Source organism: Duganella sp. GW821-FHT01E12, from assembly GCF_059422325.1.
On sequence record NZ_JBWKWR010000004.1, the window covers coordinates 168,120 to 224,319 of the forward strand.

The 56,200-nt window shown below is 62.3% G+C and carries 56 protein-coding genes (2 of these 56 only partly in view); 45 read left to right on the plus strand and 11 right to left on the minus strand.

Going from position 1 to position 56,200, the window contains the following annotated elements; all coding sequences use genetic code 11:
- The 12 genes from AC07WS_RS13945 to AC07WS_RS14000 all read left to right on the plus strand — a co-directional run.
- On the plus strand, window positions 1-520 hold the 3' portion of the coding sequence (locus AC07WS_RS13945) for a DUF2460 domain-containing protein (protein WP_494729660.1). It extends 83 nt beyond the left edge of the window; 520 of the gene's 603 nt are visible here — the last part of the coding sequence; its start codon lies off the left edge, out of view; its stop codon occupies window positions 518-520.
- Entirely contained in the window at window positions 517-1,368 is an 852-nt protein-coding gene (locus AC07WS_RS13950) for a phage/gene transfer agent baseplate hub protein (RefSeq protein ID WP_494729661.1), read from the plus strand. Before AC07WS_RS13945 ends, AC07WS_RS13950 begins: the two co-directional genes overlap by 4 nt.
- On the plus strand, window positions 1,365-1,796 hold the full coding sequence (locus AC07WS_RS13955; protein WP_494729662.1) for a C40 family peptidase: 432 nt from the start codon (window positions 1,365-1,367) through the stop codon (window positions 1,794-1,796). Before AC07WS_RS13950 ends, AC07WS_RS13955 begins: the two co-directional genes overlap by 4 nt.
- Before the next feature lies 1 nt (window position 1,797).
- Window positions 1,798-5,451 (plus strand): phage tail protein, encoded by a 3,654-nt coding sequence (locus AC07WS_RS13960; RefSeq protein ID WP_494729663.1) that lies wholly within the window; start codon window positions 1,798-1,800, stop codon window positions 5,449-5,451.
- Window positions 5,448-5,849, plus strand: coding sequence for a hypothetical protein (locus AC07WS_RS13965; RefSeq protein ID WP_494729664.1), 402 nt, complete (start codon window positions 5,448-5,450; stop codon window positions 5,847-5,849). The genes AC07WS_RS13960 and AC07WS_RS13965 overlap by 4 nt, the downstream gene beginning before the upstream one ends.
- A complete protein-coding gene (locus AC07WS_RS13970; RefSeq protein ID WP_494729665.1) occupies window positions 5,839-6,270 on the plus strand; it encodes a hypothetical protein in 432 nt (143 codons plus the stop codon). Before AC07WS_RS13965 ends, AC07WS_RS13970 begins: the two co-directional genes overlap by 11 nt.
- 62 nt (window positions 6,271-6,332) lie before the next feature.
- Window positions 6,333-7,925, plus strand: coding sequence for a hypothetical protein (locus tag AC07WS_RS13975; protein WP_494729666.1), 1,593 nt, complete (start codon window positions 6,333-6,335; stop codon window positions 7,923-7,925).
- Between the two features lie 9 nt (window positions 7,926-7,934).
- Window positions 7,935-9,578 carry a hypothetical protein gene (locus tag AC07WS_RS13980; RefSeq protein WP_494729667.1) on the plus strand — a complete coding sequence of 548 codons (1,644 nt, stop codon included), beginning with the start codon at window positions 7,935-7,937 and terminating at the stop codon, window positions 9,576-9,578.
- Between the two features lie 7 nt (window positions 9,579-9,585).
- Window positions 9,586-10,260, plus strand: a complete 675-nt coding sequence (locus AC07WS_RS13985; RefSeq protein ID WP_494729668.1) for a hypothetical protein — start codon at window positions 9,586-9,588, stop codon at window positions 10,258-10,260.
- Between the two features lie 78 nt (window positions 10,261-10,338).
- Window positions 10,339-10,557: a hypothetical protein gene (locus AC07WS_RS13990; protein ID WP_494729669.1), complete on the plus strand. Its 219-nt coding sequence runs from the start codon at window positions 10,339-10,341 to the stop codon at window positions 10,555-10,557.
- Window positions 10,544-11,059 carry a lysozyme gene (locus tag AC07WS_RS13995; RefSeq protein ID WP_494729670.1) on the plus strand — a complete coding sequence of 172 codons (516 nt, stop codon included), beginning with the start codon at window positions 10,544-10,546 and terminating at the stop codon, window positions 11,057-11,059. The genes AC07WS_RS13990 and AC07WS_RS13995 overlap by 14 nt, the downstream gene beginning before the upstream one ends.
- A complete protein-coding gene (locus AC07WS_RS14000; RefSeq protein WP_494729671.1) occupies window positions 11,052-11,579 on the plus strand; it encodes a hypothetical protein in 528 nt (175 codons plus the stop codon). Before AC07WS_RS13995 ends, AC07WS_RS14000 begins: the two co-directional genes overlap by 8 nt.
- Before the next feature lie 22 nt (window positions 11,580-11,601).
- On the opposite strand, the gene AC07WS_RS14005 is transcribed toward AC07WS_RS14000, so the two are convergent.
- The 3 genes from AC07WS_RS14005 to AC07WS_RS14015 all read right to left on the minus strand — a co-directional run bounded on the left by AC07WS_RS14005 (window position 11,602) and on the right by AC07WS_RS14015 (window position 13,129).
- A complete protein-coding gene (locus AC07WS_RS14005) occupies window positions 11,602-12,138 on the minus strand; it encodes an MltR family transcriptional regulator (RefSeq protein WP_494729672.1) in 537 nt (178 codons plus the stop codon).
- A 58-nt stretch (window positions 12,139-12,196) separates the two neighbouring features.
- Complete coding sequence (locus tag AC07WS_RS14010) at window positions 12,197-12,613, minus strand: type II toxin-antitoxin system HicB family antitoxin (RefSeq protein WP_494729673.1); 417 nt, start codon at window positions 12,611-12,613, stop codon at window positions 12,197-12,199.
- A 237-nt stretch (window positions 12,614-12,850) separates the two neighbouring features.
- Window positions 12,851-13,129 carry a type II toxin-antitoxin system HicA family toxin gene (locus AC07WS_RS14015; RefSeq protein ID WP_494729674.1) on the minus strand — a complete coding sequence of 93 codons (279 nt, stop codon included), beginning with the start codon at window positions 13,127-13,129 and terminating at the stop codon, window positions 12,851-12,853.
- A gap of 92 nt (window positions 13,130-13,221) precedes the next feature.
- Here AC07WS_RS14015 and AC07WS_RS14020 point away from each other — a divergent pair, with 92 nt between their 5' ends.
- The 14 genes from AC07WS_RS14020 to AC07WS_RS14085 all read left to right on the plus strand — a co-directional run bounded on the left by AC07WS_RS14020 (window position 13,222) and on the right by AC07WS_RS14085 (window position 25,090).
- Window positions 13,222-13,602, plus strand: coding sequence for a hypothetical protein (locus AC07WS_RS14020; protein WP_494729675.1), 381 nt, complete (start codon window positions 13,222-13,224; stop codon window positions 13,600-13,602).
- A gap of 807 nt (window positions 13,603-14,409) precedes the next feature.
- Window positions 14,410-14,667, plus strand: a complete 258-nt coding sequence (locus tag AC07WS_RS14025) for a helix-turn-helix domain-containing protein (protein WP_494729676.1) — start codon at window positions 14,410-14,412, stop codon at window positions 14,665-14,667.
- Between the two features lie 3 nt (window positions 14,668-14,670).
- Complete coding sequence (locus AC07WS_RS14030) at window positions 14,671-15,996, plus strand: type II toxin-antitoxin system HipA family toxin (protein WP_494729677.1); 1,326 nt, start codon at window positions 14,671-14,673, stop codon at window positions 15,994-15,996.
- Window positions 15,997-16,342: 346 nt separating this feature from the next.
- Window positions 16,343-17,125 (plus strand): class I SAM-dependent methyltransferase, encoded by a 783-nt coding sequence (locus tag AC07WS_RS14035; protein WP_494729678.1) that lies wholly within the window; start codon window positions 16,343-16,345, stop codon window positions 17,123-17,125.
- A 146-nt stretch (window positions 17,126-17,271) separates the two neighbouring features.
- Window positions 17,272-17,781: a DUF3859 domain-containing protein gene (locus tag AC07WS_RS14040; protein WP_494729679.1), complete on the plus strand. Its 510-nt coding sequence runs from the start codon at window positions 17,272-17,274 to the stop codon at window positions 17,779-17,781.
- On the plus strand, window positions 17,778-18,272 hold the full coding sequence (locus tag AC07WS_RS14045) for a lysozyme inhibitor LprI family protein (protein WP_494729680.1): 495 nt from the start codon (window positions 17,778-17,780) through the stop codon (window positions 18,270-18,272). Before AC07WS_RS14040 ends, AC07WS_RS14045 begins: the two co-directional genes overlap by 4 nt.
- 110 nt (window positions 18,273-18,382) lie before the next feature.
- Window positions 18,383-18,886 (plus strand): hypothetical protein, encoded by a 504-nt coding sequence (locus AC07WS_RS14050; protein WP_494729681.1) that lies wholly within the window; start codon window positions 18,383-18,385, stop codon window positions 18,884-18,886.
- A 72-nt stretch (window positions 18,887-18,958) separates the two neighbouring features.
- On the plus strand, window positions 18,959-19,243 hold the full coding sequence (locus AC07WS_RS14055; RefSeq protein ID WP_494729682.1) for a toxin-antitoxin system YwqK family antitoxin: 285 nt from the start codon (window positions 18,959-18,961) through the stop codon (window positions 19,241-19,243).
- Window positions 19,244-19,432: 189 nt separating this feature from the next.
- Window positions 19,433-19,618: a hypothetical protein gene (locus tag AC07WS_RS14060; protein WP_494729683.1), complete on the plus strand. Its 186-nt coding sequence runs from the start codon at window positions 19,433-19,435 to the stop codon at window positions 19,616-19,618.
- Between the two features lie 81 nt (window positions 19,619-19,699).
- On the plus strand, window positions 19,700-20,221 hold the full coding sequence (locus tag AC07WS_RS14065; RefSeq protein WP_494729684.1) for a hypothetical protein: 522 nt from the start codon (window positions 19,700-19,702) through the stop codon (window positions 20,219-20,221).
- Window positions 20,222-20,427: 206 nt separating this feature from the next.
- Entirely contained in the window at window positions 20,428-21,030 is a 603-nt protein-coding gene (locus tag AC07WS_RS14070; RefSeq protein ID WP_494729685.1) for a hypothetical protein, read from the plus strand.
- Window positions 21,031-21,101: 71 nt separating this feature from the next.
- On the plus strand, window positions 21,102-21,743 hold the full coding sequence (locus tag AC07WS_RS14075; RefSeq protein ID WP_494729686.1) for a hypothetical protein: 642 nt from the start codon (window positions 21,102-21,104) through the stop codon (window positions 21,741-21,743).
- Window positions 21,744-21,986: 243 nt separating this feature from the next.
- Window positions 21,987-22,241 carry a hypothetical protein gene (locus AC07WS_RS14080; protein ID WP_494729687.1) on the plus strand — a complete coding sequence of 85 codons (255 nt, stop codon included), beginning with the start codon at window positions 21,987-21,989 and terminating at the stop codon, window positions 22,239-22,241.
- The gene (locus AC07WS_RS14085) at window positions 22,238-25,090 is read left to right on the plus strand and encodes a hypothetical protein (protein WP_494729688.1); all 2,853 of its coding nucleotides are present in this window, start codon (window positions 22,238-22,240) and stop codon (window positions 25,088-25,090) included. The genes AC07WS_RS14080 and AC07WS_RS14085 overlap by 4 nt, the downstream gene beginning before the upstream one ends.
- Before the next feature lie 355 nt (window positions 25,091-25,445).
- On the opposite strand, the gene AC07WS_RS14090 is transcribed toward AC07WS_RS14085, so the two are convergent.
- Window positions 25,446-25,847, minus strand: coding sequence for a hypothetical protein (locus AC07WS_RS14090; RefSeq protein WP_494729689.1), 402 nt, complete (start codon window positions 25,845-25,847; stop codon window positions 25,446-25,448).
- 335 nt (window positions 25,848-26,182) lie between these two features.
- Here AC07WS_RS14090 and AC07WS_RS14095 point away from each other — a divergent pair, with 335 nt between their 5' ends.
- Window positions 26,183-26,860 (plus strand): substrate-binding periplasmic protein, encoded by a 678-nt coding sequence (locus tag AC07WS_RS14095; RefSeq protein WP_494729690.1) that lies wholly within the window; start codon window positions 26,183-26,185, stop codon window positions 26,858-26,860.
- Between the two features lies 1 nt (window position 26,861).
- On the opposite strand, the gene AC07WS_RS14100 is transcribed toward AC07WS_RS14095, so the two are convergent.
- Window positions 26,862-27,554 carry an SOS response-associated peptidase gene (locus tag AC07WS_RS14100; protein ID WP_494729691.1) on the minus strand — a complete coding sequence of 231 codons (693 nt, stop codon included), beginning with the start codon at window positions 27,552-27,554 and terminating at the stop codon, window positions 26,862-26,864.
- Between the two features lie 130 nt (window positions 27,555-27,684).
- Between AC07WS_RS14100 and AC07WS_RS14105 the strand changes: the two genes are divergently transcribed.
- Window positions 27,685-28,464: an alpha/beta hydrolase gene (locus tag AC07WS_RS14105; RefSeq protein WP_494729692.1), complete on the plus strand. Its 780-nt coding sequence runs from the start codon at window positions 27,685-27,687 to the stop codon at window positions 28,462-28,464.
- A 63-nt stretch (window positions 28,465-28,527) separates the two neighbouring features.
- A complete protein-coding gene (locus AC07WS_RS14110) occupies window positions 28,528-29,427 on the plus strand; it encodes a helix-turn-helix domain-containing protein (protein ID WP_494729693.1) in 900 nt (299 codons plus the stop codon).
- A 100-nt stretch (window positions 29,428-29,527) separates the two neighbouring features.
- On the opposite strand, the gene AC07WS_RS14115 is transcribed toward AC07WS_RS14110, so the two are convergent.
- Both AC07WS_RS14115 and AC07WS_RS14120 read right to left on the minus strand, forming a co-directional pair.
- The gene (locus AC07WS_RS14115; RefSeq protein ID WP_494730009.1) at window positions 29,528-30,835 is read right to left on the minus strand and encodes an MFS transporter; all 1,308 of its coding nucleotides are present in this window, start codon (window positions 30,833-30,835) and stop codon (window positions 29,528-29,530) included.
- Window positions 30,836-30,885: 50 nt separating this feature from the next.
- Complete coding sequence (locus AC07WS_RS14120; RefSeq protein WP_494729694.1) at window positions 30,886-31,881, minus strand: TauD/TfdA family dioxygenase; 996 nt, start codon at window positions 31,879-31,881, stop codon at window positions 30,886-30,888.
- A 272-nt stretch (window positions 31,882-32,153) separates the two neighbouring features.
- Here AC07WS_RS14120 and AC07WS_RS14125 point away from each other — a divergent pair, with 272 nt between their 5' ends.
- The 11 genes from AC07WS_RS14125 (at window position 32,154) to AC07WS_RS14175 (ending at window position 46,998) form a co-directional block, all read left to right on the plus strand.
- The gene (locus tag AC07WS_RS14125) at window positions 32,154-33,788 is read left to right on the plus strand and encodes a methyl-accepting chemotaxis protein (protein WP_494729695.1); all 1,635 of its coding nucleotides are present in this window, start codon (window positions 32,154-32,156) and stop codon (window positions 33,786-33,788) included.
- Window positions 33,789-33,942: 154 nt separating this feature from the next.
- Window positions 33,943-36,621 (plus strand): TonB-dependent receptor plug domain-containing protein, encoded by a 2,679-nt coding sequence (locus AC07WS_RS14130; RefSeq protein WP_494729696.1) that lies wholly within the window; start codon window positions 33,943-33,945, stop codon window positions 36,619-36,621.
- 48 nt (window positions 36,622-36,669) lie between these two features.
- Complete coding sequence (locus tag AC07WS_RS14135) at window positions 36,670-37,503, plus strand: zinc-binding metallopeptidase (RefSeq protein WP_494729697.1); 834 nt, start codon at window positions 36,670-36,672, stop codon at window positions 37,501-37,503.
- A 68-nt stretch (window positions 37,504-37,571) separates the two neighbouring features.
- On the plus strand, window positions 37,572-39,425 hold the full coding sequence (gene secD / locus AC07WS_RS14140; protein WP_494729698.1) for a protein translocase subunit SecD: 1,854 nt from the start codon (window positions 37,572-37,574) through the stop codon (window positions 39,423-39,425).
- Window positions 39,426-39,470: 45 nt separating this feature from the next.
- Window positions 39,471-39,950, plus strand: a complete 480-nt coding sequence (locus AC07WS_RS14145) for a hypothetical protein (RefSeq protein WP_494729699.1) — start codon at window positions 39,471-39,473, stop codon at window positions 39,948-39,950.
- 61 nt (window positions 39,951-40,011) lie between these two features.
- Window positions 40,012-43,518, plus strand: coding sequence for a DUF748 domain-containing protein (locus AC07WS_RS14150; RefSeq protein ID WP_494729700.1), 3,507 nt, complete (start codon window positions 40,012-40,014; stop codon window positions 43,516-43,518).
- Window position 43,519: 1 nt separating this feature from the next.
- Window positions 43,520-44,374 carry an EamA family transporter gene (locus tag AC07WS_RS14155; RefSeq protein ID WP_494729701.1) on the plus strand — a complete coding sequence of 285 codons (855 nt, stop codon included), beginning with the start codon at window positions 43,520-43,522 and terminating at the stop codon, window positions 44,372-44,374.
- 52 nt (window positions 44,375-44,426) lie between these two features.
- On the plus strand, window positions 44,427-44,720 hold the full coding sequence (locus AC07WS_RS14160; protein ID WP_494729702.1) for a hypothetical protein: 294 nt from the start codon (window positions 44,427-44,429) through the stop codon (window positions 44,718-44,720).
- A gap of 41 nt (window positions 44,721-44,761) precedes the next feature.
- Window positions 44,762-45,079, plus strand: a complete 318-nt coding sequence (locus AC07WS_RS14165) for a hypothetical protein (protein WP_494729703.1) — start codon at window positions 44,762-44,764, stop codon at window positions 45,077-45,079.
- 101 nt (window positions 45,080-45,180) lie between these two features.
- Entirely contained in the window at window positions 45,181-46,377 is a 1,197-nt protein-coding gene (gene alaC / locus AC07WS_RS14170; protein WP_494729704.1) for an alanine transaminase, read from the plus strand.
- Between the two features lie 84 nt (window positions 46,378-46,461).
- Window positions 46,462-46,998, plus strand: a complete 537-nt coding sequence (locus tag AC07WS_RS14175) for a hypothetical protein (RefSeq protein ID WP_494729705.1) — start codon at window positions 46,462-46,464, stop codon at window positions 46,996-46,998.
- Here the strand turns inward: AC07WS_RS14175 and AC07WS_RS14180 are convergent.
- Window positions 46,995-48,008: a zinc-binding alcohol dehydrogenase family protein gene (locus AC07WS_RS14180; RefSeq protein ID WP_494729706.1), complete on the minus strand. Its 1,014-nt coding sequence runs from the start codon at window positions 48,006-48,008 to the stop codon at window positions 46,995-46,997. The two genes, AC07WS_RS14175 and AC07WS_RS14180, sit on opposite strands and share 4 nt — an antisense overlap.
- 89 nt (window positions 48,009-48,097) lie before the next feature.
- Here AC07WS_RS14180 and AC07WS_RS14185 point away from each other — a divergent pair, with 89 nt between their 5' ends.
- Together AC07WS_RS14185 and AC07WS_RS14190 are read left to right on the plus strand one after the other, a co-directional pair.
- The gene (locus tag AC07WS_RS14185; protein WP_494729707.1) at window positions 48,098-49,006 is read left to right on the plus strand and encodes a LysR family transcriptional regulator; all 909 of its coding nucleotides are present in this window, start codon (window positions 48,098-48,100) and stop codon (window positions 49,004-49,006) included.
- A gap of 85 nt (window positions 49,007-49,091) precedes the next feature.
- The gene (locus tag AC07WS_RS14190; RefSeq protein WP_494729708.1) at window positions 49,092-50,165 is read left to right on the plus strand and encodes an AI-2E family transporter; all 1,074 of its coding nucleotides are present in this window, start codon (window positions 49,092-49,094) and stop codon (window positions 50,163-50,165) included.
- A gap of 72 nt (window positions 50,166-50,237) precedes the next feature.
- Here the strand turns inward: AC07WS_RS14190 and AC07WS_RS14195 are convergent, their stop codons facing one another.
- Window positions 50,238-50,462, minus strand: a complete 225-nt coding sequence (locus AC07WS_RS14195) for a hypothetical protein (RefSeq protein ID WP_008446853.1) — start codon at window positions 50,460-50,462, stop codon at window positions 50,238-50,240.
- Window positions 50,463-50,601: 139 nt separating this feature from the next.
- Between AC07WS_RS14195 and AC07WS_RS14200 the strand changes: the two genes are divergently transcribed.
- From AC07WS_RS14200 to AC07WS_RS14210, 3 genes are read left to right on the plus strand one after another with little or no spacing between them, the layout of a single operon-like run.
- The gene (locus AC07WS_RS14200) at window positions 50,602-51,315 is read left to right on the plus strand and encodes a phosphatase PAP2 family protein (RefSeq protein WP_494729709.1); all 714 of its coding nucleotides are present in this window, start codon (window positions 50,602-50,604) and stop codon (window positions 51,313-51,315) included.
- Complete coding sequence (locus tag AC07WS_RS14205) at window positions 51,249-52,223, plus strand: diacylglycerol/lipid kinase family protein (protein ID WP_494729710.1); 975 nt, start codon at window positions 51,249-51,251, stop codon at window positions 52,221-52,223. Before AC07WS_RS14200 ends, AC07WS_RS14205 begins: the two co-directional genes overlap by 67 nt.
- A gap of 9 nt (window positions 52,224-52,232) precedes the next feature.
- The gene (locus tag AC07WS_RS14210; protein ID WP_494729711.1) at window positions 52,233-53,051 is read left to right on the plus strand and encodes a metallophosphoesterase family protein; all 819 of its coding nucleotides are present in this window, start codon (window positions 52,233-52,235) and stop codon (window positions 53,049-53,051) included.
- Window positions 53,052-53,087: 36 nt separating this feature from the next.
- Here the strand turns inward: AC07WS_RS14210 and cls are convergent, their stop codons facing one another.
- Together cls and AC07WS_RS14220 are read right to left on the minus strand one after the other, a co-directional pair.
- A complete protein-coding gene (cls, locus tag AC07WS_RS14215) occupies window positions 53,088-54,479 on the minus strand; it encodes a cardiolipin synthase (protein WP_494729712.1) in 1,392 nt (463 codons plus the stop codon).
- Window positions 54,476-56,200 carry the 3' portion of a site-specific recombinase gene (locus tag AC07WS_RS14220; RefSeq protein ID WP_494729713.1) on the minus strand. Its footprint extends 366 nt past the window's final position, so the window shows 1,725 of its 2,091 coding nt (coding positions 367-2,091); its start codon lies off the right edge, out of view; it ends in the stop codon at window positions 54,476-54,478. Before AC07WS_RS14220 ends, cls begins: the two co-directional genes overlap by 4 nt.

Genomic DNA, 56,200 nt, shown 5'->3' on the forward strand with positions numbered 1-56,200 from the left:
GGCCGTCAGCGGCAAGGAGTACCGGGCATCGCTGATGGCCAACCCGATCTACAACCTGACGCTGTCGTTCGAGTTTCTACGTGGCGGCAGCAAGCAGGAACTGCAGCAGCTGGTGGGCTTCTATCTGGCCCGTCGCGGCGCATTCGACAACTTCCTTTACAGGATGGACGACGACTGCGCCGTGGTCGACCAGCAGATCGGCATCGCCGACGCGGCCACGAAGTCGTTTCAGTTGGTCCGGGCGTTCGGCTCCGAATTCATGGAGCCAGTGCAGAACGTCGACGTCATCACCGCCATCAAGGTCAACGGGGTGGTGCAAGCGCCGGCATCCTATGCGGTGTCCGCGACCGGCATGGTGACGTTCGGTGCGGCGCCTGGCGCCGGCCCGATCACCTGGACCGGCAGCTACTTTTACCGGGCGCGGTTTGCCGACGATGAGCAGAACTTCGACCGCTTTATGAAAAATCTGTGGGAGGCCAAGACGGTCAACCTCGTTTCCAGTTTGGGGACTCGTATATGAGAACTGCTACTCCTCGCCTGCAGGCGATCCTTGCCAGCGCCATGTTCGTCAAATGCAACCTGTTCACGATGACGCTGTCCAATGGCCTCGTCTATTGTTGGACCGATGCGGATGTCGACATCGTTGCGGCTGGCCAGGTGTACGACAGCCACGGGCCGAGCATTCAAGGGGCAAAGTACAACCTGGTGCGCGGCATGCAGGTCAGCACGCTGGACCTGCAAGTGGTGGTTGCCCCGACCGACGTCATCGCCGGCGTGCCCTGGTTCCTTGCGGCGCGTTCCGGGGCGCTCAAGAACGCCGAAGTGGTGATCGCGAAGGCGTTCATGCCGGCCTGGGGGCAGCCTGCGGAGACGCTGGGCATCTTCCGGGGCTACGTGAACGAGAGCAGCATCGGCCAGCAGCAAGTTGTCCTCAGCGTGGTATCGGACAGCAATCGCCTCAATACGCAGGTTCCGCGCTCGATCTTCCAGGCCGGATGCATGCGAACGCTCTACGACTCAGGCTGCGGCGTGCAGCGCGACGCCTACAGCTTCAATTCCGCGGTGACCGCAGCGCCGAACCGCTACTCGTTCTCGTCCGGCTTGGCGCAGTCGGAGAACTACTTCGCGCTGGGGGAGCTGTACTTCACCAGCGGGGCGAACTCCGGCGTGCGGCGCGCCGTGAAATCGTTCAAGGCCGGCGTGATCGAGCTGTCCTACCCGCTGGTGTTCGACCTGGCGCCGGGGGACACGTTTCTGGTGCGCGCCGGCTGCGACCGCACGCGCGGCGACAACGGGTGCGGCAAGTTCGCCAATGTTGCCAATTTCAAGGGGACGCCGTATATCCCGCCGCCGGAGGTGTCGGTATGACCCCGCAGGACCGCCAGAACGTCGTCAGCGAGGCGATCACCTGGCTCAATACCCCGTACCACCACCAAGCCGCGTTGAAGGGCGTAGGCGTCGATTGCGTGATGCTGATGATCGAGGTGTACCGGAAATGCGGCTTGGTGTCGGCGGACGTCGACCCCCGCCCTTACGCGCACGACTGGCACATGCACCGCAGCGAGGAAGTGTACCTCGGCGGTGTCGAGCTGCTGGCCGCTCCGGTCGACGTGCCGCAGCCAGGCGATATCGCGCTGTTCCAGTTCGGCCGGTGCGTGAGCCACGGCGCCATCGTCACGCAGTGGCCGATGGTGATCCACGCGTACATCGAGCATGGCGCCGTGGTGTTGACGGACATAAGCAAGAGCGCGGCATTGACATCGAGGTTGCGCGGGTTTTTCTCATTAAAGGTATAGCATGGGCGGACTTTTCAAGGGCCACAGCGTAGACAGCAGCGCACCGATCATTTCTTCGATCCAGCTGCAAACATCGAGCTTCGGGCGGCCGATCACCTGGATTTTCGGCCGGCAGCGCGTGGCGCCGAACCTGATCCAATACGACGACTTCACGGCCATACCGCACACGACGACCCAAAAAACGGGCAAGGGCGGTGGCGGTAGCACCAGCAACACCGACTATACCTACACCGTGGCCGCCATCATGGCGCTCGGCTCCGGCACGCTCGACAGCATCGGCAAGGTATGGAAGGACAAGGAGCACACGACCCTCGCGGAGCTGAAGTTCGACTTCTACAGCGGCGACGCGGTGCAGAGTCCTTATCCTTATTTCGTCACGAAGCACCCGGATCGGGCGCTGTCTTATCGCGGCATCGGCTACGTGGCCAGTGGCGCGTATGACCTGGGATCGCGCGCGACGTTCGGCAACCACACTTTCGAGGTGCAGGCGCGCGGCAGCATCGCGTCAAAGCATCCGGGGGCCAATGTGCCCGACGCGGAGCTGGCCGACGTTGTCGCGGCGCTCTTGACCGATAGCGAGCAGGGTGTCGGCCTCGATCCGGCGACGCTGGGCGACATGTCGGCCTTTCGTAGTTTCTGCCTGGCGAACGGACTGTGGGCCAGTCCGGCCTACACCGAACAACGGGGCGCTTACGAGTACATCAAGACCTTGTTGACCATCGGCTTTTCCGATTGCGTCTACTCCGGCGGAAAATTCAAGATCGTGCCGTACTCCGATGTGCCGGTGGCGGGGCCGCTGGCCACCTATCAGCCAACCATCGCACCGGTGTGCGACCTGGGCGTGGACGACTTCATCGCGGACACCAGCACCGATGTGGTACGCATCTCGCAGAAGTCCGCCGAGGAGTCTTATAACCACGTCCGCGTGCGTTTCTCCGACCGCGCCAACGACTACAACGACAACATCGCGGAGAGCAAGGACGACGCTGATATCGAGCAGCACGGCTTGCGCTCGAAGGACGTTGTCGACATGAAGGAGATCGCCGACGCCAGCGTCGCGCAAAAAGTGGCCGACTACCTGCTGCATCGGGCGCTGTACATCCTCAATACCTACGAATTCCGCTTGCCTTGGAAATACGTGCTGCTGGAGCCGATGGACGTCGTCACCCTGACGTACGCACCGGAGTTCCTGGACGGCACGCCGGTGCTGATCACGGAGGTGTCGGAGGACGACGACGGGCTGCTGACCATCAGGGCCGAGGACTACCCGATTGGAAGCAACCGCCACGCTTCGCAGCCGGTCCCCGATATCGGTAGCAACGCGCCGAACTACGCGGTGGCGCCGGGCGACGCAAACGCGCCGGTATTGTTCGAACCGCCGGCGAAGCTGACCGACAACCAATCGCAGCTTTGGATGGCCACGTCGGGCGGCAAGGACTGGGGCGGCGCTGTCGTGTGGGCGTCGACGGACAACAAGACGTATCAGCGCATCGGCGCTGTGCGGTCGAAGGCCCGCCACGGCGTGCTGACGGCTGCGCTGCCGGTCGGCGCTCCGATCGACACCGCGAACTTGATGGGGGTCAACCTGAGCGTGTCGGCCGGCGAGCTTGGGGGCGCGAGCCAGTCCAACGCGCGTGACTTGCTGACGACGTCCTATGTCGGCGGCGAGTACATCGCTTATGCCGACGAGACGCTGCAAGGAGCCAACGCCTACCGGCTGTCTTACCTGGTGCGTGGCGCGTATGGATCGGACATCAAGGCCCATAGTGCCGGCAGCCCGTTCGTGTTCCTCGACGAAGCAGTGTTTCGATATGCCTTTCCGAATGAATGGGTGGGTAAGACGCTGTATGTGAAGCTGGCCAGCTTCAATCAGTTTGGCGGTGCGATGCAGGACTTGTCGGCGGTGCAGGCCTACTCCTACACGCTGCAAGGCGCGAGCGTGACTGCGGCCACCTATCTGACGACGATTCCGCGTGTGTTCGGGATACAGGTCGATTGGGGCGTTCCGCCGGCGAGTGCCGGGAATCTGGCGTGTACCGAGTTATGGGCCGCCGCCGGTCCTGACTTGGGCAGCGCATCGAAGGTCGACTCGTTCGCCGCACCGCAGAACTCGCACACGATCACCGGCCTGAGTGCGGGGGCGACGATGTATTTCTGGGTGCGTTTTGTGGATCGCATGGGTAACGCCGGCGCGTTCTTTCCTGCAGGCGCCGGCGTCAAAGGCCAGTCAAGCACCGACGCGGATGAAATCCTAAGCTACCTGGTTGGCCAGATCGGGAAGACGCAACTGGGGAAGGATGTCTTGAAGCCCATCGAGGATGCGGAGGCGCTTCTCGGTCCCGTTTGGGACAAGATCAACGCCTTGTTGCACGGGACAAAAGACGACGACCTGGCCGCGACACAGCTGCTGGGCCTTATCAGCGCGGACAAGGCGCTATCCGACGCCAAGACGCGGCTGACAACGACAATCGGCAGCGTGGCCGCGAAGGTAGATCAGGAAAAGGAGGAGCGAACCACAGCCACGGAAGCGATGGCCGCGCGAGTGGACAGCGTGGCGGCGACAACTGCAGGCAACACCGCGCTTATCCTGCAGGAGCAAGTGGCTCGTACGACGGCGGTTAGCGCCGTCGCGTCGACGCTGTCGGTCGTCGCGGCCAACGTCGGCAGCAATACCGCCGCCATTCAGTCGGAGCAGACAGCCAGGGCGAGTGCCGAGTCGGCCATCGCCTCGCGCATAGACAGCGTGATTGCGACCACCGGCCAGAACACGGCCGCCATCCTTTCGGAGCAGACAGCGCGGGCGAACGCCGACGGCGCGCTGTCGACGCGGATCGATGCGGTTGTCGCTCAGTCGAACGGCAACAATGCCGCGATTATCAGCGAACAGACGGCGCGCACCAACGCCGATGGAGCGCTTGCCAGTCGGATCGACACGGTGACGGCGACCGCGAGCGGTGCAAGCGCGTCGGCGCAGTCAGCTAACACTGCCGTGGCCAATACGAACGGCAAGCTGTCCGCTATGTCGACCATCAAGACGCAGGTGACGGCGAACGGCCGCACGTACTTGGCCTCGATTGGGGTGGGGGTGGAAAACGATAATGGCATCGTCGAGTCACAAATCCTGCTGAACGCAAAGCGGGTTGCAATCATCGACGATACCGGTAACGCCCTGATTGCGCCCTTCGTGGTGCAGGGCGGTCAGGTGTTCATCAACCAGGCGATCATCGGTACGGCGTGGATCAAAAGCGCCAACATCGATGTCGCGGCGGTAGGCACGCTGACCATTGCGGGCAATGCCGTGACGACGATGTTGTCCGGGCAGGGCAACGGCAGCGTGCAGCTCAACTTCACCGCATACGGCGCGCCCGTCTATCTGGCTGCATCTGGTGTCGGGAGTTGGGGCGCTGGCGGCGATCCCGTCAACGGGAAAGTTGTCGTGTCCATTACTCGCAATGGTGCTGCAATTGCGTCAGTCGAGTCGACTGGATACGTTCCTGCAGGCACGCCGTTGAATTTGACGGCGACGACTATCTTTATCGATCATCCACCGGCAGGGAATCATGTCTATGGCTACACCGTCGTGCGTCGGCAGGATAGTTTAGGGGATATGCCTGGTGGGCTTATTAACGTGGCACTTTTGGAGACGCGCCGATGAAGAGTTACATTATTTTTGACAGCTCGGGGCGCATCGTCCAAACCGGCATGGTGCCGGCGGCGATGTTCGACCTGCAGGGTGAACCGGAGAAGGGGCGGTTCGTTATGGAGGGCAGTGCAGACGTCTGCACAAACTATGTGGTTGGGGGTATGGTCGTCCCTCGCCCGGTCTGCCCCGCGCAGCTTTCGACGGCCAACCTCAAGGCCGATGGCGTGGAGGAGGCCGTGCTCTGGCAGGTTCCTGCCGGGGCATGCGTCAGCGTAGAGGGGCCGCTGGCGATGTCGGGTACGGCGGACGGCAGCAACATCCGCCTGACCTTCTCCAAGCCTGGTGATTACCTGGTGCGCGTCGAACTGTTCCCATTCCAGACATTGGAGGTGTCGATTCATGCGGCTTGACCTTCATCCCTTCGCGTCGGTGGAGGCATCGCGCAGCTGGGCGCGCGCGGAGATCGATACGGCCGCCGGCGCCGCGCGTGCGCGCTTCATCACCACCACGCCCGGTCAGGATGCGGCCTATCGCGCCAAGTATGAGGAAGCCAAGGCTTTCATCGCCGCCGGCTACTCTGCGGCGGGCTTGGCAATTCCCTGGATCGAGGCGGAGTCGTCAGCGGCCGGCATAACGGTGCAAGCGGCGGCCGACCGCATAAAGGAGCGCGGCGACGTATGGAGCCTGGTCCTCGGGCCGCGCATCGAGGCGTTGCGCGTCGGCGGCAAGGCGCAGCTGACGGAGTTGGCGACGGTTGCAGCAGTGGTGCAGACCGCGCGCGCGGTGATCGAGCAGCTGGGCGCCATCGATGGTGATAGCGCCGGCAAGTAAGAAAATTTTCTACTCAACCTGGGCCGCCTTGGAGCGGCCTTTTTTTCGTCTAAGGGATTTCTATGGGTTGGTACAAAAGTGGGACTGTCAATCTGGTGCATGGCCTGGCGCAGGTCGTCGGGGTCGGAACGGACTTTGTCAGCTATGTGACCTCCGGCGCTATTTTTTGTGCGCCGGACGGCCAGATTTACGAGGTCGACCGTGTGGAAAGCGCGACCTCGCTCTACCTGGTCAAGCAGTACGCCGGCGTGACCGTCGCCGGCTCGCCTTACGCGATTGCGCCGACGCAGTCGTATATCGCCGACCTTGGCCGGCAGGCGGCAAATTTGCTCAACACCTTTAGCGCGTTCCGCGACGACTACGTGGCCGGCAAGCTGGTTGGCGCCGGCCTGGGAGTGAAAGGGATACTGGGAAGCGTAGCGGAGCTGCCGGCGTCCGGCATGGACGGCGACGCATATCTGATCGACGGTAGCCTCTATGTGTGGGCCAAGGCCGTGACAGGATGGCGCGGCGGCTCGATCCGTGGCCCGAAGGGCGACGTCGGCGATGTGAACCCGGTCAACATCGCGGCGGCGGCGTCAGCGCAAGATGGCAAGACGCAGGCTGCAGCGAGTGCGGCGCAGGCGCTCGACAGCAAAGGCGCGGCCGCACAGTCCGCGACGAACGCGGCGACCGACAGGGCTGCGGCGCAAGCTGCTGCTACTACCGCGACCGGAGCGGCGACGACCGCGACCAATGCGGCGACGGCTGCAGGCAATTCGGCGACCGCAGCGGCCACCAGCGCGACAAACTCCGCCGGATCGGCATCGACGGCCAGCACGGCCGCCGCGTCGCTGGTCGCGGCGCTGGCCAGCTTCAAGGCGCGCTTCGTCGGTGAATTCGCCTCCGATCCCGCGCTCGACGGTAACGGGCACGCGCTGATGGAGGGAGCCGAATACTTCAACACGACCACCGACAAGCTGCGCATCTACTCCAACGGGCAATGGCACGACTATGACGAGACAGCGCAATCGGCCACATCGAATGCGCTTATCAGCGCCGCGAACGCCGCCAGTTCCGCAGCAAACGCGGTGCTGAGCGCGACGGCCGCCGGCAACGCGCAAACCGCTACGGCGACGCTGCTGCAGCAGGCAACCGACCAGGCCAGCGCGGCGGCCGGCAGCGCGACCACCGCATCGACGCAGGCCGGCATCGCCACGACGAAGGCGCAGGCGGCCAAGAATTCTGCGGATGCCGCCGCGCTGTCGGCCCAACAGGCTGCGGCCGGCCAGGTTGCCGTCGATTGGAACGCGACGCAGGGCATAACGGCCATCCAGAACAAACCGACGATCCCGTCGACGCCGGCGGGCGTGGGGCTGAGCCACGTCGACAACACCGCCGACGTCGACAAGCCGGTGTCGACCGCGCAGGCGGCCGCGCTGGCGACAAAGGCCGACTTGGCGTATGTGAAGAGCGCGCTGGGCGGCGATGCGAACTACGCGGCGACAAACGCCGCTGCCCTGGCGGCCAGGTTGCGTATTGACATACCGACTCAGGGATTGACGCCGCAGGAGCAGGCGAATGCCGCTGCAAATCTCGGCCTCGACGCGCACATCACGGCGCAAGTCAACGCGCAGTTGGGATCGTTGACCGCACTTATTTATGCAGGACTTTAAGGAGAAAATATGTCAAGTAGCAGTCTTATTGATTTTCGCAATCAGTTTCTCGCAACAACGCAGGCCAGGCTGCAAGCGATTGACCTCACCAACGCGGACAACAACGGGCTGATCGTCGCCGCTGCGATCCTGCGTAGCTACGACTCGGTGAATAAGTTCGACGTCATCGGGCCGGACGCGATCACGCCGCTGTCGCTGATGTCCGGTGCCGATCTGGAGCAGTACCTCGCTGATCCGTCCGGCCGTCAAAGTTACGAGGCGATCTTATCGGTTCCTGAAGCTTTGCGGGCGCTGCTGGGCAGCGCTTCAGCGATGGCAGCTGTAGCCGGTAGCTCGACGGCTACCAATGCAATGGCCGCCAACACGAACTCCCTTGCCGGCGCCGTGTCCAGCGTGACCGCTATGGCGGCATTCGCTGCCAATGCCGCCGCCATGATCAATCTGTTCGCCAGCATGCCCGCAACAACGGCCATCGCTGGTAGTGCGACCGCCATGAACGCCATCGCCAATAGTAGCGTCGCCATGACCGTGCTGATGGCTAGTTCGGCATGGTCTGTCGTCATGGCGAACTCGGCTGCTGTGACTATCATCGCAAACAACTCGCCGGCGATGATCCAGATTGGCGGGAACGCCAATGCAATTGCAAATATTGCGGCCAGTTCGGTTGCGATGCCCTTGGTTGCGGCGAATGCAACCACGATGGGCGCGCTCGTCACAAGCGCTACGGCGATGGGGGCGTTTGCTGCAAATGCGACAGCGATGTCCGCTATTACCGCGAGCGCCACGGCGATGTCTCTGGTCGTGGCGAGTTCCATCGCCATGGGGGCGATAGTTTCCACTGTGCCTGGTGCAACGGCGCTGGCCGCCAGTACCGTTGCAATGAATGCGATTGCAGCCCGCCCGACCGCGATTACGAGTGTGGCTTCCAATACGACCGCCTGGAATGCAGTGCTGGCGTCGACCTCGGCGCTTACCATTGTGCTTGGTAGTAGCGTCGCTATGGGAGCAGTCGCCAATGTGGCCAGTGCCGTGGCGGCCCTGTTTTGGCCGACTGCCTGGGCGGCGGTTCTGGCCAGTAGCGTTGCGTTGGGCGCCCTGATGGCAAATAGCACCGGATGGGCTACGGTTAACAGCAACACCGGCGCATTTGCCACCCTTGCGGCAAACGGAACCGCTTGGGGGACTGTGCTGGCAAGTAGCGCCGCGATGGCGGTTGTCGCTGCCAGCGCTACATCGATGACGGCCGTCGCGACGACGCCGAGCTGCTTACCGGCGCTTCGGGTTTCGGCCATCGGGATTGCCGCGATCAATGCGTCGGCAACTGCGTTGAATGCGATGTATGCAGCGGCCACTAAATTTACGACAACGGCCTCAACTTGGACGAGTACAACCGTTGTTTCCGGCAATGCGCTACTTGTTCGAATCTCGACGAAAGGGAATTCCGGGGCTGGCTCCGAAGGCTCAATAGCTCAGACGGTGAAGATCAATAACGTGCTGTTCAACACCACGACAACGACTGGCACCGCAGGGTACAACATCACCAGCCGTGCTGCCAACCCCTATGTACAGGATAACGCGCTTCGACCTTTGAATAACACCACTGTTACCTGCAATGTCTACGACGCAGTGGAATTCGCTTACTTAATGGCATAAGGAAATCATGTTAAGAATTATTTTTGACGCTGTAACCCGTCGGGGAATCGGACATATCGACGGCGAGGCCACTTTCTCTGGCGCCGGCTTTTGCATCGACGCTGCAACGCTGCCGCCATCCATCGATCTTGGTGATATCGCCAGCATGTCCTTAGAACCTGATGGCGTCACGGTCGTACAGGACCGTGGCGCGTTTCTGAACCAGGTCAAGTTGGCGCGCATCGCCCGTGTGAAGGGGGAGGCTGCAACGATGGTGGCCGCTCTGGACTGGAAGCTGAACAGGGCGCGCGAACGTGAGACGGCCGGCTGGGGCACGCTTGCAGACATCGACGCGGTGCTGGCCGAGCGTGAGGCTATCCGCCAGTCGAGCGATGCTGCAGAGCAGGCCATCATGCAGATGTCCGATGTGTCGACGGTGCTGTCGGCCAGCTGGAGCATCACGGTGAGCGTAAAGCCGCCTCGGCGCCTGACGCACACCCAGTTCCTCGCTCGCTTCACCGATGCCGAGGCCGCTGCTGTGCTGGTCGCGTCCGAGGCAAGTCCTGCGCTGAAACTGTTCTGGCAAAAGATGACGATGGCCGACTGGATCAATCTGGACGATCCCGCGACGCAGGCCGGCATCAACGCACTGGAGATCGCCGGCCTGCTTGCTCATGGTCGCGGAGGGGCGGTGTTGGCCTAGTTGACAGGTCTGGATGCGCTGAACAGATCCCCTTTTACTCAACCCGCTTCGGCGGGTTTTTTTATTCCCATTAGCGCAATGAACATCACACAAGAAACGGTCACAGGGGTGGCGGCGAAGGCCACCACCAAAGCGGCCCCGCCGGCGGTCGTGGCGGGTTTGAACTGGTACGGCATCACCTTGCCGGAGCTGGTGCAACTGCTGTCCTTGATCTGGCTGTTAATCCTGATCGTGGACAAGGTCTGGGCGCTCTGGCGCCAGTGGAAAAAGTCTGGAGGCACCGATGAATCCCTCTAACAAGTTTGGCCTGACCTTGGTCAGCGCGGCGCTGCTGGCCGCGCTTGGATCGCTGGAGGGCACGCGGTACGTGCCATACGAGGATATCGTCAACGTGTGGACCGTTTGCCAGGGATACGCCGGCAAGGACGTCATCCGCAACAAGGTGTACACGCCGGCGGAGTGCAGGCAACTGGCTGAGACGCAGCTCGCGGCCAAGGGGGCGGAGGTGTTGCGCTGCGCGGCCGTGCCGATCTCGCAGAACGAGTACGACGCCTACACGCTGTTCTCGTACAACGTCGGTTCGTCCGCGTTCTGCGGCTCCTCGGTGGTCAAGAAGCTGAAGGCGGGCGACCACGTCGGCGCCTGCAACGGGCTGCTGGCCTGGGACATGGCCGGCGGCAAACACGTACCTGGTTTGCGCAAGCGCCGGGAGTTTGAGCGCCGTATCTGCCTCGGTGAGACGCCGCTGGCCAGCGCTGCCGGCGTGGTGCGCTACGACTGGGAGGTGACAGATGCTTGATCGCTTCAAGGGCGTGCTGCTCCCCTTGTGGGCGCGCTGGCTGGCATTGCTGCTGATCGCCGCCGTGCTGTTGTGCCTGGGAGAAATGGATGGCCAGCGCCGAGCTGGCCAGCGTCATATCGACTACGTCACGGCGCAGGCCGCGCGCACCGTCACCATCGGCAAGGCGCAAACGAAGGTCGTGGTGCAGACGGAAATCAAGTACCGCGACCGTATCCAAAAAATCTATTTGAAGGGAGATGTGATTGAAAAGCAAGTGCCTATCTATGTTACGCGCGATGACGATGCTGCTTATGGCGTCAATGTTGGCTTCGTGCGCGAGTACAACGCCGCCTGGTCAGGTGACGATCCCGGACCTGCCGCCGAGTCTGACCGAGAACCCGCCGGCGTTCCGCTATCTACCGTTGCCGAGGTCGACGCGCACAACGCCACCAGTTGCCGCGCCTGGCGTGAGCAAGCCCTCGGCGTGAGAGAGTTGTATCAGAGGCTCCAAGACGCTACCAATTATCCTATCCGGTAGCGGTGCAGACGTCTGCACTACCTTAACTTTGAGGTGTTCCTGTATCCACCGGGCCGAATATTTGAGTGTAGATATTCGGCTCTTTAGGCCTCATTTCTTCCCTGTGCCAAGCTGCTACCATTTTCGCAATTGAAATAATTAGGCGATTGCGGTTTCGAGTATTCAGAGTGTCGGGCGTATCTGTAGATGTAGGAAAAATATTGAGTGTAGACAAGTTTCTGCAATAATCGCTAATTGGAGCGCTATCGAAACTTGCGTGTAGTGGGTGGTGCGCGAAGTGGTTTCTTATCTTTGCTATTAAATGCAAATCGTCTCTTGTCTCTTTGCTCACCAACTTGAAAGCATAGGCTATCCTGATTCGTTGGTTAAACGTCGCCAACGGGCCATCAGACTCGAAGAGTTTATCGCTTCCATCTTCTACCATAAAAATATTTAGATATCTCGCTAAAAGATTTTCGATAAGACTTCCCGCTAAGACGGCTGCGGCCCTATCACTCTCCGAGTGGAAGCTTTGCAAGCTTATGTGGTAATCATTGATATTTAATTTAGTAGGTTTCATAGCATTCTCCAAGCGGAAAAAAAAGCCCGCTAGGCGGGCTTTTGATAGATACAACAGTCTAGACCGCTTGTAGCTCGAAACGTTTACCCAATGAGGCAAGCGCGTCCGCCACTCTATCAATTTTTGTAGTGTGGTGAAGATCAATAATGCGAGTAACTTCCTGCGGAGCAGTATTCATTTGTCGTGCGAGATCAGATGGTCGAATTCGTTGCGCAACCATCTCATTAAGTAGAAGAACCTTAGCCGCAATACTAAGTGGAAGTTCAATACACCGATCTTCAGGTTGACGAGCTGACGGCGCAGGAACAGGCCTACGATCCTCGAAATAAAAATCCATGGCAGTAATTAATGCATCGTGTGCCATTTCAAGAGCTTCTTCTTCAGTATCGCCTTGCGTAATCGCTTCTGGGATATCTCTAAAGGTTACGACAAAGCCGCCGGATTCATCTGGTGCGAAAGTCGCTGGATATAACATGATTTTCCTCGATTCTAACAATTCTATAAGATATTGTGGACAACTAATTAGTCGTCGGTAGGTATAAACAATTTTAATAATCACTTATAACTTTTAGTTATCAACTATCTCTGATAACTTGCTATTAACTTCTTTGTCAATAACCATTTCTAAAAAAAACGGGCTCTGCCCGGTACTCTGCTGCTGAGGGTCTGATCTTAGCGAGTCGTTTAAGCAAACCCCTTTCGGGGCTTGCTCTCACTTTAGTTGTAATGCCTTTTTTACCCCGTCTACCAGTGGCTGTTTAAGCTCCTTCGCTGGATGTCTTGGTAGGATGGTTTGCTTGCCGTTTGCATAAAGTTTGAGGTGTTTTTTACCATTCTCTACCCGCACGCCTTGCTCTTTCAGCCATCTTAGGAACTCGCTTTGTTTCACATTCAGACCTCTCTGTGTTGTTAAGGTGATGAGACTATAATCAAAATTGTTTATAAAAGCAAGCAAAATTGCGTATTTTTGTAAGCAATTTTGATTATTCATGTGGTTTGGTGGTGGCGTTCGAGAGCGCGGAGTTGTACACTGTGTTTATGTACAGTGAGACTCGATCCTACACGGCGCCTGGAGGTTGCGCCATGACAGAGCAGCCGGCCGGCCAGCGGGTAGCTGTGCTAATGCTGCGCACGCGGGGTACAAAGCTGTCTAAGGCGGCGTTGGCGGCAGCGGAACCGTTGATAGGTTTTATCCGGCGGGTTGTGGGATATGGCGCAGGTTCTGGGATGGCCTACCGCACACATAGTATTTTGGAATTAAAGAGCGATAGGTGGTCGCTTGGAGTTTTGGCGCAACTAAATAACCCCAGTTTGGTGGACTGGAACGAAGACGGAGTGATCTACGAAGGTTGGGTGTTAGAGCCTGAGCCGGACGGTAAAATCCAACAAGTCGTGCAGTTGTGGTGGATTCGGAACTTGGATGCCATGCCGGCGAAGCCGGAGATTGTCGGCGGAAGGACATGACGTCCAATTATTGGGCTGCGGAAAATCGTTTCCGCAAGCTGTTCTGTTACCCAATAGAATCAATGGGTTAGAAACGCGATTTCTGAGGTGGTTGCGGAAATAAAATTGACTTAAGCTTTTGATTTTTAATGGGAAATTCAAAGACTTGAAAACTGCCGACGGTGTGAGCCGTTCGTGAGTTCGAATCTCACCGCTTCCGCCAAAAAATACAAAAACCGCCCACTGGGCGGTTTTTGCATTTTTGGACGGAAGCGGTGAGATTCGAAGGGCTGGGCTTGCAAGCCCAGCCCTCTCCGAATCGTCCGATCATTGGGCGCAAAGCGCCCTGCGGTTTTATAGTGTCCCCACTCTTGCCTTTTTAAACAAAGGAGGTTGTGATGACGAAGACGATGACTGTGTCTGAGCATGCAGACGGCGTGTTGGCTCAACCATTTGCAAAGTCGACGACAGCGTTCCGGGTCGTGCGCGCCCTGCGGGATCTGTTTTCATCTGTGATCTCGTCGCCGGGCCCGGGAGAATGAACCACTGCAACGCACATAGTTTGCGCTCCACGCTGTAAATCTATGCTTTGGGCCGGTAGTGCAACGTCGAGCGCCAGGCACAAATTATATGCATAAATAACAACGGCAAATCGATCAATTTGTCGTTTGTCCGCATACTGTTGCAATCTTGATTCGACTACTGTCTTCACAAAATAACCACATGGAGGAAAATACAATTTAGCTGTATTACTGGTATTTGACGAATACCTGCTATGCGGGTAACCTGCTAATATTCCTTCTGCGGGTAAAATGCCGGAGACATCCCATGAAACAAATTCTGTCGCTCGCCAAACAGCTAGGGCTGCTACTTCAGTCGGCGCGAAAGACCACAGGGCTTACGCAGACGGAGCTCGCGCAACGCCTGGGTATCAGCCAAAGTCGCATCTCGGCGATGGAGCTGGACCCGGGATCGATCAACGTCGAGCAGCTGCTGGCCTTGCTAGCAGCACTGAACTACGAGCTGCTGGTGCAGCCGAAAAACACCGATGCCGAAGTGCGTGGATCAGCCACGCCGGATTGGTAAGCCATGGGACGCAAATCGCACTCGCGCTCGCTATCGGTCTGGAGCAACGGCGAGCGCGTAGGAACTTGGACCATCCCCGCTCGTGGCGAAACACAGTTCCTCTACGATAAGGCGTGGCGGGCATCGGCGGTGGGGCGGCCGCTGTCGCTGTCGTTGCCCTACACTGGCGACCGGCCCTTGCGAGGCGATGTCGTCCGCGATTTCTTCGATAACCTGCTGCCCGACAGCGAACCTATCCGCAAGCGGCTGGCATCGCACTACCAGCTGGCGTCCATTGAAGCGTTCGATTTGTTGCAGGAAATCGGCAGGGACTGCGTTGGCGCGGTCCAGCTGCTGAAGGAAGACGAAGCGCCCACCAACGTCAAACGCATCGATGGCAGTCCGATGTCTGAGGAAGACGTCGAGCGGCATCTGATCCAGCTGACGCAGTCGGGGACGTTGGGGCGTGGCGAGGATACCGACGATCTGCGCATCTCATTGGCAGGCGCGCAGGAAAAGACCGCTCTGCTGTGGCACGACGGCGGCTGGATGCTGCCACATGGATCGACCCCTACAACCCACATACTCAAATTGCCATTGGGGCTGGTCGGCCACCGCAAAGCGGACCTGACAGCGTCGGTAGAGAACGAATGGTTGTGCATGAACCTGCTGGCGGAATTCGGCCTGCCGGTTGCCCAGACCGCCATCTTGAATTTTGGCGGCCAGAAGGTGCTCGGTGTCGAGCGCTTCGACCGCCGAATGCACCCGTCCGGAAAATGGATCATGCGCTTGCCGCAGGAAGACTTCTGCCAGGCCCTCGGAGTACCGTCGCATTTGAAGTACGAGAGCGACGGCGGTCCAGGCTTGGCGGATCTGGCTGCGGTGCTGCGCGGTTCCGAGCGCGCGAAGGACGACCTGACCACTCTGCTGACCAGCCAGGTGCTGTTCTGGCTGATGGCGGCGCCGGACGGTCACGCCAAGAACTTCAGCATCCGCTTGCTGCCGGGCGGTCGTTATGCGCTAACGCCGCTTTACGATGTCATGTCGATCTGGCCGGTTGAGGGCGGTGGGGCGAATCAATATTCGTTGCACAAGGCCAGGCTGGCCATGGCGATGTTAGGCAAGAACAAGCATTACCGATACTCAGACGTACAGCGTCGACACTTCAATAGCACCGCCGCCAAGTGCTTCCTGCGCACCGATGCGGAAGACATCATCGAAAGGGTGCTGACGAGGACCCAAGGCGCGATCGAGGCGGTCGCTGCCCGGCTGCCACCGGGATTTCCTGAGCGCCTCGCCGCGACGATCTTTGCCGGCATCGAGCTATCCGCAAAACAGTTGAGTGGGTGAACTCCAACAGCGCCACAACAGCGTTGCAACAGCGCTTCTATCGCGTTTAGTTGCGCAGAAATGGCGTTTAAAATGGGGTTCTACAGTGAATGCGCACTGCGAGGCAGGGCGGCTACCGCCGACCAAAAAACGCAAAGTCGGCAGCGGTACTATCGGCCATTCGTGTTGCCGAACAGATGTGCCTTCGCCCCGGCGCTGTCAGAACCCGTGCCCACCTTTCGTCGGCAGTACGCTCACGAACGCATTTAATACATGCAAATATTAACTTGACGACAAGTAGGGCATGGTCGATGATTGCCGGGCGGCACGGCATGGCGCCGCTGCCATCAATCCTGGAGACGACACATTGAAGACATTCATCCTGGCCGCCGGCTTGCTGGCGTGCAGCCTGACCGGCCTCGCGCCGGCCGCCGATATGACCGACGATGCCCAGCTGCGCACGGCCATCGCCGGCAGCCACCGGAGTAGCACCAACGTGGCGCGCGATACTTGGCGCCATCCTTACGAAACGCTCACTTTCTTCGGCATCAAGCCGACCATGACGGTGGTTGAATTGCTGCCGGAAGGCGGCTGGTACACCGAGATCCTGGCGCCCTACCTGCGCAAGGACGGTAAGCTGATCAGCGCCGGCCCCATATCCAGGACCTTGCTGGAGTCCAACCCGGCGGTCTATGACAAGGTCGTGCGGGCCGCCTTCAATCCGCCCAAGGCCAACTACAACTTCGCCCCAGCAAACAGCGTCGACATGGTGCTCACCTTCCGCAACGTGCACAACTTCGTCGAGCTGGGCGACGATAAGGTCAAGGACATGTTCAAGGCGCTGTACACCAGCCTGAAGCCCGGCGGCGTACTGGGCGTGACTGACCATCGCCTGCCGGAATCCATGCCGCAAGATGCCACGGCCACGAGCGGCTACATCCACGAGTCGTATGTGATCAAGATGGCCGAGAGCGCCGGCTTCAAGCTGGCCGGAAAATCCGAGATCAACGCCAATCCGAAAGACAAGGCCGACCACAAGGGCGGCGTGTGGGCGCTGCCGCCGACCCTGACCAATGCCGCACTTGATCGCGACAAGTACCAGGCCATCGGCGAGAGCGACCGTATGACGCTCAAGTTCGTGAAGCCATAAACGGCCGGTGCTCGCCGCGGCCAACGTAACGCCGGGCGAGTATTTGTGAGTTTTTGATGCAGTGTCGCGCGTAGTCGTGGCCGAAGCTTCGCCTTGCGGTTGAATCCCCAATAGCGGTCTGTCATAACGATTTACTATAAAAATTCATGAATTTAAAAAATATTTTGACGGTCATTGTGGCGATGACTGTTTTCGGTTTCGTGATTAATACGGTTAATGCGACTGACCTCTCAGAAATAAATGGGGTGAACGAGATATGGAGTGGACGATATGAGGGGAAACTTGATTGGACCCATCAACCTCGTCTGCTAGAGCAAACAAATGTACTCGAAGGCCGCATCGGAACGAGTTTTGGTGTCTTTTTCTCGTTGCAAACAGAGCCGCAGGATGCGAAAGGTATCGTGAGGCTTAAATATAAAACCATCTTCCCGGAGCCGGGAATGTTGAATGTGCGAACTGGAACTTACTCAAAGACGGTTGAAGGCGTTACGGAGTGTATTTTGGGGCAAGCTTGCCTTGCCGGGTACAACATCGACACTTCGGAAGAAGTCGTTCCTGGGGAGTGGAGCTTGGTTGTTTCATTTCGTGGCAAAGAGCTGCTGACGAAAAAGTTTGTGATAAAGTCTGCCGCTTCTCACGGCAAGACCGGCAGTTGACGGGCAGTTACAGACGTTTGCTGTTGGCAATTTTTTATGAATTGGATTTTATGCCGCCAAGAAGAATACGAACAACACTAGCCGTAATGCTGTCGATTTTGTTTTCGTCGGCGTATGCGTTTGAAGATAGCCCATGCTTTGATAGTAACGGTAGCGTCTACGACTGCCTGATTAAAGAACTCAGGGTTGCCGAGAAGTTGGAGAGGCAAAAAATCAAGCAGCTTATAGCTAAGGTGGAATCTGCGACAGTTGCCTCCACGAATTCTGAAATGAATAAAAAGGCGAAAGCGTCGGTGATTGCAGGTATAAATACGGCTGACGAAAAATGGCGTTCCCTTGTTAAAGTCGAGTGCGGCGACCTTATTGAGATTCAATTTTTTGGCGGAAATGGTGGCCCGAATGCTTCGATCGATTGCATGATTTCAAGAACTAATGCTCGCATAAAAGAGATAAGTGAAAGCGATTCCTATAAGTTTTGGAGTCAGCAGTAGTTTTACTGGAAGACGGATAGGAAATTAGCGCAGCTATCGGATGACTGTGTTCGGCCACCAGCAGACGCTGACCAATTACCTCAAACCATGACTACTACATCGAATTTTCCATGATTAAAATAGTCCATTTAATTTCTTTCGCAATATCTATCGTGGCTATATCTAATGCTGCGTCTGCGAAGGATAATGTCGTCACACCGGAGGCCTTATGGATGACTCCGCTTCCCGAAGTATGTAAAAAACAACTGATTATGACCAATCTTATTGTTCGAGCGCGTGATGAAGGCATCAATCAGAGCGATGCGATTGAACGAGTAAAATCGCTGTCTTCCGCCTTCCCTGAGCAGGGATACGAATTGGCACCTGACATTTATCGCCACAAAGAGTTGGACGCCAGGGATTGGGAGCGCTATGTGATGTTTTCGTGCCATGCACATACTTATGGACTTCCCGCGCTCCCGTTAGATACGGTGGCTAAGGAACTTCGAGAATGTGGGGCGAATTTTGGAAGGGACGAGTGCGCCGTAGAGATCCGAAATATCATTACCGGCGCCGCTCGCAAATATCGGCCGCCATCTCGTATCGCGCCCACGCCAGTACCGACAAACCACTAGCCGGTTAACACATCGGCATCCGGCCAAAAGCCGACGCTCCCGGCGTAGTAAAGGAAAGGTGTTGGAGATTTAATGGATTTAAATATTGCTGAGATTTTTCACGAGAGCGGCGAGCTTCAGTATCGTTACTCTCGTTATCTTTCGAACGACGGCACGAAGTGGATGCGCCACGGCTTGTTCACGGCATTTCATCGTAACGGCGAGCTGGCTTCGGAGGGAACCTATGTTGATGGATTGGAGGATGGCAACTGGCGAGACTTTCATGAAAATGGCGTGGTAGCCGCAGAAGGTTCCTACGTTAAAGGTGTGGAAACAGGTACTTGGCGCTTTTGGAACGCTGACGGGACTGAAGCGTAAAAATTGGCAGCGTCATCTACTGGCTACGGCCAAGAGCCGACATGCTGAATTACTGTCGTAATCGATGCAATTTTTATGATGAAGGTTATATCAAGTTGCATGAAATCTATACTAATTTACTTGGCATTTTTTGGATGTTTTGTTAGCTCAGCCTCAAGTGCAGATCCGGTTTCTATTATCGGAACAGGCGTGACCATCGACGTTCCATCAACATTAAGCCGCATGAAAACTGGTAGCTTTATAATTGATGATACGGGTGAGACGATAATTGCGTTCACGGGAGGAGAAACCAAGTCGAATTTGGAAAATGATCCGGGCTGGCGCGCTCTTTACAAAAAACCGCCGGAAAAGATAACTACAAAGTACATAAAATGAAATCTTTATAAATGTACTCGAGTTTCCGATGGTGGAAAGTGGGATGGATGGTTCTTGTCGGTTCCTCGAGAAGGAAAAACATTGACGGTATTGGTTTCTTATACAGGAAATTCACCAGATAATTTCGAGCGTATCAGAGATCATCTTCTTACCATTCGCTTGGATGACGAAAATATTGCGTCAGAAAAGGCAATGGGAATACATCTGAACGCTAAGGGTCTAGCTGTGGTTCCTCACCTGTTTGGTGCACTTGCCTATAACGAAACGGGAACTTTTGGAGAAAACGGAAAACATATAATGGTTCAAGTTACACCTGTGACCGCATTAAAGGGAGACAAGATTTTTTCTGCTGGTTGTGGTGCAATTCTGAATCCAGTATTTGCGAATGAACCTCATCATGAACCCGAGCTTCGAAAAAAATCTTCAATCCAATTATGCGAGGCATGGAGTACAGGAAGTTCTCAAGAGATGCGCTATATCTCGTTTGTGAAATTACCAAACAACGTATTGCTTTCAGTTATGGCGTCCTCGCCCTCGAGCCAATTCGCTGAATTCTTGGAGTCCGTCAAAGAAGCCGTCTTAAATATTAGCCTGCTGCGTTAACCCCAGGTCAGCTTCTAACGGCTCCTGTGATAATAAAAGTGAAGGTCCGAGATGAGTTGAGACGGAAGCGGAAATTGATATATCACCGGCCTTGAACAATGAAGGTGGCAATTCGTGATTTTTTTTTAATCTTGGCAAGATGTTATTATTACTCCTTCAGTCTAAGCCACAATTTCATTAATTTTTACTAAATAATCAGGAATTTTATGAGACTTCTTGAAGAATTTTTAGTTAATGTAAGGCAAAATGAGATTGGTATTTTATCCAGAGACATAGCCACTATAAAAACAATACTTTACACTGACGGATTTAATCCCTGCATTGCCGTTGTTCTGTGGAATAAAAAATGGATCGTATTGCATCACCTGCATGATTCTCGCGACGCCAGCTTTCAATTGGCATATGAAGCCGTGTTAGATAAGATGCGCAATTCGGTGAAGGACAAGGCGGCCATAATATATGGAAGAATAGTGTATGCCGAAGAATATGACGACAGTCGAATAGATCACCGAACTACCGTTAAAGACTGGTTGGAGGCGCATTCGGTCGTCCTAAAAGATGACCTGATTTGTCTGGATGCCAGCGGGCGCAATAGCGTCGCAGTGTCCCGCGACGGCAATGGATCCGAGCCGGAAATAAAAGTTTCAGTGAAAATAATGAGGCAGGGAGCTTGCTTCATAACTAACGCTATACGCCTGCCGGTCCACAAAAGCCGTCCTACATTTACGATTGTGGATGGCATTAATTCCATCAGGAATTGTGAGCTCGAAGAATTTATACAGTTGGGCTTCTCGTACGGCGCTTCTTAGAACCACCATTCACGTGGGCTGTGTATCGCCCATGCCCTTACCATCTTCAGCTCGATATAGGAATGGCTCCGATGACACCTCAGCAATTTGCGGTATTGATCCCTCAGGCCAAGGCGGTGTTGATCGGAGAATCCCATGCCGATCCCAATGTGGAAATGGTTTTGAATATCGTAAAAATCCTGGAGGATAGGGGCCACAACCTCAGCTTCTTTTTTGAACATTTTCCTGGCGTGCGCAGCCTGCACCAAAAGCTTTCGTTGGGCGAAATCAAGCCTGGTGCGTTTCTTAAGACGCGAGTGAAATATCCTAGTCCTAGTGCCAGTGGCGTCACCGTTCAGACGCCCCTGGAGTATTGGGGGCACCCCGAGCAGGAGCGTAAGCTCATCAAACTCCTGAAATTCGCACAGGAGCGTTTTATCCATGTCAAAGGACATGACCTGCTGCAAAGAGATTTTTCCCCAGGCGGCACCAAAGACTGGATGAGCCGGCGCGATGCATTTATGGTCCACACCATGCTGACCGACATACAGGCGACGCGATTCGGCACAGCGGTTGCCTTTATCGGCGCTTTGCACGTCGCGCCGCAGGCGGAGATGTTGCGGGAGCATCTGACCAAGCCCGGGGCCGTGGTGACGCTGAGCCCAAACCAGGATCTCGATGACGGCGAGATCCAACGCCTTGGCAATTCGGACGACTACATCTTCAAACCTTGATGTCGTATCGCCTGGCGATTCCCCACATTGGTATCTGGTCCCCACCACCTCCGCGGCCTCGCGGAGCGATCCCCGCACGCCCGGCGTGGTGTGTGGAATATTTTTGAAAAGTAAACATTCTTTCCTATTGGATATGGGATACCATATAAAAAACGCAAAAATGGTATTGCCTGCATAACTCTCCTGAACGACGGCGCTTGCCGCGCGATTTCAGATCGATAAACAGTCGAAAGAAAGGGAATCATGGTCAAGTCAGTTGTTGCTCAGCCTGTTGTTGGAAATTTCGTCCACGAAGACCCAAGCGCGCCGATCCCCACGGCATCCGTTGTCAGCCCTCCAGTGGGAACCGTGGTGCCGACCGGTTCGCATGTCTTTGGCTACGATGGCGCCGGTAACCTGGCTACCGATACCTGGACCATCGACGGCTCCGTGTACGTCAAAACCTACGGCTACACAGCCGGCTTGCTGACCGCTGAATCCGACTGGGTGCAGCAATGAGCTACGGCGAATTTGTCAAATATCTTGCCATCGCCGGCCTGTCGCCGCATTCAAAGAAGCACTTTGTTGCCGCCGCCGGCGACAGCACCGGCGTCAAAGACAACGTCAGGCTTAACCAGGCATTCGATGCCATCCGGGACGCCGGTTATGGGACTGTCGTTCTTGGCGCTGGCGACCACTACTGGCCGCAGGTGGCGATCGTCAACGGCACGCAAACGATGCGCTCCATCCCGCCCAATTGCGCGATCATCGGTGAAGGCATCGGCAAAACCAACATCAAATACGTCTGGGACGGCAACGACCAGAACGAGCAGGCGAATCTCCTGTACGCCAACGGCGTCAGCAACATCTACATCGCGGACTGCACCTTCGACTATCAATTCCCGATGGACCCGCGCTCGTTCGCTTACTCCACCGACAACGATTCGTGGTGGAACTGCGTCCGCCTGATCGACTGCTCCAACGTGTGGGTGGAGAAGTGCGAATTCACCGGCGCCGGTTTCCACGGCATCATTGGGGTGGGCAACTGCTCGAATATTTTCGTGGAAAACCGGAACATCTTCCACGATAACGGTTCCCGCGCCTGCCACTTTCACGCCGAGGGATCGGCCAGCAACACCGTCCTGCGCTGCCGGGGCAACGTCAGCTATCGCAATGGCCGCGGCGCGGCCTTCGTCTACAACTGTCCGGGCACCATCAACGCCAACAGCAATACGCTGACCATCGCGCCGAGCGATTTCGCGGCGATCTCGAGCAAGTGGCCGCAGGTGGGCATGAACGTCACCGCCATCGTTAAGGGCGTCGGCGCGCAAGGTGGCGACATGATCGCGTCGGTGGCCAGTACGTCCGGCGGCAACACCTTCACCTTTGTCGCCGGACAGATCGCGACGCTGAACGGGACCGATGTGCCGGTGACCTTCGCCAACCTGTCGAACTCGGGCATCTTCTTCGCGTTCGGCGGCCAGGACGTGGATATCTCGGACAACTACATCTACGACGAGAACGGCAGCGGCATCCAATATTCCACTTCCGCCATATCCAACCGCAATCTCGTGGCGTCCGGCAAAGGCAACGTCAACGTTGCCGCGCCAGGCAAAATGTATTTTGGCAAAGACATCCAGGCGTCGGCGACCATGTCGTTCTACAACGGCAACCCGACCAACGGCAAGACGGTGTTGGTCAACGGCGTCGCCTGCACGTTTGTGACATCGGGCGCGACCGGCTTCCAGGTCAACATCGGCGCCGACCTGACGGCGACGCTGGCGAACTTCAAGGCGATGCTGGACGCCCAGGTTCCCGCCACGTCTTATTTCTGCACCGTGCAAACGGGGGGCACGCTCACCTTCATCGCCGGCAGCAGCTTCGCCAATACCGCAGGCAACGCGCTCACGCTCGGCGCGGGAACCTACGGCGCGACGCTGGCCACCGCCAACTTTACCGGCGGTGCCCTGGGCGACTATGCGCGGATCAAGGCGGCCATTGCCGCCGCCGGGCAGAACAACATTCGCGTCAACGTCGGCCGCGGCGCGCAGCACAACGATAATCTGGTCGATATCCTGGGCTCGACCCTGACGCTCAACGACGCCGAGGCCAGCATCGCTTTTGCCGGCCGCACCTTCAAGCAAGGCTATGACTACAACGTCCAGTTCATCACCATCGTCAGCACCGGCGGCAACCTGACGATCATGTCGAACCGCCTGCGTATCAAAGGCAATACGGTGGTGAACTGCGTCTACGGGATCAGCGGTGCGGGCGCCAACGTCGAATTGGACAACTTCGTTGCGGACTCCAAATTGTATGGCGTGCAGCTCGGCATGGGGAACGCGGTCACCGTCAAGGGGCAGGTGTTGCGCAGCGGCGTGGCCAATGTGACCTTCAACGCCGGCAACAACGTCTCGCTCAAGGATGTGACGATCGACGCGGTGCTCGATACCTGCGGTGGCCCGAATATCCACTTCAACATTGCCGGTGCGGCCGGCGGCGCCCAGGACGTCAGGATTTCGTCGAACTCGCGTATCCGCAATGCCGGCTGCAATCCTAACTTCCTCACCTCACAGAACCTGCTCGGCGGCGTGGCCGCTTCCGGCCTGCTGATGCGATCGGACGGCGTGGCGCAGTTCAGGACCATCCAGATCGGCGGCGCGGCCTTCACCAACAATCGCGGCGGAGGCATCAACATCGGCGGCGCGGACAAGGTGCAGATCATCGACACGGTGTTCCAGGACAATGGCGTGAACGTGGTGTCGAGCCAGCGTTCGGACGTGTACTGCTACGTCGGCTGTTCGGACGTCACCGTGTTCAACACCAAGCACGACAACGTCGATAACGGACCCAACAACCAATTGGTGTTCTCGGCGGCCGGCAGCGGCGTGGCCGGCTTGCGGGTCGCCATGACCAAGTCGACATACAACCGCGCCGGCGGCGGTGGCGCCACGATCCAGCTGGGCAGTAGCTCGACCAATGTATCGCATTATGGCAACGAGCTGCCGGCCATCGCCTCCATCGCCGAGCCGGCCTACCCGGCCGCCAACAAAGTGATCCAGGCCACCAGCCGCACGACCGCCGTCACGCTGAATACCATGTCCGGTCAAATCACCGGCAACAATGCGCCGCTGGCGGCGGGGACCACGGCGACGTTCATCGTCAACAATGCGATGGTCGGACTGAACGATACCGTGAACGTCACTTTCCAGGACGGCACGGCGCCGGTCAATACCCAGGTTGAACGCACGGTGCGGGCGGGGTCGTTCAAGATCACGCTGCGCAACGTCGATGCCTCGGTGGCCGATACCAGCACGCCGGTGATCAACTTCACGGTGCAGAAAGCCTTCAGCGCGCTGCCGGCCTAGCTTGGGGCGCCGGGTGGAAATGTAACTCGTCAGGACGGGAGCCGGGCCGGTAATCCATGTGGGGTTACGCCGACAGGAACGGTTTCCGGTTTACCCTACATAAACTGGCGGGGATGCACGATGGCGAGGGCGGCCGCTGTCGCCGATACTGGGATGGCAGACTCACCGCAATCCACATCCAGCGAGGTCATCATGGAACAGCAAGCCCCCACCCCAGCTTACGCGCCGCCATCCGGCAACGGCGGCACGACGCCAACTCCCAGCACCTCGCGCATCCGGGAGGAACTGGGGTGGCGGCTCATCCCCGGCAACGGAAGCAGCGCGATGCGCGCTTAGCCGGCACGGCCGCCGCCGCTTACTTGCCCGATGGCGAGGCGGCGTCCATCCTGTCCATCATCATTTGCATCATCAACTTCATCATGTCCATTTGTTTTTGCGCGGATGACGATGCCATGGACATGTGGCCGCCGCAGCCGGCGCCGGTCGTGCCGCTCATCATGGACATGCCATCCTGCATGGTTTTCATCTGTTCGGCCATGAGTGCCTTGCGCTCTTCCGGCGTCTTCGCGTTGCTCATCTTGTCGTGCATTTCCCGCATGGTCTTCATTTGCGCATCGATCTTTGCCGCCTGTTCCGCCGGCTTAGGGGCCGACGCGGCAGGGTGATGCGCATCGTGTGCCGGCGGTTCCGTCGCGAAGGACGAAGGGGCGGTGGCGACCAGGATCGAGGCCAGTGCGATGAGAGTGGAAATTTTCATACATACTCCGATAATGCCAGGCCGAACCGGCCGCGGGGCGCGGCGACACGCTGACCTGCATGATCCTATGGATATGGACGTTGATTTTGATTGATCTGAATCAAATTTAGGCCAAGCGGGGCCTGAGCGGGAAGGAAGGCCGGGCAGACGGCCGCGCCGCGCCGTCCGGGCGAATAAAATTGGAGGATATGGACGGGAACTCGTTAAGATAGCGGTGTGAGATTCTGGAGATGGTGGGTATGTGGTTAATTAGAAACTATGCCTCGCCCGTGGTTCGGGGCGCGTTGATGCTGGGATTGGCTTGGCCGGGGATGGCCGCAGCCACCGAAGTCAGCATGGCATTTGGCGAGAAGATACCGCCGTTCTGTTTTCCCGAAACCGACTCGGGCATCGAGCTGGAGATCATGCGGGAAGCGCTGGCGTTTCGCGGCCACACGCTGAAGCCGAAATACTATCCCTTCGCCCGCATCCCCACGGCCTTCAGGGCCGGCAGCGTGGACGCGGCGATGACGGACCTGGGCGAGGACATGGGAAAAGCCGGCGCATTCTACGGCGACCCTGCGGTCTTTTATGACAACGTTTTCATCACCCTGGCCGCCAGGAACCTCTCGATCAAGGCGCCGGCGGATCTGCGCGGCCTGACCGTCATCGCCTTTCCCGGCGCGCTGAAGCGCTATCCGGTGTGGCTGGACCAGGTGAAGAGGGACGGGCGCTACTTCGAGCAAAACAATCAGTCGCTGCAAGTGATGACGCTGACCGCCGGCCACTATGACGTCGCGCTCAGCGATAAAAACATCTACAAGTATTTCACCCTGCTGCTCCAGGGGAGCAAGAACTTCCATGCCAAGCCGGTCACGATGCACAACTTCGTGAAGCTGAATCCGATGGATTACCGTCCGGTGTTCAGGGACCAGGGCGTGCGCGACGACTTCAACGCCGGCCTGAAGCACCTCAAGAGTTCGGGCCGCTTCAACGCGATCTATAAAAAATACCTGGGCGACCAGCGCGACTAGCTCAGAACAATTCCAGATTGTCGCCGCCGCCGGCCTTGGGCCTGGCCGGCTTGTCCTTCTTCGGCGCCGGCGGGCGCGGCGCGGCCCACGCGCTCATGTGCTCGGCGGGATAGGGCCGCAGGAAGCTGCGCGCGTATTCGGGATCGGTGCAGTTCAGCCAGTCGTCCCATTCCGCCGGCGGCACGATCACCAGCGCGCGTTTCTCGTCGGGCGGACGGTGTTCGTCGCCGAGGAAATGGAAGCGCCGCATCAGCGGATGGTCGTCCGCATTGATCGTCAGCTGGGTGAACGAGGTCTGCCTGCCGTCCGAGCTTTCCCATTCGCGCCACAGGCCCGCCACCGCGAACATCGACTGGTCCGCCATGCCGATACCCCAGCGCTCGGCCTTGCCGCTTTCGTAGCAGGGTTCGTAGAAGGCCCGCATCGGCACCAGGCAAAGCTGCGCCTGCTTCCACGCGCCCGAGAACGAGCGCAGCTGGCCCACCGTCTCGGCCCGCGCGTTCATCGTGTCGTACGGCTTGACGCCGGCTGGGATGCGCTGGCGCGGCACCATGCCGTAGGTGGCCAGCACGCCTTCGCGCCCGCCGCCGGCGCCGCGGCGCACGATGGGCGCGGGGTAGTCCTTCCAGGTTTCATCCTTCCAGAAACCGGTGTCGTGCAGGTCGATGATGACGCCCATGACGGCTTCAAGCATTTCGGGTTCGGGCGGGCGGAAGTTGACGCACATGGGGGCGGAGCGGCGGGTTGGCGATGCCCGATGATAGCGCTTTTTGGCGGCGCGATGAAGTTGTGATATTTTCATGGTTTTCATGCGGGAGCGGTCGATGAGCAGAATTCGTTGGGTGTGCGGCTTGCTGTTGGCGGTCCTCGGCTGCACGGCGTGGGCGGAGGGCAAGACCTTCCGCATTCCCACCCGTCCCGGCGTGGAGACCAGCATCTACTGGGAGGCGCGGGAGGGCGCCCAGGCCACGGTGTTCCTGTTCACCGGCGGCAACGGCGGCTACGGCAAGGTGGCCGACGGCAAGCCCACCAGCCACAACTTCCTGGCCCGCAGCGTGGCGCTGTTTCTGGACGACGGCTACAACGTCGCCATCTTCGGCCTGCCCAGCGACACGCCCGCGCTCGACTACAGCGATCGCGTCAATCCCAAGCACCTGGCCGACGTGCGCGCCGCGCTGGACTTTGTGCACAGCCAGAGCCCGGTGCCGGTGTGGCTGGTCGGCACCAGCCGCGGCACGATCTCGGCCGCCTACGTGGCCATCGGCAGCGTGGACGATCCCCGCATCGCCGGCCTGGTGCTGACCTCCAGCGTCACCGCCTTCAAGAAGGAGGGCGCGGTGCCGACCCAGAACCTGGCCGCGCTCAGGCTGCCGGTGCTGGTGGTGCACCATGCCGGCGACGCCTGCGTGATCTGCCGCCCGCACGAGACGGACTGGATCATGAAGGGCCTGAAAAACGCCCCGGTCAAAAAGCTGATGATGATCGGCGGCGGCGGCCCGGCCAGCGGCGACCCGTGCGAGAGCTACCACCACCACGGCTACATCGGCCAGGAAAAGGAGGTGGTCGACCAGATGGCGGACTGGATGCGCCATCCCGCCAATTGATTATTTGACATGGCGGAACCCACGCTTGATAATCGGCCTTCCACCATATGCCGAGACGAGCCCATGGGTACCGCGATAGACAATACCGAAGTGTTGAAAGACTGGTTCCTGCGCAGCGGCGTGCACACGCCGCTGCACACCTGCATCGGTCCCTTGCCGAGCTCCAGGGCCTCCATCGTGCGCTGGACCAGCAACCAGCCGGACGCGATGATCCAGACCATCAGCTCCCACCCCGACGACTACCGCATCGCCATCATGCTCGAGCCGGTCGACGCCCGCATCTGGCTGCACGGGCAGCCGGTGTGGGGCGGGGTGATCGCGGCCGAGCGCTTCCGCATCTGTCCGCCCAGCGGCGCCAGCCAGTGGAGCCGCCTGAGCAGCTGCGACATCGTCAACCTGTTCGTGCCGGCCGCGTTGATCGACAGCCTGAACGCGCTGCGCGAAACGCCGCTGTGCCTGGGCGCCCAGCAGTTCACCTCGGATCGTCACGTGATGGAACTGGTGCGCCGCATGCTCAACGGCGACGCCATGGCCGGGCCGCTGCAAGCGCAGTATTGCGACGGCCTGATGGTTGCGCTGCTGAGCTATCTGCTGGAGCACTACAGCCGGCCGGCGGCGGCGCCGCAGTCGAGCACGCTTGGCGGCGGACGCCTGCGGCGCGTGCTGACCCACATGGGCGCCAACCTGGCCACCGGCGTCAGCAACCGCGACCTGGCCGCGCTGTGCGGCATGAGCGAGGCGCACTTCTCGCGCGAATTCCATCTGGCGCTGGGCCTGCCGCCGCACCGCTACCTGATGAAGATGCGGCTGGAGCAGGCGCGCACCATGCTGCTGGCCGGCGGCCGGGCGATGGCCGACATCGCCGAGGCCTGCGGCTTCCACGACGCCAGCCATCTGTCGCGCACCTTCAGCCGCCATTTCGGCACGCCGCCGGCCAAGTTCCGCCAGCAGCGCGGCAACTAGAAGTCGTTTCAAAAAGACCGCAGTGTCGTTGTGGTGCCTCGCCGTGCATTCGCACTGTCTTCGGCGCCACGCCTAGCTGCGCTCATTTTGAAACAACTTCTCAGGGTTTCAGCAGCTGGCGCGAGAAGCTGACGACCGCGCCCAGCGCGGCGAAGCCGGCCGCCAGCATCAGCGCGTACACCGTGCCGCGCGTGTCGGACAACGTGAAGCAATAGGCCACCAGCGCCGCGCCGGTGGCCTGGCCGCTCAGGCGGGCGGTGGCGACGATGCCGCTGGCGCTGCCGGCCCGAGCGCGCGGCGCGCTGCCCATGATGGCCTTCATGTTCGGCGCCTGGAAGAAGCCGAAGCCCACGCCGCACAAGGCCATGCGCCAGCCGATGTCGAACGCGGCGGCGTCGGGCGGCAGCGCGATCAGCAACAGCATGCCGCCGCACAGCAGCGCCAGGCCGATGCCGCCCAGCGTGCCGGCCGGGTAGCGGTCGCTCATCCAGCCGCCCAGCGGCCCCATCACGGCCACCAGCGCCGGCCACGGCGTGATCAGGAAGCCGGTGTCGATCGGAGAACGGCCCAGCGTGCGCTCGAAGAAGAACGGCAGCGACACGAAGGCCAGCGCCTGCACGGCGAAGGTGCAGAACGCCGTCAGCGCCGACAGCGCGAACATCGGCTTGCGGAACAAGTCCACCGGCAGCAGCGGCGCCGCGTGGCCGCGCTGGCGGCGCAGCAGCAGCGCCCAGCACAGCGCCGCGCCGGCGAGCTCGATCGGCAGGCGCTGCGGCGCGGCGCCATGCGCGGCGTCGCCCAGCGCCAGGATAGTCAGGCCGAAGGCGCCGACGTTGTACAGCGCCGCCAGCGCATCGAGCCGGCGCGCCGCGCGCGCGGTGTGCGGCAGCGCCTGCCAGGCCGCGCCCAGCGCCAGCAAGCCCAGCGGGACATTGATCGCGAACAGCCATGGCCACGACGCCAGCGACAGGATCAGCGAGGCGGCGGTCGGCCCCACCGCGAACGCCACCGCCACCACCAGCGCGTTGGTGCCGAAGCCCTGGCCCTGGCGCTCGGGCGGATAGATGGCGCGGATCAGCGCGGTGCTGACGGCCATCATCGCGCTCGCGCCCAAACCCTGCAGCAGCCGCGCCGCCACCAGCGCCGGCAGCGACCACGCCAGCGCGCACGCCAGCGAGGCCGCCGTGAACAGCACCAGCCCGCCGAGGGCGACGCGGCGGTAGCCGGCGATCTCGCCCAGCGCGGCGAACGGCAGCAGCGTCGCCACCATCGCCAGCTGGTAGGCGTTGACGATCCACACCGACGCGGCCGGCGTCGCCTGCAGCTGCTGCGCCATCGACGGCAGCGCGGTGTTGGCGATCGCCGTGTCCAGCGAGGCCAGCGCCACGCCGGTCATCAGCGACAGCATGGCCCAGGTGCGCTCGGCCGGCGGCAGGCCGGCCTCGGCGGCGGCCGCGCTCAATCGCGCACCACGCCGGACGGGCCGATGCGCTCGGCGTTCGGCACGTCCGACATGCGGATGCGGATCAGGTGGCGGCGCTCGTCCGTGTAGGTGGTGCGGCCGTGCAGCACGCGGTGGTTGTCGGCCCACAGCAGGGTGTCGGTGGGCAGCTGCTGCTTGAAGCGCGGCGCGCTGTGCTCGGCCACCTCGTTCATCAGCGCCAGCGCCTCCACCAGCGCCGGCGTGCTCAGGTCGGGCCGCACGGCCAGGCCTTTCTGGATCGCGTCGTAGCGCCAGCGCAGCGTGAAGCGGTCGCCGTCGCGGCGCGGCGGGCCGAACACCGGCGCCACGAAATGTTCGATGGCGGCGTCGCCGGCCGCGTACACGGCCGGCACGCGGAACGGCACCGGCGCGCCGTTCAGCAGCTCGTAGGCGGCGCGCCCGGCCGCTGTTTGCTGCAGGGTCTGGTAAATGGCCTCGCCGTCGATCAGCAGCGAGTGGCCGCCCTGGCAGTTGGCCGCCTGCACCACGTACAGGATGAACTGTTCCTCCGGCATCGGATAGAACGAGGAATCGGTGTGCATGTCGGCGCTGCCGACGCGTTCGGAAAACGTGGTGAAGCGGGCGTCGCTGTGGGCCTCCGGGCGCGACTTGACGTCCCAGGCCACGCGGCCGGTGCGCTGGTCGGTGGAGGTGGGAAAGCCCAGCATCAGCGTCAGCGCATACAGCGCGGCGTTGCGGCGGTCCTCGCTCAAGCCTTGCAGGCCGAGGCCGCCCAGCACCACGCCGTTGGTGCCCAGTCCGCGCAGCTGCCGGGTCAGCCGGCGCAGCGCGCCCACCTCGCTCAACTCGGCCCGCAGCGATACTTCCTCCGGGTGGGCATAAAAGCCATTTTCATTAAAGCCATTGAAGCGGCGGCTTAATATTTCATGGATTGCATTTAAATCGCCTCCCCATTCGACCTCGGCGGTTGCAATAGCAACATTATTACTTGCATTGAATAAATTGGACATAAGAATTCCTTTTGATTAAAACGAATGTTGCTCTGGGGAAGAGCGGATATTCTAATGCCAGGTTATCTGCCTAACTGTTGTTTTTAATGCGAAATGGAAACTTATATTCCAAGTGTTGATTTTAATAAATGCTTTGAAAACAATATGTTGCGAATAGTCTACAAGGCGGGAATGCCCGACGCTTGGGCGATTCCGCTTGCGTTATGATGATTGCCGTCCACTCCCGAATAGCGGTCAGTTACTATCAAATTAAACGTTGAAGGACTAGCATAATGAAATGGTTCGATTCGCTGCGTCTAGGACAAAAGCTGGGGCTGGCATTCTCCGCGGTAATCGCGCTGACGGTGCTGGTCGGGGCGTTTTCCGTAATGGAACTGGCCCAGGTTAATAATACGTCCAAGCGGTTTTCCACCCGCTGGATGCCCAGCATCCGGGTGATCGAGGATATCAAGTCGCAGATCGCGCGCATCCGCACCCGCGAGCTGCAATACATCATTTCGTCCAACCCGGCTGACATGGACAAATACGACCAGGTGATCGCCAAGGACCTGGTCGACCTGAAGAAAATGCAGGACGAGTTCGTGGTGCTGGCCAGCTCCGCCGAGGAGCAGTCCATGTACGCCAAGTTCGTCGACATGTGGGCGCGCTACATGGAGGAGGACGGCAAGATCCGCGCCGCCGCCCGCGCCAACAACGACGACCAGGCGCGCGCGCTGATCCGCGGCGAGTCGAACAAGCTGATCGTGGCCCTGCGCGGCCAGGTCGACCAGTTGGTCGATTTCTACACCGACGGCGGCAAGCTGGAGGCGGTCGAGGGCGACCGCCGCTATGCCTCGTCGCGCCTGTGGATACTGGCGCTGGTGATCGGCAGCGTGGCGTTCGGCGCCACCGGCGCGCTGCTGATCACGCGCTGGCTCACGCGCAGCCTGGGCGGCGAGCCGGCCTATGCGACCGACATCGTCAGCCAGATCGCCGCCGGCGACCTGGGCGTGACGGTCGAGACCCGCGCCGGCGACACCACCAGCCTGCTGTTCGGCATGCGCACCATGCGCGACAACCTGGAGAAGATCGTCGGCGAGGTGCGCGGCGCCACCGGCGTGATCACCAGCGCCTCGGGCGAGATCGCCGCCGGCAACCTGGACCTGTCCTCGCGCACCGAGCAGCAGGCCAGCTCGCTGGAGGAGACCGCCGCCTCGATGGAGGAGCTGACCTCGACCGTGCGCCACAACGCCGACAACTCGGCCCAGGCCAACCAGCTGGCCAGCTCGGCGGCCAGCGTGGCGCAGAAGGGCAGCGCGGTGGTGGCGCAGGTGGTCGACACCATGGGCGCGATCAACACCTCGTCGCGCAAGATCGCCGACATCATCGCGGTGATCGACGGCATCGCTTTCCAGACCAACATCCTGGCCTTGAACGCGGCGGTGGAGGCGGCCCGCGCCGGCGAGCAGGGCCGCGGCTTCGCGGTGGTGGCGACCGAGGTGCGCAACCTGGCCCAGCGCTCGGCCGCGTCGGCCAAGGAGATCAAGGACTTGATCAGCGAATCGGTCGGGCAGGTGGAGAGCGGCAGCAAGCTCGTGGCCGAGGCCGGCGCGACGATGAACGAGGTGCTGGAAAGCGTGCAGAGCATGGCCGGCGTGATGGCCGAGATCAGCCACGCCAGCCGCGAGCAGAGCGCCGGCATCGAGCAGGTCAACCAGGCCATCTCGCAGATGGACACCGTGACCCAGCAGAACGCCGAGCTGGTCCAGCAGGCCGCGTCGGCCGCGCAGGGCTTGCAGGAGCAGGCCGCCACGCTGTCGCAGCTGGTGAGCGTGTTCCGCCTCAAGGACGGCGGCCGCGGCGCGGCGCCGGCGGTGCGCGCGGCGCGCGCCAAGTCGTGGCCTGCCCTGAGCAGCGCCGTGCGTTAGCACCGGCGTGGTCAGCGCCCCACAGTTTGCACTGCGGCATGGGAATGCCAGCAGCTTAGTACAAAAACAGCAGTCCTGTCCGTGACCTGAGCACGCCGACAAAACACACTCCGTGTCAGTTGAAGTCCTTTCGTCAAACTGTCACGGAGTGTTCATGTCGCAAATTCGTCCCATCGTTCGTGCCGTCGCCTTGCTGTGCGCCGGCGCCGCCCCCCTGACCGCCGCCGCCCAGGCCAGCGCCGAAGCGAGCACCGTCGCGCCGCCGCGCGTGGAGATCACCGGTTCGCGCATCAAGCGGGTCGACGCGGAAACCGCGTCGGCCGTGCAGGTTATCACAGCCGAGCAGATCGCCCGTTCCGGCGCCGCCACCGTCAGCGACGTGCTGCGCGATCTGCCGGCCGGTAACACCGGCGGCTACACGGCGGAGGGCACGCCGGGCCAGGCCTTCGGCTCGGCCGGCATCTCGCTGCGCGGCTTGGGCGCGGGCTCCACGCTGACCCTGATCAACGGCCGCCGCGTGGCGCCGTTCGGCTTCGGCTCGGCCTCGTTCGTCGACACCAACGCGATCCCGGTCGACGCCGTCGAGCGCATCGAGGTGCTGCTGGACGGCGCCTCGGCGATCTACGGCGCCGACGCCATCGGCGGCGTCATCAACATCATCCTGCGCAAGAACTACGAGGGACTGGCGCTGAAGGTCTCGGGCGGCACCTCAGCCTACCACGACGGCAACACCGGCGACATCGGCCTGACCTACGGCAAGGGCACGCTGGCGCAGGACGGCTACAACTGGCTGCTGAGCCTGTCCCACCGCGACACCAGCCCGGTGCTGGCCAACGCCCGTCCGCGCACCCGGGACGCCGACTTCCGCCGCTTCGGCCTGCTCGACCGCCGCTCCTCGTTCTCCAGCAACGTCTACACCGCGTCCGGCACCACCGGCGGCAGCTTCCTCGGCATCCTCGGCGACTGCCCGGCGCTGGTGGACGCCGGCTCGCCGCTGAACGGCCGCTGCATCAACGACAACACCAGCGCCGTCACGCTGCAATCGAAGAGCCAGCGCGACAACGTCTACAGCGCGCTGACCTACGACCTGGGCCACGGCTGGGAAATGTTCGGCGACGCCGCGCTCAGCCGCAGCCGCCAGGCGTCCAGCATGTACAGCTACGCCACCAATTCCTACGGCGCCTACACCAACGACCTGGTCGACAAGTACGGCCTGTACGGCAACGCGCCGGGCACCACCATCAGCTACCTGCTGCTGCCGGCCGGCCATCCGCAGAACAAGTGGGGCAAGACGGTGGGCGTGCGCTATGTGTTCAACGACGTGCCCACCACCATCGCCAGCGAGAGCCGCAACATGCGTGGCACGCTGGGCGCGCGCGGCACGCTGGGCAAGTGGGACGTGGAGGGCGCGGCCATGTTCTCGCGCTCGCTGACCGACACGCGCTATCGCGGCTACATCCAGGACAAGGTGCTGATCAACGACGTGCTCGACGCGGACGGCCTGGTGCGCAACAGCTTCCTGCTGCGCAACCCGAACGGCAACGATCCGGCGCTGATGGCGCGCCTGTATCCGCAGATGAACAACCACGCCGACACCAGCACCAGCAGCGTCGACGTGCACGGCAACCGCGAACTGTACACGCTGCCGGGCGGGCCGCTGTCGATCGCGGTCGGCGCCGAGTACCGCCGCGAGAAATTCGACGCCACGCCCGACCCGCTGTTCACCGACGGCTCGATCCAGCTGATCGGCATGACCGGCTCCAACGGTTCGCGCAGCGTGACGGCCGCGTATGGCGAATTGTCGGCGCCGGTGCTCAAGTCGGTAGAGCTGAGCCTGGCCGCGCGCTCCGACCGCTACAGCGATTTCGGCTCGGCCTTCACGCCCAAGGCCGGCGTGAAATGGAGCCCGCTGCCGCAGCTGGCCTTGCGCAGCACCTACGCCGAAGGCTTCCGCGCGCCGTCGCTGCCGGAACTGCACGCGGGGAACACCAACGGCTACACCAAGGTGCTCGATCCCAAGCGCTGCCCGGTGTTCACCGCCGGCAACGACGACTGCGAACGCTACGTGGCCTTCACCACCGGCGCCAATCCCGACATCAAGGCGGAAAAATCCAAGAGCGTGACGGTGGGCTTCGTGGCCGAGCCGGTGCCGGGCTGGTCGCTGTCGGTCGACGCGTACCACATCAAGCGGCGCAACGAGCTCTCCACGATCAGCGCCAGCTACCTGCTGGAGAACGAGGCCAAGTTCGCCGACCGCATCGTGCGCAATCCGGTCAGCGGCAAGCTCGACCATCTGAGCCTGATCACCGCCAACCTGTCGTCCACGCAGACGCGCGGCGTGGACGTGGACGCGCGCGGCAGCTTCACCGTGGGCGACTGGGGCCGCGTCTCGCTGAGCGCCAGCTACAACCGCATGAACAGCTACCTGAGCACCGACGTGCCCGGCAACGATCCGCTCGACTACGTGGGCTACTACCTGCAGCCGAAGAATCGCGGCCGCGCCGGCGTGGCCTGGGACCGCGGCCCGTGGGACGCCAGCCTCAACTGGAACTACGTGGGCGGCTACTCGGTCAAGAGCTCGCCGGACGTGGCCTGCGCGTTCCAGGCGGCCACGCCGCAGCTGTGCGACGTGCACTCGTGGCTGACGGCCAGCGCCTATGTCGGCTACAAGGGCTTCCGCAATCTGGAGCTGTCGCTGTCGGTGCAGAACCTGGCCAACAAGGAAGCGCCGATGGACGCCAGCCAGCTGGCCTACTTGCAGGGTTACGGCACCTCCTACCACAGCCAGATCGGCCGCTATGTGCAGCTGACCGCCAGCTACAAGTTCAAGTAATCAACCCAGGCGCCGGCCCCGCGCCGGCGCCGCTTTATGAGTTTTTCCATGTCCAGAATTCTTTTTGCTTCGATCGCGCTGCTGCTGTCGGCCTGCAGCACCGTCGCGCCTATCGATCACAACAACGATGCCTTGCGCGTCGAATGCCATTGGGATTTGCAATATCCGAGCGTGGCGCCGGCCGACGCCACGCTGGCGCAGCTGCGCGAGACGGCCACGCGCCGCCTGGCCGCGCTGAACCTGAGCGCGCAGTGGGAACTGAACAGCGAAGGCGCCAGCGCCGAAGCCTTCACCGACAGCGAACCGGATCGCCAGCGCCTGCATCGCCTGCTGAGCGTGGTATTGCCGGGAATGGAGCGCTATCCGGCATCGTTCTTCGCCAACGTCCGCCTGCACCACATCGTGCTGGTGAAGGAGCTGGCGGTGGGCGGCCAGCGCCGGCTGGCGATGCCGATGGCCGAGGTCGACAGCGTGGCCTACGCCGACAACAGCGCCAAGCTGTGCCCGGCCGGCATGGAGATGCGCGTGCATCACGAGTTCTACCATTTCATCGACCACCGCGAGTACAACGACTACTACCATGCCGATCCGGCGTGGCTGGCGCTCAATCCAGCCGGGCTCACCTACGGCAAGGGCGGCGCCACGTTCTACGGCAAGAACCTGCAGGATGTCGGCCACGCCAAGCCGGGCGTGGTCAGCCTGTATTCCAGCTACGGCCAGGAGGAGGACAAGGCCGAAACCTTCGGCTGGATGATGACGCCGGACTATGCGGCGCGTCTCGACCTGTACGCGATGGAGGACGCCAGCGTGGCGGCCAAGCTGCGCCACATGCGCGAGCAGTTCCGCAAATACAGCCAAGCGGGGGACGTGAAAAATAATTAATTGTCGGGCTTGCAATCGATGCATGCAGCCGCAGCTTAGGTCGGTCTTTTCTTAAAAAGCGATTAAGAATGAACCGTTACCCGCTGTGGAAGTACATCGTGATTGTGGTCACGGTGTTGCTGGGCGCGCTCTACACCGCGCCCAATTATTTTGGACAGTCGCCGGCGCTGCAGATCAGCAGCGACAAGGCCAGCGTGCGCGTCGGCGCCGAGCTGGCCGGCAAGGTCGAGACAGTGCTCAGGCAGGCGCAGCTGCCGTTCAGCGGCGTCGCCTACGACAGCGCCTACGCCTCGGTGCGCGCGCGCTTCGCCGATCCCGACACGCAGTTCCGCGCCAAGGCGGTGCTGGAGCAAGGCTTGAACGCCGACAGCGCCGATCCGAACTATCTGGTCGCGCTGAACCTGCAGTCCGACACGCCGCGCTGGATGCTGAAACTGCGCGCGCTGCCGATGTATCTGGGCCTGGACCTGCGCGGTGGTGTGCACTTCCTGATGCAGGTCGACACCAGGGCTGTGCTGGACAAGAAGCTGCAGGGCGTGCAGTCGTCGGTGCGCAGCGTGTTGCGCGACAAGTCCGTGTTCCATGGCGGGATCACGCGTGTCGGCGACACGATAGAAATCAGCTTCCGCGACGAGGCCGCGCGCCAGAAGGCCAGGGACTTGATCGCCGGCCAGGGCCCCGAACTGCTGCTGGCCGATGGCGCCGACGGCGCGCAGCTGAAGACCGTCGTGCGGCTCAAGCCCGAGGCCTTGAAGCAGACCATCGACGACGGCGTCGCGCAGAATATCGCCACCTTGTCCAAGCGGGTGAACCAGCTCGGTGTGGCCGAGCCCATCATCCAGCAGCAGGGGCCTGATCGCATCGTGGTGCAGCTGCCCGGCGAGCAGGACGTGGCGCGCGCCCGCGCCGTCATCGGCCGCACGGCTACGCTGGAGGTGCACATGGTCGACGAGACGATCACACGCGGCACCGAGATGGGCGCGGCGATTCCGCTGAACTCGCAGCTGTACACGATGGGCAGGGATGCGCCGGCCGTGCTGTACAAGGAGGTGGTGCTGACCGGCGACTACATCACCAGCGCCACCGCCGGCCACGACGAGAACAATCAGCCTGCCGTGTTCATCGACCTCAACACGGCGGGCGGACGCAAGATGTCGGCCGCCACCGCCGACCGCGTGGGCAAGCACATGGCCATCGTGCTGATCGAGAAGACCGGCAAGCCGGAGGTGATCTCGGTGGCCACGCTGACGAGCGAACTCAACGGGCACTTCCGCACCACCGGCGTCGGCAGCGCGCAGAACGCGGCCGACCTGGCGCTGATGCTGCGCTCGGGCGCGCTGTCGGCGCCGATGGAGATCATCGAGGAACGCACCATCGGCCCGCAGCTGGGCGCGGAGAACATCGCCAAGGGCCTGCATTCGACCATGTACGGCTTCGCCGCGATAGCCGTGTTCATGATCGGCTACTACATGCTGTTCGGCTTCTTCAGCGTGCTGGCGCTGGCCTGCAATCTGTTGCTGCTGCTGGCCTTGCTGTCGCTGATGCAGGCCACCTTGACCTTGCCCGGCATCGCCGCGATCGCGCTGGCGCTGGGCATGGCGATCGACGCCAACGTGCTGATCAACGAACGCATCCGCGAGGAGCTGCGCGGCGGGGCCACGCCGCAGCAGGCCATCGCCACCGGCTTCGACCGCGCCTGGGCCACCATCCTCGATTCCAACGTGACCACCCTGATCGTCGGCGTGGCCTTGTGGGTGTTCGGCTCCGGCGCGATACGCGGCTTCGCGGTGGTGCATTGCCTGGGCATCCTGACGTCGATGTTCTCGGCGGTGTTCGTCTCGCGCGGCGTGGTCAACCTGTGGTACGGCGGGCGCAAGAAGCTGGCCTCGCTGTCCATCGGCACGGTCTGGCGCGGCAAGTAGCAGCTGAGCGATAATGGCTGCTCTTAACCTCATCAAGGAGATCACATGAAACAGCTATTGCTTGCTTGCGCGTTGCTAGGTGCGTTTGCCGCCCAGGCGGATGAAGCCGCAACGTGTTCGGCGTCCGCCGGCAGTTATCGCACCGGTGTGGTGGTGAAGGGGCCGAAGTTTTCTCACGGCCAGTTCCGCAAGGGCGTGGAGCTGTCGCACACGCACCTGAAGATGAAGTCGGACCAGGACGGCAAGGTCTACGATGTCGCTATCGATAATGTCTTCGCCAGCGGCTTCGAGCCGAACCAGAAGACCGTGCCGGCCTCGCTGAGCGGCATCCGCGTGAACGACCGGGTGGAAGCCTGCGGCCAGCTGTACACGGACGGCGGTGTCGGCATCCACTGGGTGCACACCAACTGCGGCAAGAAGCCGACGCCGGCCAAGCCGGACGGCTGGCTGAAGGTGATCTCGTCCGATGGCCAGCCGGGCCAGAACATCGAAAGCAATAACCAGTACTGTTCGGTGTTCAACTAAACCCCGGTATTGCCATGCTTGCTATACTGTTGCCTGTGAGAGAAATTTTCAGGGGAATAGTTTGCAGGCTTTGAACAAACGATGGAAGCGGTGGGGCGTGGGCGTGGCCGGCGCGGTGGGTGTGTACGCGCTGGCGGGCGGCTGGCTGCTGCCGTATGCGATCAAGAGCCAGCTTCCAAAGTTTGTCGAGACCGAGTTGGAGCGCAAGGCTAGCATTGGCGAAGTCAGCTTCAATCCCTTTACGTTGCGGCTGGCCGTGCAGCAGTTCCAGCTGACCGAGGCCAATGGCGCGCCCTTGTTCGGCGTCGGTGCGCTGGAGGTGGAGATGCAGTGGCGCTCGCTGCTGCGCCGCGCCTGGAGTTTCGCCGATATCCGCATCGTCGCGCCGACGGTGCAGCTGGCCATCGCGCCGGACGGCAAGTTCAATATCGCCGAGTTCGTCGAGACGCTCAACAAGCGCAAGCACGACGACAGCGACAGCGGCATGCCGCGCCTGATCATCGAGCATTTCGCGCTGGAGCAGGGCAAGGTCGATATGCATGACCGTCATGCCGGCTACAACGATACTTTCACCCCCATCGCGTTCACGCTCAACAACCTGAGCACGCTGCCGGACGAGAACGGCGACTACACGCTGAGCGCCGACGCCGGCCTGGGCGGCAAGCTGCGCTGGAAGGGCACGAACGCGCTCAATCCGATCGGCGGCAGCGGCGTGCTGACACTCGATAGCGTGGCCTTGCCGGGGATGTCGACGTACCTGAAGTCGTTTGCGCGGGTGGCGGTGGTCGATGGGCGGCTGTCGGCCAAGTTGCCGTACAAGTTTGCGTACAAGGATGGGCAGCTGGAGGCCAATCTGTCCGGCGCTGGTCTGGCGTTGAACGATCTGGTGGTCAAGCGCGATGGCGCGGCCGAGGCGTTCGTCAAGTTGAAGCTGTTCGATGTCAGCGATGTGGGCGTGGATCTGCTCAAGCGCACGGTGACCGTCGGCGGCTTGCATGTGAACGGCGGCGCGCTGGCGGTGCGCCGCGATGCCAAGGGCGAGCTGGATGTGGCGAACCTGATGGTGCCCGCCGCGCCGGCGACGGCGCCCGAGTCCGCGCCAGGGGCTGCGGCCAAGCCTGCGCCGGCGGTAGCGGCCAGGCCAGCGGCCGAAGCCAAGCCGGCGCCGGCGGGCGCGGCCGCGCCAGCATCTGCGACGAAGCCTGCGCCGGCGGGCAACTGGAAAGTCCAGCTCAAGCAGCTCGCTCTGGACGATATCGCGGTGGCGGCAGTGGACGAGACCGTCAGCCCCGCGCTGAAATTCAATGCGGACAAATTGAAGTTGAACCTGCAACTGCAGGCCGAACCGACCGCCGCCGGTCTCAAGCTGAACATCGCCGACGCCGCCTTCTCGGTGGACAACCTTCTGCTGAGCAGCGGCGCGATGACGCCGCTCAAGCTGGCGCAGCTGGGCTTCGAAGGCGGCGAGATCGACCTGGCCGCGCACCACGCCAGCCTGGGCCGACTGCACTTCGACGTCGGCCAGCTGGACCTGTCGCGCGACAGCAAGGGCAAGTTCCTGTTCCTGAACACGTTCCCCAAAGCGGGCAGCGGCGCGCAGCCGCCGGCCAAGGAAGCGCCGGCCTCGGCGCCGTGGAGCGCCAACATCAAGACCGTCGAGTTCAACAAATTCGGCGCGCGCTACGATGACGCGAGCAGTGGCATCAAGGGCAATCTGCAAGACTTCAACCTCAAGCTGACCGACGCCAGCACCGACCTGAAGAAGCCGCTGGCGTTCGACGGCGCGGTCGCGCTGCGCGAAGGCGGGCAGTTGACGGCCAAGGGCAAGGTGGTGCCATCCACCGGCGCGGTCGATACCGACCTCAAGCTGACCAAGCTGGCGATCGCGCCGGTGCAGCCGCTGCTGTCCAAGTACGTCAAGCTGAAGATCGCCGACGGCAGCATCTCGGGCCAGGGTCGCTTGCACACCGGTGCCGGCGGCAAGGCCGATCCCGGCCTGCGCTACGACGGTTCGCTGGAAGTGGCCGAGCTGGCCCTGAACGAGGAGGACAACGACCGCTTCGCCCACTGGAAATCGGTGCGCGCCGACAAGCTGGCCTTCGGCCTGTCGCCGGATCTGCTGGATGTGGCCGAGCTGCGCGTCATCGAGCCGGACGCCACCCTTATCATCGAGAACGACCGCAGCTTCAACGCCCAGCGCTTGCTGGTGACGCAGCCCGCCACGCCGGCGCCCGCCGCCAAGCCCGCCGCCGCGGCGCCGGCCGCCGAGCCGTTCCCGGTGAAGGTGCGCCGCGTGCGCTTCGAGAACGCCAAGCTGGCCTTCACCGACCTGAGCCTGCGGCCGCAGTTCTCCGCCAAGATTTATGAGCTGGGCGGCGTGATCACCGGCCTGTCGTCCAAGCGCGACGCCAGCAGCCAGATCGAGCTGGACGGCCGCGTCGACGACTTCGGCCTGGCGCGCATACGCGGCAAGCTCAACCCCTTCGTCCCGGCCGACAACACCGACATCAACGTGGTGTTCAAGAACGTCGACATGGTCTCGGCCTCGCCGTACAGCATGAAGTTCGCCGGCTACAAGATCGCGCAGGGCAAGATCTCGCTGGACCTGGAATACAAGGTCGCCAAGGGTCAGCTGGAAGGCAACAACCACATCGTGCTCGACAACCTGACCCTGGGCGAACGCATCGACAGCCCGGACGCGCTCAAGCTGCCGCTGGAACTGGCGCTGGCCATCCTGAAGGACAGCGACGGCCGCATCGACCTCGGCGTGCCGGTCTCGGGCAACATGAACGATCCGCAGTTCAGCTACGGCTCGGTGGTGTGGAAGGCGATTGGCAACATCATGACCAAGATCGTCACCTCGCCGTTCCGCGCGTTGGGCAGCCTGTTCGGCATCAGCGGCGACAAGCTGGAGTCCATCGACTTCGATGCGGGCAGCGACACGGTGCTGCCGCCTGAACGCGAGAAGCTCAAGCAGGTGGCGCAGATCCTGGCGAAGAAGGCGCAGCTGAAGTTGTCGGTGCCTGGCCAGTACAGCGAACAGTCCGACGGCGCGGCGCTGCGCGCGCAAGCCTTGCGCCGCGTGGTGCTGGCGCGCGCCGACATCAAGCTGGCGCCGGGCGAGCAGCCGGGCCCGCTCGACATGGGCCAGCGCAAGGTGCGCGGCGCCGTGCGCGACCTGTACGCCGAACGCTTCGGCGCGGCCGAGCTCGACAAGCAGAAGAAGGCCGCCGAAGCGGCCGCCGGTCCCGGCGCCGATGCGGCCGCTGCCGACGCCGCGCAAAAGAAACTGCCGATGCTGCAGCGCCTGGGCAAGCTGGTGCAGGGCGAGCCGCAAGTGGCGGACGCCACGGCCTTCTACGCCAAGCTGCAGGAAGGCCTGGAGCAGAAGCAGCCGCTGCCGGCGGATGCCTTGCCGCAGCTGGGCGCCAGGCGTTCGGCCGCGATCCTGGCGGCGTTGAAGGGCGAGGGCGTCGATGCCGCCGCCGCGCTGGTCGCCGCGCCGGAGCCGGTGGAGGCGGGCGCGGGCAAGCCGGTCGCGCTCAAGCTCGGCCTGTCGGCCAAATAAGATGGACGACACCAAACCACACGCGGGCGGCGGCGCGCTGCTGGCGGGATGCGCGCTGCTGGCCAGCCAGCTGTCGCTGAACTTCGGCGCGGCGATCGCCAAGCATCTGTTCCCGCTGATCGGCGTGGAGGGTGTGACGGCCTACCGGGTCGGCATCGCGGCGGTGCTGATGCTGCTGATCTATCGCCCGTGGCGCACGCCGCTGACGTGGCAGCAGGGCGTCAACGTGGCGATCTACGGCAGCGTGATCGGCCTGATGAACCTGCTGATCTACCGCTCCTTCAACCGCATCCCGCTGGGCATCGCGGTGGCGATCGAGGTGGCCGGGCCGTTGACGGTGGCGGTGCTGTCGTCGCGCCGGCCGCGCGATTTCGCCGCGGTCTGCCTGGCGGTGCTGGGCCTGTATTTCCTGCTGCCCATCCACGACAAGGTCGACCAGCTCGATCCGGTCGGCGTGATGTACGCGGGCGGCGCGGCCGTGTGCTGGGCCTTGTACATCGTGTACGGCAAGCGGGTGTCGGTGATGCATGGCGGGCAGTCGGTGGCGTGGGCCATGCTGGCGGCGTCGCTGTTCATCGTGCCGATCGGCGGCTGGTATGGCGGCGCGGTGCTGCTGACGCCGGCGTATCTGCTGATCGGCCTGGCGATCGCGGTGATGTCCAGCGCCTTGCCGTACACGCTGGAGATGCTGTCGATGCGCACGCTGTCGTCGCGCACCTTCAGCATGTTCAGCAGCGCCGCGCCGGCGCTCAGCGCGCTGGCCGGCTTCGCGGTGCTGGGCGAACATCTGACGCCGACCCAATGGCTGGCCATCGCCAGCATCGTGCTGGCCTCGGCGCTGACGTCCTTGCGTTGAATTGAAGTCGCTGGGCTTGCCTGCGGCTAGCATTGGCGCCTAAGATGGTTGAATGGACACTGATACCAAAGTCACGGTCCCGGACGAATTTGTCGTCGGCATGCGTGCGTGTTTCGACAGGATCGATACGCACCTGGACCACATTGAGGTCAATATGGTGACCAGGGCGGATCTGGCTAATTTCAGCGTCACAATGATCAAGTGGATTGCGGGGATGGTCATTGGCGCCGGGCTGGTTGCCATCACGGTCATGGCTTTCGTATTGGATGGCGCCATGCGTCCCAGCGTGGCGCCCGCGCCGGCCCCCATCGTCATTCAACTAAATAAGCCCGTGTTGCATTTGTGACTAGTTCGTGGCAGCATAGCCGCTTATTGGAGGAGACACGTATGCAAATCGCCCGAGCACAACAACCGATCGCCGCCGCCACCGTTTCGCTGATCGCGTTCGTGCTGTGCGTGGGCGCCTTCCTGCCGCCGCTGAACAAGTACACGCTGGGCTCGGTGCCGTTGATGATACTGGCCGGCGTCGGCATCGCGGTCAGCCTGATCGTGCACCTGGTGTTCATCGGCATGTCCGCGCAGCGGCTGGGACGTTCGCCGGTGCTGTGGGTGATCATCAGCGTCTGCCTGTTTCCGGTCGCCTCCATCGTCGGCCTGATCCTGTTCGAGTGGTTCAGCGACCAGGAAAAACAAGCCAGCGCATAAAAGGGTATTGCAAAAAGCCGAAACCTTCGGCTAGTATGGATGCCGATGCGACATTGCATCGACGTCGCTCGGACGGTTCCGGGCGCTTACGTGAGACATCCATGACTGACACCCAAGCTCCGCGCAGCTTTTCGCGCATCGATCGCCTGCCTCCCTACGTTTTCAATGTCACCGCCGAGCTCAAGCTGGCGGCGCGCCGTCGCGGCGAAGACATCATCGACATGTCGATGGGGAACCCGGATGGCGCCACGCCGGCCCACATCGTCGAAAAACTGGTCGACACCGTCCAGCGTCCCGACACGCACGGTTACTCCGCCTCTAAGGGCATACCGCGTCTGCGGCGCGCGATCACCAAGTGGTACAAGAACCGCTACGAGGTCGATTTCGACCCCGATTCGGAAGCCATCGTCACCATCGGCTCCAAGGAGGGCCTGGCGCACCTGATGCTCGCCACGCTGGACCAGGGCGACACGGTGCTGGTGCCCAATCCCAGCTACCCGATCCACATCTGGGGCGCGGTGATCGCCGGTGCCAACATCCGCTCGGTGCGCATGACGCCCGGCGTCGACTTCTTCGACGAGCTGGAGCGCGCGGTGCGCGAGAGCTATCCGAAGCCGAAGATGATGATCCTGGGCTTCCCGTCCAACCCGACCGCGCAGTGCGTGGAGCTGGAGTTCTTCGAGCGCGTGGTGGCGCTGGCCAGGCAGCACAACATCCTGGTGGTGCACGACCTGGCCTACGCCGACATCACCTTCGACGGCTGGAAAGCGCCGTCCATCATGCAAGTGCCCGGCGCGCGCGAGGTGGCGGTGGAGTTCTTCACCATGTCCAAGAGCTACAACATGGCGGGCTGGCGCATCGGCTTCATGGTCGGCAACAAGGAGCTGGTGGCGGCGCTGGCGCGCATCAAGAGCTACCACGACTACGGCAGCTTCACGCCGGTGCAGGTGGCGGCGATCGCCGCGCTGGAAGGCGACCAGAGCTGCGTGAGCGAGATCTGCGCGATGTACCAGAGCCGCCGCGACGTGCTGCACAAGGGCTTGTGCGAAGCCGGCTGGCCGGTGGACAAGCCGAAGGCGTCGATGTACATCTGGGCCCGCATTCCGGAGCAGTACCGCCACCTGGGCTCGCTGGAGTTCTCCAAGCTGCTGCTGGCCGAGGCCAAGGTGTGCGTGTCGCCCGGCATCGGTTTCGGCGACTACGGCGATGACTATGTGCGCTTCGCGCTGATCGAAAACGAGGCGCGGATACGACAGGGCCTCCGCGGCATCAAGGCCATGTTCCGCAAGGCCGAATAAATCTGCTCGGACCTTACGCCGCATCAAACGCCTGGTTTGATGCGGCGGCTACTGTGTTCCTGAATTCCTACAGGAGCCTCCATCATGCCTTCCCCTCCGGTCAGCGACAGCACGCGTCGTTTGCTCGACGCAGTCAGGAAACTTGAACTCACCCTGCAATCGGTCGGCTTGCCGCGCGTCCTGGCGCGGTTGCCGGTGTGCTGGCTGTGCTGGCACTATTGCCGCACGCTGGACCAGAAGATCGTGCGCATCAAACGCATCGCGGGCAAGTTCGAGCAGTGGCTGCCGGCCATCCGCGCCTATTCGGGCGACGGCATGGCGCAGATGGAGCTGATCGACGTCGACCTCAGCATGCGCAACGACATCGAGGTCACCAAGAACACCATGTGGGAGTTGCGCAGCTACTGCATCGACGTGGGCCGCATGTTCGAACAGCTGGGCTATCAGTCGCCGGGCTTGCGGCGGCGGCAGGCGCTGTTCCTGCAGATACTGGAGAGCTCGTGCGTGTCGGCCAGCACCATGCAGGCGGCGCTGGCCGAGCACGACAACGCGGCGCTGGCGCTGCTGCGCGCGCGCCAGGCGCTGGAGCGCGCCCGCACCGGCGAGGCGCCCGCCGTTTAAAATCCTTCCAGCACGAGCTTGCCCTTGGCGCGGTTGCTCTCGATGAGGGCGTGCGCGCGCTTCAGGTTGGCCGCGTTGATTTTGCCGTAGCGTTCGGCCAGCGTGGTCTTGAGGACGCCGGTGTCGACCAGCGTGGCCACGTCGTTCAGCAGCTGATGCTGCTTCTGCATGTCGGCCGTGGCGAACATCGACCGCGTGAACATGAACTCCCAGTGCAACGAAACGCTCTTGCGCTTCAACAGGCGCACGTCGAGGGCGGCCGGGTCGTCGATCAGCGCGACCTTGCCCTGCGGCGCGACCAGCTCGGCGATGGCGTTCCAGTGTTGGTCGGTCTGGTTCAGGCTGGCGACGTAGTGCACCGGCGGCAGGCCGAGGCGGGCGATCTCCTCGTTCAGCGGCCTGGTGTGGTCGATGACGTGGTGGGCGCCCAGTTCCCGCACCCAGGCCGCCGTGTCGGGGCGCGAGGCGGTGCCGATCACGGTCAGACCGGTCAGCTGGCGCGCCAGCTGCACCAGGATGGAACCGACCCCGCCGGCCGCGCCGATCACCAGCAGCGACTGGCCGGCCGCGCCCTTGTCGCGGCTCACTTCCAGGCGTTCGAACAGCAGTTCCCAGGCGGTGATGGCGGTCAGCGGCAGCGCGGCGGCCTGGCCGAAGTCCAGCTTGCGCGGCTTGTGGCCGGCGATGCGCTCGTCCACCAGATGCAGTTCGCTGTTGGTGCCGGGACGCGTCAGCGCGCCGGCGTACCAGACTTCGTCGCCCGGCTGGAACAGCGTGACGTCGGGACCGACGGCCTTGACCACGCCGGCCGCGTCCCAGCCGATGACCTTGGTATCGCCTTCGGCCGGCGCCATGTTGGCGCGGATCTTGACGTCCACCGGATTGACCGAGATGGCCTTCACTTCGACCAGCAGGTCGTGGCCGCTCGCTTGCGGCGCCGGCAGCTCGATGTCGATCAGGGCGTCGTCGTGGGTGATGGGGAGGGACTTGCGGTAGCCAACTGCTTTCATGAAATGCTCCGGTAGATTGAGGATGGAGGTATCATCATTTATTTCACAGCTCTGAAAAAGGGGCTGGATAGCGAAACACTTTCAAAGGAATGACGATAGTGCTGCGACTGGACGATTTGACGGTCTTTGTCCGTACCGCCGACCGGGGCAGCCTGTCGGCCGCCGCGCGCGAGCTGGAGATATCGCCGGCCCTGGCCAGCGCGGCCGTCAAGCGGCTGGAGGGGGAGCTGGGATTGCGGCTGTTCGCCCGCACCACGCGCTCGCTGCGGCTGACGGAGGAGGGCGAGCATTACCTGGGCAACGCGCGCGAGGCGCTGCGCCTGCTCAAGGAGGGCCACGACGCGCTGATCCAGGGCCAGCAAACGCTGGGCGGCACGCTGAAGATTTCAATGCCGTCCGACCTGGGCCGCAACATGATGGTGGGCTGGCTGGACCAGTTCCAGGCCCTGTATCCCAAGGTCAGCTTCCAGCTCAGCATCAGCGACCGCGTGTCGGACATGTACCGGCAGCCGGTCGACCTGGCCATCCGCTACGGCCGCCAGGACGATTCCAGCCTGGTCGCGTTGCCGCTGGCGCCGGACAACCGCCGCGTGCTGGTGGCCTCGCCGGACTACCTCCGCCAGCACGGCAAGCTCAAGGACCTGAACGAGCTGCTGCGCCACAACTGCCTGCGCTTCATGGTGGACGAGGTGGTGCACGACCGCTGGACCTTCTACCGCGACGCCGGCGCCGAGCCGCTGGCCCTGCACGTCAACGGCAACCGCAGCGCCGACGACGCCGACGTGGTGCGGCGCTGGGCGGTGGCGGGCCTGGGCATCGCCTACAAATCGCGGCTGGACCTGGCGGACGATATCCGCAGCGGGCGCCTGCATATCCTGATGCCGGACATACTGGGCGAGCCGGCGCCGCTCAACATGCTGTGCATGCACCGCGCGCAGATCACGCCGACGGTGCTGCAACTGCGGGACTTCCTGCGGACCTGCTGCGCAAAGGCTTAGAAAATAATTAAAAATTTGGACCGGCGTTTGCTGCCAGGCCAAATGCGCTTACCATAGCCCACAATATTTACCAGGAGATACTCCGATGACCGAAACCCAGCGCGACATCCTCAGTGCAGTCTTTTCCCTGACCCTGATCGCACTGGCGGCGTTCGTCATGCACCGCTTCTTCCTGCCGCTGGTGTGGGCCGGCATCCTGTGCGTGGCGACTTGGCCGCTCTACAAACGCATCCGCGCGCGCTTCGGCCGCCACGAGGTGCTGGCCGCCGCCGCGCTGACCCTGATCTGCGCCGCCGTCTTCATCGTGCCGGTGTCGCTGGGCGTGGCGCAGGCCGCCAAGCAGGCGCCGGAGCTGGCCAACTACCTGGTCGGCGCCAACACCGACGGCATCCCGGTGCCGGCCTTCATCCAGCACCTGCCGGTGGTGGGCGAGTGGCTCAGCGACTGGTGGCAGGCCACGCTGAGCCAGCCGCACGGGCTGTCGCATTTGCTGTCCGAGCGCGAGATCAACGGCCTGCATTCGGCCAGCGACATGATCAAGGTGGCCGGCGTGGGCTTCATGCACCGGCTGGTAGATTTCGGCCTGGCATTCTTGTGCCTGTTCTTCTTCTACAAGGACGGTGAGGCGCTGAACCGCCAGATCACCGCCATCGGCAGCCATTGCTTCAGCGAGCAGCGCTGGGCGCGCTACGCTGAAAAAATCCCGACCGCGATCCGCGCCACCGTCAACGGCCTGGTGCTGGTGGGCCTGGCGGAGGGCGTGTTGATCGGCATCGGCTACGCGATCGCGGGCCTGCCGTCCCCCGCTCTGTGGGCGGCGGTGACGGGCATCCTGGCGATCATTCCATTCGGTGCGCCGATCGCCTTTGTCAGCGCGGCGGCGGTGCTGGTGTTCAACGGCGCGGTGCCGGCCGCCATCGCGGTGGCGGTGTGGGGCACCATCGTGCTGTTCGTGGCGGACCACTTTGTACGGCCTGGCATGATCGGCAACGCCACGCGCTTGCCGTTCCTGGCCGTACTGTTCGGCATCCTGGGCGGGGTCGAGACCCTGGGCCTGGTCGGACTGTTTATCGGTCCTGTTGTGATGGTGCTGTTTGTGACGCTGTGGTACGAGGCGAATCTGTTTGATGACGGTACGCCAGTTGCCAAACCCAGGTGAGGAGCGCGAGCGAGGCAGCGGCGTCGGCCGGCCTGTCTTGCGACTGGATCGGGCAACTGGCACCGGCAACCATTAGTGAGCCTTCGACAGGATCAGCAGCCAGCGGCGGAACATCAGCACTTCCAGATGGCCAGCCTGCACGCCGGTGTCGCATTCCATGATCGGGTTCACCGCGTAGTAGCGCTTGCGGAAGTCACGGCACACCAGCAGTTCGCGTTTGCCCATGCGCACCAGGAACGAGGTCGGCATGTATTCGAGACCGAAGCGGGAGCCAAAGCTGCTATGCAGTGTAGTCATGACGTTTCCTTTTGGAGGAGTAGTGTTTAACGAGGAGTTCAGAATAGCATAACTACTGTATGAATAAACAGGTACTGTGCAAATAAACAGTAAATTCGTTTTTTCGTGATTTTTCCAACAACTTGAACGGCTGGGAGCCTTGGAGCACCAAATTTTCAGCAAATTCATCCGTTTCATTGAGGCAAGACTGTCGCCCGGAGGCGAATTCGGCCTGCACCTGACCGCCGGACTGGTCCTGCTGCTGGTGTCGGTGGCGATTTTCGGCGAGCTGGCCGAGGATGTGATGGGCAAGGAGGCGATCACCGTGCTGGACATGCAGGTGGCGCACTGGTTCCACGCACACGCCTTCGAGCCGCTGACCGGCTTCATGCTGGGCGTGTCGCTGGTCCATACCGGCGTGGGCATGGTGGCGCTGGTGGCGGCGCTGGGCTGGTATTTCTGGCGCGTGCGGGCGCGCTACTGGCTGCTGGCGCTGCTGGTGGCGGTGCCCACCGGCGCCATGCTCAACGTGGCGCTGAAGTACCACTTCCAGCGCGCGCGGCCGATGTTCGATGAACCGCTGGTGACCCTGATGACCTACAGCTTCCCCAGCGGCCACACCTCGGCGGCGACCTTGTACTACGGCCTGCTGGCGAGCTATCTGGTGATCGCCCGGCCGCACTGGCATGTGCGCTTGGTTGCGGCGGCGGCCTGTGCCATGATGGTATTGTTGGTGGCCCTGAGCCGCGTCTACCTGGGCGCCCACTATCTGAGCGACGTGCTGGCGGCCATGGCCGAGAGCGTGGCGTGGCTGGCGGTCTGCATCACGGCGATCTCGACGCTGCGCCGGCGGCGCGAAGCCAAAACCTTATAAACCGTTTCCGGGAGGATGGACTGGACAGCATCGTCGTCATCGTCAACGCCAGCGCGGGGCAGGGTTACTGCGGCGGCTGGGTCGCCGCGCTGACGGAGAAATTCCGCCGCCACGGCGTCGAGCCCGACATCACGCTGGCGCGCAGCGGCGCCGAGATGGTCGCGCGCGCCGAACGGGCCGTGGCCGAGGGCGCCCCGCTGGTGGTGGCGGGCGGCGGCGACGGCACCGTCAACGCGGTGGCCTCGGCGCTGGTGGGCAGCGCGACCCGGCTGGGCGTGCTGCCGCTGGGCACGCTGAACCACTTCGCCAAGGACTTGAAGATACCGCTGGAGCTGGACGCGGCGGTGGCCAATGTGGTGCGGGGCAGGGCGTGCGCGGTGGACGTGGGCGAGGTCAACGGCCGCATCTTCCTCAACAACTCCGGCCTGGGCATCTATCCCGACATCGTGCGCGACCGCGAGCAGCAGCAGCGCCATCTGGGCCGCAGCAAGTGGCCGGCGTTCGGGCGCGCGCTGTTCGCGGCCTTGCGGCGCTTTCCGTTCATGAACGTGCGGCTGAAGATCAACGGCGAAGAGCATCTGCGCCGCACGCCCTTCGTCTTCATCGGCAACAACGAATACCAGCAGGGCCTGACCTTGGGCGCGCGCGCGGGGCTCGATAGCGGTAAGCTTTGTTTGTACGTGGCGCAGAGGCCGTCGCGGCTGGGCCTGCTGCGCTACGGCCTGCGCGCCATGCTCGGCAAGCTGGGGCAGACGCGCGACTTCGATGTGCTGTCGGCCTCGGAGCTGACCATTGAAACGCGCCACCACCACATGCGCGTCGCCACCGACGGCGAAGTCACGCTGATGAAGCCGCCGCTGTGCTACCGCTCGCGGGCGGCGGCCTTGAACGTCATCGTACCGGCCTAGGAGGGCAGCATGCGCACCATCGTTCATTTATCCGACCTGCACTTCGGCCGCGTCGACCACAACCTGCTGCGGCCGCTGCAAGCGGTGGCCGCCAGCCTGGCGCCGGACGTGGTGGTGGTGTCCGGCGACCTGACGCAGCGCGCCAGGACCGAGGAGTTCCAGGCGGCGCGGGCCTTCCTGGACACCTTGCCGGGGCCGCAGATCGTGGTGCCGGGCAATCACGACATCCCGCTGTACAACGTCGCCAGCCGCTTTTTGGCGCCGCTGCGCAAGTACACGCGCTACGTCACGCTGGATTTGACGCCGGAATATGTGGACGACGAGATCGCCGTCCTGGGCATCAACACCGCGCGTTCGCTGACCTTCAAGGACGGGCGCATCAACCGCGAGCAGATCGCCCAGATCCACCGCCGCATGAGCGCGGTGGACCCGCACCTGACGCGCATCGTCGTCACCCATCATCCGTTCGACATGCCGGACACGCTGGACGAGAACGATCTGGTCAACCGCGCGCCGCTGGCGATGCGGGCGTTTGCCGAATGCGGGGTGGACTTGCTGCTGGCGGGGCATCTGCACGTCAGCCACGCGCACAACACGGCGCAGCGCTACGAGATCAGCGGCTACGCGGCCTTGATGGTGCAGGCCGGCACGGCCACGTCCACGCGCGGGCGGGGCGAGTCGAATTCCTTCAACGTCATTCGGGTCGAGCACGACCGGGTGGAGGTGCAGCGCTACAGCTGGGTGGACGGCACCGGCAGCTTCGAAGTGTCGCACACCGAGCGCTTCCAGCGCAGCGCCGGCGCCTGGTCGCTGACCGCCGAAGCATGAGCTCGTGTCCGAATGTCAGACTTGACCCCAGTTGATTTATAGCCAGTAGTTCATGAAGCGGGCGGCGAATTCGCGCAGGCGGTCGGCCCAGGGACGGTGGCGCCACGCTTCCAGCGTGATCTGCGCCGAGTCGCGCAGGTCTTCCTGGAAGGCCTGCTCCATCTCGCCGCCGAAGGCCGCGCCCATGATCATGACGTTGAGCTCGCTGTTGTGCAGGAAGCTGCGGGTGTCGATGTTGGTCGAGCCGACCGTCGACCAGTTGCCGTCGATGACGGCGGTCTTGGCGTGCAGCACCGCCAGCTTCAGTTGATGGATCCGCACGCCGCTCTCCAGCAGGTCGTCGTAGAAGGCGTGGCCGGCGTAGAACACCAGCCCGCTGTCGGATACGCCCGGCAGCACGATCCTGACGTCCACCCCGCGCCGCGCGGCGGCCGTCAGCGCCTCCACCGTCTGCCGATCCGGCACGAAGTAGGCCGAGGTGATGTGGATGCTGCGCTTGGCTTCCTGGATCGCCAGGTTGTAGGCCTTGTAGATTTCGAACTTGCCGCCGGGGTCGCTGCCCAGCACGCGCACCACCTTGTCGCCGGCGATGACCGGCTGCGGGAAGTAGTCGGCGTCCGGCAGATCGGCCCGGTCCTGCGACGCCCACTGGCGCACGAACAGCCACTGGAACGCCCGCACCGCCGGCCCTTCGAGCATGACGTGGGTGTCGCGCCAGCCCACCTGCGACTGGTCGGTCGGCTTGGCGGCGGAGCGGAACAGCGAGCTGCGGGCATAGGTCGCGCTGATGTTGATGCCGCCGGTGAAGGCGACCTTGCCGTCGACGATCAGCACCTTGCGGTGGTCGCGGTTGTTGAGCTTCCAGCTTTCGCCGCTCAGCTTGGCCGGGTTGACCGGGTTGTATTCGAGCAGGTGAATGCCGGCCTGGCGCATGCGCTCGAAAAATGCGGACGGCACGCCCAGCGTGCCGAGGCTGTCGTACTGGATGTTGACCGTCACTCCTTGGCGCTGCTTGTCGATCAGCGCGTCGGCGAACTTCAGGCCCAGTTCGTCCTGGTCGAAGATATAGGTTTCCAGATTGATGTGGTTGCGCGCGCCGGCGATGGCCTTGAGCATCTCGGCCATGGTCTGCGGGCCGTCGAACAGCAGCGTGCACTTGTTGCCGGCGATGAGGGGCACGCCGGTGGCCGCTTCCTCCAGCGCGGCCTGGGCCTGCATGTCCAGCGAGCCCTTGGGCCAGCGCTTGGCCAGCAGTGCCTTGCCGCGCTCGGCGCTCATGCCGCCGTGCACGCCCTGCACGCTGGGCACGGCGGCCGGCTCCAGCTTGTCGCTCAGCGCCGTCACGTTGGGCAGCGATGCGCATGCGCCCAGCAGGCCCCAGCACATCAGGCAGAGGGCCAGCCAGCACCGCATGCGCGCGAGGTTCATTTGTGGGCCTTCTCCGTAGCGACCGCTGTGTCGGACAACTCTGCCTCCCCGGCCTCGGCGCCGAAGAAGAACGATACCGGCCCCTGGCGGAACCGGCGGTCCAGCGCCTTGACCAGCTGCCAGCCCTGCTTGAAGCGCACCTGGCGCGACCGCAGCGCCACCCACAGCGCCAGCCCGAAGCTGACCACCAGGTTGACCGTGCCGATGGCCAGGAAACCGGCCACCGAGGTCAGCACCAGTTCCCAGCTGACATGGTAATCCAGTCCGACCATGGCCGTCGCGAAGTTGGCCGATGAGAACGTCACATGGCGGATGTCCAGCGGCAGGCCCAGCAGGAAGCCCAGCAGCGGCATCACGCCCAGCAGGATGCCGAAGAAGAAATTGCCCATCAGGCCGCCGAGGTTGTTCTCCAGGTAGACGCCCAGGCGCGCCAGGCGCTCCGGCCCCAGCAGCCAGCGCAGCCCGCGCAGCTGCGCGATGCGCTGCGACCAGCGGGTGTACAGCGCCTTGTTGTCGTAGTAGCCGGAGATCAGGCCGGCCACGAACAGGCACACGCCGGCGATGGCCGCGTACACCAGCGTCGGCCCGTGGATCGGGTCGATGTCCTGCAGCAGGCGCATGGCTTTTTCCGGCGACACCAGGTGGTGGCCGGTCAGCCACGGCCAGGCCAGCGCGATCAGCCCGGCGGTGGGGATGGCGGTGGCCAGGTTGCCCAGCACCGCCATGTTCTGCGTGCGGATCACCTTGACGCACAGCTCGGCCATGCTGTCGATGTCGATGTTGCGCCCGTCCTTGCTGTGCAGGCCGGCCGCGATGCGCGAGGCCGTCATCGCCGGCTGCTTGGTGGCCACCGTGAAGTGCAGCAAGTGGATGAACATGAAGCCCAGCGAGTAGTTCATGCTGAACAGGAAGGCTTCGACCAGCGGCGCGGCGCGCAGGTAGGACATCAATATCTTGAACAGCGCCATGAAGCCGATCACCAGGCCGGCCCCGGCCGAGGACACGAACATGGCCGTCAGCTCCCTGCGCTGGCTGGCCACGTAGTGCTCGCCGGTGTGGCTGGCGTTCTCGGTGACGTTGCGCGCCAGCAGGTCGATATTGTCGCGCATCAGGTCGCGTAACATGTACTTGTGGTTGTGCGCCTTGATCAGCTCCAGGCCCAGGCCGACGGCGGCGCTGCGGCGCGGGCTGGGCGGGCCTTCCTGCTGGTGCGGCGCGTGGGTCGCGGCCAGCAGCTTGAGCTCGGGCGCGGCGGCGGCCGGCAGCTCGCCGCTGACGTCGACCAGGAACAGCAGCTTGCGCAGGCGGTCTATGCTTTGCGTCAGCGTCACCAGCAGGTAGGTCAGGGCGATGCTGGTGCCCTGGCTCAGCGCCTTCTTGCGGATCTTGGCCACCACGCCGTCGCACTGGTCCAGCATCACCAGCAGGTGGCGCGCGTCCTCCAGCGCCACCTCGTCGCCGGCCAGCCGGCGCTGGTAGTGGTCCAGATAGGCGTTGACCTCGAAGTTCTGCACCATGAACGGCGACTCGTAGGTCTCCATCTCGGTGTGGAAATTGGTCAGCTTGGGCTCCAGGCCGATGGCGCACACGCGGTAGGACAGCGTGCGTATCGCTTCGAGCAGGCCGGGCAGCATCAGCTGCGGGCGTGGTTCCTGCGCGTCGTGCTGGCTGATCACGTCGATCAGGGCCAGCCAGTCGGCGGCCGGCACGGCGGCGATCCA

What these genes read in the sequence shown, in the direction of transcription:
- AC07WS_RS13950 (WP_494729661.1), top strand. Translation starts at nt 517, where the DNA reads ATGAGAACTGCTACTCCTCGCCTGCAGGCGATCCTTGCCAGCGCCATG.
- AC07WS_RS13955 (WP_494729662.1), top strand. Translation starts at nt 1,365, where the DNA reads ATGACCCCGCAGGACCGCCAGAACGTCGTCAGCGAGGCGATCACCTGG.
- AC07WS_RS13960 (WP_494729663.1), top strand. Translation starts at nt 1,798, where the DNA reads ATGGGCGGACTTTTCAAGGGCCACAGCGTAGACAGCAGCGCACCGATC.
- AC07WS_RS13965 (WP_494729664.1), top strand. Translation starts at nt 5,448, where the DNA reads ATGAAGAGTTACATTATTTTTGACAGCTCGGGGCGCATCGTCCAAACC.
- AC07WS_RS13970 (WP_494729665.1), top strand. Translation starts at nt 5,839, where the DNA reads ATGCGGCTTGACCTTCATCCCTTCGCGTCGGTGGAGGCATCGCGCAGC.
- AC07WS_RS13975 (WP_494729666.1), top strand. Translation starts at nt 6,333, where the DNA reads ATGGGTTGGTACAAAAGTGGGACTGTCAATCTGGTGCATGGCCTGGCG.
- AC07WS_RS13980 (WP_494729667.1), top strand. Translation starts at nt 7,935, where the DNA reads ATGTCAAGTAGCAGTCTTATTGATTTTCGCAATCAGTTTCTCGCAACA.
- AC07WS_RS13985 (WP_494729668.1), top strand. Translation starts at nt 9,586, where the DNA reads ATGTTAAGAATTATTTTTGACGCTGTAACCCGTCGGGGAATCGGACAT.
- AC07WS_RS13990 (WP_494729669.1), top strand. Translation starts at nt 10,339, where the DNA reads ATGAACATCACACAAGAAACGGTCACAGGGGTGGCGGCGAAGGCCACC.
- AC07WS_RS13995 (WP_494729670.1), top strand. Translation starts at nt 10,544, where the DNA reads ATGAATCCCTCTAACAAGTTTGGCCTGACCTTGGTCAGCGCGGCGCTG.
- AC07WS_RS14000 (WP_494729671.1), top strand. Translation starts at nt 11,052, where the DNA reads ATGCTTGATCGCTTCAAGGGCGTGCTGCTCCCCTTGTGGGCGCGCTGG.
- AC07WS_RS14005 (WP_494729672.1), bottom strand. Translation starts at nt 12,138, where the DNA reads ATGAAACCTACTAAATTAAATATCAATGATTACCACATAAGCTTGCAA.
- AC07WS_RS14010 (WP_494729673.1), bottom strand. Translation starts at nt 12,613, where the DNA reads ATGTTATATCCAGCGACTTTCGCACCAGATGAATCCGGCGGCTTTGTC.
- AC07WS_RS14015 (WP_494729674.1), bottom strand. Translation starts at nt 13,129, where the DNA reads ATGAATAATCAAAATTGCTTACAAAAATACGCAATTTTGCTTGCTTTT.
- AC07WS_RS14020 (WP_494729675.1), top strand. Translation starts at nt 13,222, where the DNA reads ATGACAGAGCAGCCGGCCGGCCAGCGGGTAGCTGTGCTAATGCTGCGC.
- AC07WS_RS14025 (WP_494729676.1), top strand. Translation starts at nt 14,410, where the DNA reads ATGAAACAAATTCTGTCGCTCGCCAAACAGCTAGGGCTGCTACTTCAG.
- AC07WS_RS14030 (WP_494729677.1), top strand. Translation starts at nt 14,671, where the DNA reads ATGGGACGCAAATCGCACTCGCGCTCGCTATCGGTCTGGAGCAACGGC.
- AC07WS_RS14040 (WP_494729679.1), top strand. Translation starts at nt 17,272, where the DNA reads ATGAATTTAAAAAATATTTTGACGGTCATTGTGGCGATGACTGTTTTC.
- AC07WS_RS14050 (WP_494729681.1), top strand. Translation starts at nt 18,383, where the DNA reads ATGATTAAAATAGTCCATTTAATTTCTTTCGCAATATCTATCGTGGCT.
- AC07WS_RS14055 (WP_494729682.1), top strand. Translation starts at nt 18,959, where the DNA reads ATGGATTTAAATATTGCTGAGATTTTTCACGAGAGCGGCGAGCTTCAG.
- AC07WS_RS14070 (WP_494729685.1), top strand. Translation starts at nt 20,428, where the DNA reads ATGAGACTTCTTGAAGAATTTTTAGTTAATGTAAGGCAAAATGAGATT.
- AC07WS_RS14075 (WP_494729686.1), top strand. Translation starts at nt 21,102, where the DNA reads ATGACACCTCAGCAATTTGCGGTATTGATCCCTCAGGCCAAGGCGGTG.
- AC07WS_RS14080 (WP_494729687.1), top strand. Translation starts at nt 21,987, where the DNA reads ATGGTCAAGTCAGTTGTTGCTCAGCCTGTTGTTGGAAATTTCGTCCAC.
- AC07WS_RS14085 (WP_494729688.1), top strand. Translation starts at nt 22,238, where the DNA reads ATGAGCTACGGCGAATTTGTCAAATATCTTGCCATCGCCGGCCTGTCG.
- AC07WS_RS14090 (WP_494729689.1), bottom strand. Translation starts at nt 25,847, where the DNA reads ATGAAAATTTCCACTCTCATCGCACTGGCCTCGATCCTGGTCGCCACC.
- AC07WS_RS14095 (WP_494729690.1), top strand. Translation starts at nt 26,183, where the DNA reads ATGGCATTTGGCGAGAAGATACCGCCGTTCTGTTTTCCCGAAACCGAC.
- AC07WS_RS14100 (WP_494729691.1), bottom strand. Translation starts at nt 27,554, where the DNA reads ATGCTTGAAGCCGTCATGGGCGTCATCATCGACCTGCACGACACCGGT.
- AC07WS_RS14105 (WP_494729692.1), top strand. Translation starts at nt 27,685, where the DNA reads ATGAGCAGAATTCGTTGGGTGTGCGGCTTGCTGTTGGCGGTCCTCGGC.
- AC07WS_RS14110 (WP_494729693.1), top strand. Translation starts at nt 28,528, where the DNA reads ATGGGTACCGCGATAGACAATACCGAAGTGTTGAAAGACTGGTTCCTG.
- AC07WS_RS14115 (WP_494730009.1), bottom strand. Translation starts at nt 30,835, where the DNA reads ATGCTGTCGCTGATGACCGGCGTGGCGCTGGCCTCGCTGGACACGGCG.
- AC07WS_RS14120 (WP_494729694.1), bottom strand. Translation starts at nt 31,881, where the DNA reads ATGTCCAATTTATTCAATGCAAGTAATAATGTTGCTATTGCAACCGCC.
- AC07WS_RS14125 (WP_494729695.1), top strand. Translation starts at nt 32,154, where the DNA reads ATGAAATGGTTCGATTCGCTGCGTCTAGGACAAAAGCTGGGGCTGGCA.
- AC07WS_RS14130 (WP_494729696.1), top strand. Translation starts at nt 33,943, where the DNA reads ATGTCGCAAATTCGTCCCATCGTTCGTGCCGTCGCCTTGCTGTGCGCC.
- AC07WS_RS14135 (WP_494729697.1), top strand. Translation starts at nt 36,670, where the DNA reads ATGTCCAGAATTCTTTTTGCTTCGATCGCGCTGCTGCTGTCGGCCTGC.
- secD (WP_494729698.1), top strand. Translation starts at nt 37,572, where the DNA reads ATGAACCGTTACCCGCTGTGGAAGTACATCGTGATTGTGGTCACGGTG.
- AC07WS_RS14145 (WP_494729699.1), top strand. Translation starts at nt 39,471, where the DNA reads ATGAAACAGCTATTGCTTGCTTGCGCGTTGCTAGGTGCGTTTGCCGCC.
- AC07WS_RS14155 (WP_494729701.1), top strand. Translation starts at nt 43,520, where the DNA reads ATGGACGACACCAAACCACACGCGGGCGGCGGCGCGCTGCTGGCGGGA.
- AC07WS_RS14160 (WP_494729702.1), top strand. Translation starts at nt 44,427, where the DNA reads ATGGACACTGATACCAAAGTCACGGTCCCGGACGAATTTGTCGTCGGC.
- AC07WS_RS14165 (WP_494729703.1), top strand. Translation starts at nt 44,762, where the DNA reads ATGCAAATCGCCCGAGCACAACAACCGATCGCCGCCGCCACCGTTTCG.
- alaC (WP_494729704.1), top strand. Translation starts at nt 45,181, where the DNA reads ATGACTGACACCCAAGCTCCGCGCAGCTTTTCGCGCATCGATCGCCTG.
- AC07WS_RS14175 (WP_494729705.1), top strand. Translation starts at nt 46,462, where the DNA reads ATGCCTTCCCCTCCGGTCAGCGACAGCACGCGTCGTTTGCTCGACGCA.
- AC07WS_RS14180 (WP_494729706.1), bottom strand. Translation starts at nt 48,008, where the DNA reads ATGAAAGCAGTTGGCTACCGCAAGTCCCTCCCCATCACCCACGACGAC.
- AC07WS_RS14185 (WP_494729707.1), top strand. Translation starts at nt 48,098, where the DNA reads ATGACGATAGTGCTGCGACTGGACGATTTGACGGTCTTTGTCCGTACC.
- AC07WS_RS14190 (WP_494729708.1), top strand. Translation starts at nt 49,092, where the DNA reads ATGACCGAAACCCAGCGCGACATCCTCAGTGCAGTCTTTTCCCTGACC.
- AC07WS_RS14195 (WP_008446853.1), bottom strand. Translation starts at nt 50,462, where the DNA reads ATGACTACACTGCATAGCAGCTTTGGCTCCCGCTTCGGTCTCGAATAC.
- AC07WS_RS14210 (WP_494729711.1), top strand. Translation starts at nt 52,233, where the DNA reads ATGCGCACCATCGTTCATTTATCCGACCTGCACTTCGGCCGCGTCGAC.
- cls (WP_494729712.1), bottom strand. Translation starts at nt 54,479, where the DNA reads ATGAACCTCGCGCGCATGCGGTGCTGGCTGGCCCTCTGCCTGATGTGC.